Here is a 57671-nt window from a genome sequence, read left to right on the forward strand (position 1 = left end):
GTGCTACTGAGTAGCGGGGACAGGATTTGAACCTGCGACCTCTGGGTTATGAGCCCAGCGAGCTACCGAGCTGCTCCACCCCGCGTCGGTGAACACGACCTTACGGCACACGGTCGGCCGAAAGCCAATCGGTTGTTCCCGGACGGTCCGCCCGAGGCCGGGCGTGAACGGTTGCGGGCCGGGGCGGCCACGGGGCGCCGAACCGCGTCGGCCCCGTCACCCGCGGCGGCGTCGGGCCCTCGTGCGTCACCCCCGGTGGTCGGGTGAAAGATCGCCCCCCGCGCGGCGGAGGGCCGTGAACAACCCTTCCGGGCTCGGAGTATGACGCTGCGTCCGGTGCCGTGAGCGGCGGGTTTGCGGGTGGGTGCGGTGTCGTGATTGGCTGCCGCCACCCACCCGCAGGCCCGCCCGGGGTGACTTGGCCCCGGGCTCCGCCGTGAACGCCGCCGACCTCGGCCTTCACGGTGGCCGAGGACCTGCCGGTTGCCGTCCGCGCGGTGCCGAGAGGCTCCGCCGACGGGCGTGCACCCCGCGCGCGGTGGAGGGACGGGCGGCGCTCGTCCACCTGCGCGCGGGTTCGACCGGCGGGCCGAGTGGGGCGGGCGGGTCCGCGCCGACCGCCCCGCTCGGTGCGAACTTCGAGGCGGACGCCGGGGGTGTTCCCCCGATTGTCCGGTCCGGCCGGGGTGATCACACGATGATCACCTCCCCGCCGATGCTCCGACGCCCGCCGTACCGCGGGGTCCGGTCCAATCTCCCTCCGTGCACCGCCGCTGTGCCCGCCCGCCCCGGGCCGCTCGTCCGCCGGCGCCCGGCAGCGGCGTGCCGTCGGCCCGGTCGTACCGTTCCCCGATGCGGTACGCCCGGGCCGCTCCCGTTCCGGCGCCTCTTCGCGGCTCCCGTCCGAGGCCGTCGATCCCGCTCGGACCTCAAGCCGTCCGGGGAGTTCGTGGACGATGGGGAGGTGTTGTGAATCCGTGGTGATCGGCCGTTGATCGGCCGTAGAGCCGGGCCGTGGACGATCGGCGGCAGGGGAAAGCCGGTCCGACGGTCACCACCGTCCGGCGCCGCCCTCGGGCCCGCCCGACGGGGGGCCACGGGCCCCTGGTCCCCGGTACTTGGCCAACCCACGGAAGGCGGACGGAGCATGGACGGCGGTCACACCCTGCAGTCGACGGCGGGCTTCGGCGAGCTGCTCAGGATCCGGCGCGAGCGCATCGGCCTCACCCAGCAGGTGCTCGCCGACCACGCGACACTGAGCGTCCGGGCGATCCGCGACATGGAGAGCGGACGGGTCCTGCGCCCCCGGCAGGAGACGGTCCGGCTGCTCGCCGACGCGCTGCGGCTGGAGGGCCGCAGCCGCTCGGTGTTCGAGGCGGCCGCGCGCCGCCAGGCACTCGCCGAGGAGCCTCGCGACGAGCCGACCGCGCCGCCGGTCGCCCGGGGCGCGATCGTCGGCCGCGAGCCCGAGATCGACGTCCTGACCGAGGCCCTCGCCGTGCACGGGGACCGGCTGGTGACGGTGGCCGGCCTCGGCGGGGTCGGCAAGACCAGGCTGGTGCTGGAGGTGGCCCGCCGACTGCACCTGACCGCCCGCTGGTCGGTGCGCTGGATCGACTGGGCCCGCCAGCCCGGGATGGGCCCCGAGCGCCGGGCCGACCTGGTCGGGGCGATCGGGTCCCGTCCCACCCTGCTGGTCCTGGACGGCGCCGACGCCGGGGTGGAGACCGCCCTGCTGGACGAGCTGTTCCAGCGCTGCCCCGGCCTCAGCGTGCTGATCACCGCCCGGGTCCCGCAGCCGTTGCCCGGCGGGCAGGTGGTCCCGCTCGCCCCGCTGCCCACCCCCGGTCCCGAGCTCGACCACGACCCGGCCGCGCTGGCCGAGGTGGGCGCCGTCCGGCTGCTGCTGTCGCACCTGCGGCGGCTGCGCCCCGGGTACCGGCTGGAGCCGGAGGAGGCGCCGGCGGTCGCCGCGCTCTGCCGGCAGCTGGACGGCCTGCCCGGCGCGCTGGAGCTGGCCGCCGGCTGGTCGACGGTGCTCTCGCCGCGCCAGCTGGTGGCACGGATGGCGGACGGGCCGTTCCACCTGGGGCCGCCGCCGGCCGGCTTCGGCGGGCGCGGAGGCGTCGGCGAGGCGCTGGACGCGGCGATGGACCGGCTGACGCTGGGGGAGCGCGACCTGCTGGAGCGGCTGGCGGCCGAGCCGGGGGACTGGTCCGGGGAGGACGCCGTCGAGCTGAGCGGACGGCCGCCGCAGGAGTCGCTGGCCGCCGTGCACCACCTGCTGGCCAGCGGGCTGATCCGCAGCGTGCCGGCCCGGGACGGCGTCCGGTTCACCGTGCTGAACCTCTGCCGCCGGTTGTTCGGCGGCGCCGGGGCGTACCCGTTGCTGGCCGCGGCGGGCTGAACCGCGGCGGGCTGAACCGCCGAGGACTGGAACGCCGAGGACTGAACCGCCGGGGACTGAAACGCCGAGGGCCGGGCCGCCGAGGGCCGGGCCACCGGAAGCCGGGCCGCCGCCGGGTCCCGATACTGCCCGTCACTTGCCGGGCGAGCTGCCGGTCCGGCCGCCGGAACCTCCCTAGCGTTCTGCCCAGGCCGGGCGAACCGGCCACCGGCGCCGCCGGCCGGGACTCCCCACCACCCACCGACTACAGAGGGTTTGCGCCGTGAACCAGTTGGAGCCGCAGCGCGGAAAGGCCGAACCGGCCGGTCTGGACGTCGTCGTGTCGACGATGTCCTCGGACTCGCACACCTGGAACCTGGTCTTCCTCCAGCTGCTGCTGGAGGAGCTCGGCCACCGGGTCACCAACCTGGGTGCCTGCGTGCCGGACGAGCTGCTGGTCTCCGAGTGCCGCCGGATCCGGCCCGACCTGATCGTGCTGAGCAGTGTCAACGGGCACGGCTACCACGACGGCCTGCGGGTGGTCGCGGCGCTGCGGGCCTGCCCCGAGCTGGCCGCCACCCCGACGGTGATCGGCGGCAAGCTCGGCATCGCCGGCTCCGGCGATCCGGACCGGCAGCGGTCGCTGCTCGCGGCCGGGTACGACGGGGTGTTCGAGGAGGGCCGCTCGGTCGCCGACTTCCGTTCCTTCGTCGGCTCGCTGCCCGCCGACGGCGACCGGGTGCGGGTCCCGGCCGGTCCGGCCGCCGCCAGATCCCTGCCCGCCGCCACCGCCTCTGGGGCACGGCGGTGAACGCCCTCGCCGCCTCCCCGCGCGGGGACGCCCCCGCCGCCCCCGGCTTCGGTGCCTTCGTCGCCCGCGCCCGGGCCGCCGGGACCCTGGTGGTCCAGCCCCGGATGGGCATGGCCGACCCGCTGCGGATGCGCGACGGCCTGCTCGCCACCCGGAGCGCCGCCGCCACCACGGTCGGCACCATCACCCTGGACAGCTACACCCGCACCGGGGACCTCGCCGCCGCCCGGGGCGCCCTCGCCGAGGGCGTCGGCCTCAACGGGTACCCGATCGCCAGCCACCCGGTCGACGTCACCCGGGCGGTGCTGCGCGGGATCGCCGACGCGCGCTTCCCGGTGCAGGTCCGGCACGGTTCGGCGATGCCCGAGCACATCGTCCGGGCCCTGATCGCGGTCGGTCTGGACGCCACCGAGGGCGGGCCCGTCTCCTACTGCCTGCCGTACAGCCGCACCCCGCTCAGCGAGGCGGTCGCCTGCTGGCGGCGCAGCTGCGAACTCCTGGCCTCTCTGCGGGAGTTCGGCGCCGAGCCGCATCTGGAGACCTTCGGCGGCTGCCTGATGGGGCAGCTCTGCCCACCCAGCCTGCTGATCGCGATCAGTGTGCTGGAGGCGATGTTCTTCCGTCAGCACGGCCTGCGCAGCGTCTCGCTCAGCTACGCCCAGCAGCCCGAGCCGAGGCACGACGAGGAGGCCGTCACCGTCCTGGGCCGGCTCGCCGACGAGCTGCTGCCCGACGTCGAGCGGCACATCGTGCTCTACGCCTACATGGGCGTCTTCCCCCGCACCCCCGGCGGGGCCCGGTTGCTGCTGGAGGACGCGGCCCGGCTGGCGGTGCGGACCGGCGCCGCCCGGTTGATCGTGAAGACGACGGCCGAGGCGCACCGGATCCCGACCGTCGGCGAGAACGTGACGGCGCTGGAGACGGCCGCCGCCGCGGCCGCCGCCGAGCGCCTGCGCCCGCCGCTCACCTCCGTCCCGGACACCGGTGTCGAGGCGGAGGCGCGGGCGCTGATCGGGGCGGTGCTGGAGCTGGACACCGACATCGGCCGGGCCCTGGTCCGCGCCTTCGCGGCCGGCTACCTGGACGTCCCCTACTGCCTGCACCCCGACAACGCCGGGCGGGCCCGCAGCTCGCTCGGGCCGGACGGGCGGCTCCAGTGGTCGAACGTCGGCTCGATGCCGATCGCCGGTCTGTCCGGCGGCCCGCGCCCGCCGATCCTCGGCTCCGCCGACCTGCTCGGCGCGCTCTCCTACGTCCAGTGGAGCTACGACAGCCGCGCCGCCGAAGCCCGTGAGCTCGACCGAACATCCGCCGAGCTCGACCGAACATCCGCCGCACCACGAGAGTTGGGACACACCACGCCATGACCACCGACGGGCCCACCCCCGCGACCGGCGCCGCGACACTTCCCGAGCCGGGCCGCCACCTGACCTCCGCGACCACCCGGGCCGCCCTGCGGATCCAGCACCAGCTGCTTTTCGCGGCCCGCGAGTTCCTGCGCGGCCGGGGCTTCACCGAACTCCTCCCGCCGATCATCGGCCCGGTCACCGATCCCGGCTCGCGCGGCTCGAAGCAGGTCGACATCGACTTCTACGGCCACCGCTACAAGCTGATGACCAGCGCGATCCTCTACAAGCAGGCGTCGCTGCTGGCCTTTGACAAGATCTTCTGCATCGCCCCGAACGTCCGGCTGGAGCCGCTGGAGACCGCCGGGACCAACCGCCACCTGGCCGAGTTCCACCAGCTGGACGTGGAGGTGGCGGGCGCCACCCGGGACGACGTGGTCCAGCTGGTGGAGGAGCTGGTGGCGCACATCGTCGCCAGCGCGGTCCGCGAGCTGCCCAAGGAGTTCGCCGAACTCGGCCGCGACACCGACGCGTTCGCCGAGCTGCTGAAGGGCTCCTTCGGCCGGATGCGGCACGCCGAGGCGGTGGCGGAGCTCCAGGGCCTCGGTCACCCGCAGAGCCCGGACGCCGAACTCGACTGGGACGGCGAGGCGCTGCTCTCCGCCCGCCGCGACCGGCCGTTCTTCGTCACCGACTACCCGAAGGGCTCGCGCGGCTTCTACGACCGCGAGAACCCGGAGGACCCGGGCCTGCTGCGGAACTTCGACCTGATCGCGGCCGAGGGCTTCGGCGAGCTGTGCAGCGGCAGCCAGCGCACCAACGACTACGCCGAGATCATCACCCGGATGCGCGAGACCGGCGAGAACCCGCAGAAGTACCGCTGGTACCTGGACCTGGTCCGCGAGGGCGTGCCCGCCAGCGCCGGCTTCGGCATCGGCGTGGAGCGGCTGACCCGCTACGTCGCCGGGCTGGACGCGGTCTGGCAGGCCAGCGCCTTCCCGAAGCTGGCGGGGGTGGTGTCGCCGTGAGCGGACGCGACGGGCGGAGCGGGCGGACCGGCCGGAACGGGGCGGGCGCATGAGCGACCTCTCGGCACCCGGCTTCCCGGAGGAGGAGGTCCGGCACCGGGCCAGGGTGGGGACGGCCGCCGCCTTCCCGCCGCCCGGCAGTTACGGGCAGGTGCTGCTCGGCGCCGAGCGGCCACCGGCCGGGCAGGCCGGCCCGGACGCGGGGGACGCGCTCGACGCCCTGCGGATCGTGCCGCCGGTGTTCGTGCCGCAGCGGCTGGCCCGGCTGATCGACCTGGGCCGCGAGCCGGACTACCGCGACGTCGAACTCACCACCGTGATAGGCGGGTTCACCTCCGCGCTGCCGGTGTACGTGTCCGCGACCGGCTCCACCCGGGCGGCCGGCGGCGACCTCGGCCTGGCCCTGGGTCGGCAGGCGGGCGCGCTCGGCCTGCCGATGGTGATCGGCGAGAACGTCGTCCCGGTGAACGGCTACGGGCGGCTCGGCGAGGCCGCCGACCGGGCCCTGCTCGGCCGGCTGCGCGCCTACGTGGAGGAACTCCCGGACGGGCTGGGCGGGGTGGCCGTCCAGCAGTCCACCGAGGACGCCGACGCCGAGGTCTGGAACCTCGTGTACAGCGACCCGGCGGCGCTGCCGCTGCTCGAATCCGGGCGACTGGCCTTCGAGTTGAAGGTCGGCCAGGGCGCCAAGCCGGGCCTCGGCGGGATGACGGTGCTGGAGGCCGCCGACGCCGCGCGGCTCGGTGACCGGTACGGCATCGACCCGGTCTTCGGCGACGACACCCGGGTGCTGCGCGCGAGCACGCCCGGCACGTTCACGGCCGAGATCCTGCGCCAGCAGGTCCGGCTGATGCGCAACAACTTCCCCCGGGCCCGGATCTGGGTGAAGCTGCACCCCGGCCGGGACGTCGCCGAGGCCGCCCTGGTGGCCGCCGAGGCGGGGGCGGACGCCGTCACCGTGGACGGCGCCGAGGGCGGCACCGGCTGGGCGCCGGGCGTGTTCCCGGCCCAGGTCGGGCTGCCGCTGGCGGAGTGCCTGCGTCGGCTGGCCGCCGCCGGGCCGCCGCCCTGCCTGCTGGTCTCGGGGCGGATGTGGGAGGGCGGCCGGGCGGTCAAGAGCCTGGCGCTGGGTGCCCGGGCGGTCGGCCTGGGCCGGGCGGCACTGCTCGCCGCCGCCGAGGACCCGGAGGAAGGGCTGATCCGCTTCGCGGACTGCCTCGCCCTGGAGCTGCGGCTGCTGATCAGCGCGCTCGGGAAGTACACGCCGGCCGCGCTGGAGCGCGCGGACGTCTGGTCCCCGGAATTTCCCCAGTAATTCCCGATCTTTTGTCACCCCCACCTCGCCCCTGTCCGGAGAACAATCGCAGACAGCATTCCCGCGAGCCCGTCGCGGCGCCTCCACGCGCCCCGGCGGGCCGTCTGCTGTGTGCGGCAACTCTGTTTCCGGGAGCGGCAGTTGAAACTGCCGATGGTCTTCCGGGAATTCTGCCGATCGGCCCCGGAAGGCGGTCCTATCGTCGAGACCACTGCCCGCAGCATCGTTGAGTCATCGGGGTTGGATGATGGAATCTAGCGGTTTCCCCTTCATATCCGTCGCGCGCCGGTTCCCGGACCGCCCGGCCGTCCGGCTCGGCGGGCGGACCGTCCGCTACCGGGAGCTGGACGAGCTGAGCGGCGCCCTCGCCGCCCGGATCGCCCCCGGCCGCACGGTCGCCGTCACCGGTCGCGACCGGCTGGACCACCTGGTCGGCCTGCTCGCCGCCCTCCGGGCCGGCGCCACCTACCTGCCGCTGGACCGGGAGGCCCCGGAGGAGCGCAACCGCTGGATCCGCGAGGACGCCGGCGCCACCCTCGCCCTCACCGACGGCGAGCTGAGCGGGGAATCGACCGGCGAACCGACCGGCGACCTGACCGGCGAACCGACCGGCGGGCCCGCGGGTGGGCCGACCGCAGACCTGCCCGACGGGCCGCCCGCCACCGCCGGCTACCTCATCTACACCTCCGGCACCACCGGCCGCCCCAAGGGCGTGCACGTCCCGCTCGCCGCCCTCACCGGCCACCTGGCCGCCGCCGTCGAGCGCTTCGGCCTCACCGCCGAGGACGTGGTGCTGCACCTCGCCCGCCCCACCGTCGACGTCGCGGTCGAGCAGGTCCTCACCACCCTCTCCGCCGGCGCCTGCCTGCTCGTCCCGGAGCGGCAACTGCTCGCCCCCGACGCTCTGCTGGACCTGCTGGACGCCGAGGGCGTCACCGTCGCCAACCTGCCCGCCGGCTACTTCCAGGAAGTCGTCCCGGCCGTGCGCGACCGGGGCCGGGACCGGACGCCCCGCACCCTGCGGCTGATGATCTCCGGCAGCGACCGGCTGCACCCGGACGCCGCCGCCACCTGGTGGGACGCCACCGGAGTGCCGCTGCTCAACGCCTACGGCCCGACCGAGACCGTGGTCACCGCCACCACCCACCGGCTGGCCGGTCCCACCGCGCAGGACGCCGGGTCGGTCCCGATCGGCACCGCGCTCGGCGACCGCCGCGCCTATCTGCTGGACGACCGGCTGCGGCCCGTCACCGCCCCCGGCGAGGCCGGCGAGCTCTACCTCGGCGGTCCGCTGCTCGCCTCCGGCTACCGCGGCCGCCCCGGTCAGACTGCCGGCCGCTTCGTCGCCGACCCCTTCGCGCCCGAGCCGGGCGCCCGGATGTACCGCACCGGCGACGTCGTCCGCCGCGCGGCCCCGGACGCCCCGCTGGAGTTCGTCGGCCGTGCCGACCACCAGGTGAAGATCCGCGGCTTCCGGGTCGAGCCCGGTGAGATCGAACAACTCCTGGCCGCCCACCCGGACGTGGCCGGCGCCGTGGTCGTCGCCCACGAGGGCCGGCTCGCCGCCTACGTGACCGGCACGGCGCCGGACCGGGAGGCGCTGCGCGCCCACCTGGCCGAGCGGCTGCCCGAACACATGGTCCCGGCCACCGTCACCGCGCTGGACGCCTTCCCGCTGACCGCCGGCGGCAAGGTCGACCGTGCCGCCCTGCCCGAGCCGCAGGCCGAGCAGCCCGCCGTCGCCCCCGCCGGGCGCCCGCTGCGCACCCCCGCCGAACAGCTGATCGCCGCCGTCTGGGCCGATGTGCTCGGGGTGCCCGAGGTCGGCGCCGAGGACAACTTCTTCCACCTGGGCGGCGATTCGCTCACCGCCGTGCGGGTCGTCGGCCGGGTCTTCGACGCCTTCGGCATGATCTCCCCGTACGCCATCTTCGACGCCCCGACCCTGGCCGGGTTCGCCGCCGCCGTCACCGCCTCCGCCGGCGGCGAGCGCCCGCCGATCACCCGGGAGGGCGCCACCTCGGCGCCGCTGTCCAAGTACCAGCGCGGACTGTGGTTCCTGGAGCAGTGGAACCCGGGCGCGCCGACCTACATCGTGCCCTGGGTGTTCCGCTTCGCCGGCCCGGTCGACCCCGACCGGCTGCGCGGGGCGTTGACGGGCGTGGCGGCCCGGCACGAGGCGCTGCGCACCACCTTCGAACTCACCGAGGACGGCCCCCGGCAGGTGATCCACCCCGCCGTCGAGGTGCCGTTCGCAGTCACCGACACCGAGGCCGGGCGGGTGGACGCGCTGGTCGCCGAGGCCGCGCTCGAACCCTTCGACCTGGAGACCGGCCCGCTGCTGCGCGCCCACCTCTACCGCACCGGCGACACCGCCACCCTGCTGCTGCTCTGCCACCACATCGTGTGGGACGAGGGCTCGCTGCCCGTCCTGGAGGGCGAACTCGCCGCCCTGTACGAGGAGTCGGTTACCGGCCGCCCGGCCGACCTGCCCGAACCGGCGGTCCAGTACGCCGACCACAGCGCCTGGCAGTACCGGGACGCCGAGACCGCCGAACGCCAACTCGCCCACTGGCGCGAGCACCTGGCCGACGCCCCGACCGAGCCGGTGCTGCCGACCGACCACCCCCGCCCCGAGGTCCAGGAGTTCCGCGGCGACTTCCACCGCTTCGCCATGCCGCGCCCGGTCGCCGAGGCCGTCCGCGCGCTGGCCCGCAGCGAGGACGCCACCCCGTTCATGGTGCTGCTGGCGGCCCTCGCGCTGACCCTGCACCGTCGGACCGGGCAGCGCGACCTCGTCCTCGGCTCCCCGGTCAGCGTCCGCGGTGGACGGCCCGAACTGGACGCCCTGGTCGGCTACTTCGTCAATCTGCTGCCGCTGCGGGTGCGGATCGACGAGGGTGCGGACTTCCGCGACCTGGTCCGGCACGTCCGCGAGGTGGCGATCGCCGGCTACCGCCACCAGGAGGCGCCCTTCGACGACATCGCCGCGACCGTCCTGGAGGACCGCCCGGACGACCGGGCCGAGAACCGCAACCCGCTCTGCCAGGTGCTGCTGGAGCTGCACCCGCTGGACTCCCGCCCGCTGGCCGTCGGCGGCATCGAGGTGACCCGGGAGCTGTACTCCAACCCGGTCTCCCGGTTCGACCTGTCGATCTCCGTCGACGACCGGGGCACCGACTTCACCGGCCGGTTCGAGTACGACTCCGACCTGTTCGAGGCCGCCACCATGGCGGAGCTGTGCGACGCCTGGCTCGGCACCCTCGCCACCGTCGTGGAGACGCCCGTGCACGCCCTGGTCGAGGCCCGGGCGGCCACCGCCCCGCAGGCCGTCGCCCTGGTCTCCGGCGAGGAGCGGCTCTCCTACGGCGAGCTGAACACCCGGGCCAACCGGCTGGCGCACCACCTGGCCGAGACCGGAACCGGGCGCGGCGACACCGTCGCCGTCCTGGTCGAACGCGGCCCGGACCTGGTGGTGGCGCTGCTGGCCGCGCTCAAGACCGGCGCCGCCTACACCCTTCTCGACCCGGACTTCCCGGCCGAGCGGCTGGCCGGGGCGGTCGCCGACAGCGCCGCCGCGCTGCTGGTCACCCACCGCCGCGCGAGCCCGCCGTTCCCGGTCGGGCGTCACCTCGACCTGGACGCGCAGGCCGCCGCGATCGCCGCCCGCCCCGGCCACGACCCGGGCGTGCCGGTCGGCGGCGAGGACCTCGCCTGCGTGATGTTCACCTCCGGCTCCACCGGCCGCCCCAAGGGCGTCGCCGTGCCGCACCGCGCGCTCACCACCACCTATCTCGGCCAGGACTACGCCCGCTTCGGCCCCGACGAGGTGTGGCTGCAGTGCTCCCCGGTGTCCTGGGACGCCTTCGCCCTGGAGCTGTACGGCGCGCTGGCCTTCGGCGGGGTGTGCGTGCTCCAGCCCGGTCAGCGGCCCGACCCGCAGGCGATCGCCGAGCTCACCCGACGCCACGGCGTCACCCAGCTCCAGCTGTCCGCCAGCCTGTTCAACTTCCTGCTGGAGGAGTTCCCGGCCACCTACGACGACCTCAAGGTGGCGTTCACGGCCGGTGAGCGGGCCTCGGTCACCCATGTCGGCAAGGCGCTCGACCAGTACCCGGGGCTGGTGGTCGCCAACGGTTACGGCCCGGTCGAGAGCCTCGGTCTGACCACCTGCCACCGCGCCACCGTCGAGGACGCCGCCGGCGCCGCGATCCCGATCGGCCGCCCGCTGCACGGCAAGGCGGTCCACATCCTCGACGAGGGGCTCGAACCCGTCCCCGACGGCACCACCGGCGAGCTGTACGCGGCCGGCGGCGGCCTCGCCCACGGCTACCTCGGCCGCCCGGCGCTGACCGCCGAACGCTTCGTCGCCGCCCCGTTCGGTGCCCCCGGCGAGCGCCTCTACCGCACCGGGGACCTCGGTCACCGGCGGCCGGACGGGCTGCTGGAGATCACCGGCCGGATCGACGACCAGGTGAAGATCCGCGGCTTCCGGGTCGAGCCCGGCGAGATCGAGGACGCGCTGACCCGCCACCCCGCCGTCCGCGAGGCCGCCGTCACCGTGCACGAGCCCGCCCCGGGCGACCACCGGCTCGCCGCCTACGTCACCCTCGACGCCGAGGCCGGTCCGGCCGGTCCGGAGACGCTGCTCGACCACCTGGCCGCCCTGCTGCCCGAGCACATGGTGCCCGCGACCGTCGACGTGCTGGACGCGCTGCCGCTCAACCCCAACGGCAAGGTCGACCGCAAGGCGCTGCCCGCGCCCGCCGAGCGGCGCGCCGAGGCCCCGGCCGACCCGTTCACCCCGGACCCGCTCACCCCCGGCCAGCGGCTGGTGGCCGACGCGGTGCGGGCCGTGCTGGAACTGCCGGGCGACCTCGGCCCGGACGACAACTTCTTCCGGATCGGCGGCAATTCGCTGGCCGCCGTGCGGGTCGCCATGCGGCTCTCGCAGCAGACCGGCACCAAGGTCCCGCCGCACGTGGTGTTCCGCGGCCGGACCGTGGGCGCCATCGCCGAACGGCTGGCCTCGTGATGACGGGCCGCGCCGACACCGCTCGCACCGAAGGGAACGAGGCCGTGCGCCCGTCCGACACCCCCGCCGCACCCGACACCCCCGCCGCACCCGGTGCCGGCACCGCCCCGGGCACCCCCGCCGCACCCGGTGCCGGCACCGCCCCGGGCACCGGCACCGCCCCGGATACCGGCACCGCCCCGGGCACCGGCACCGCCCCGGGCGCCGAAGCCGTCCGCACCGCGCCCGTCTCCGGCCTCCAGCGCGGACTCTGGTTCCTCGACCGCCTCGACCCGGGCGCCGTCACCTACACCACGCCCTGGACGTACGAGGTCACCGGCCCGCTCGATCTCGACCTGCTGGCCCGGGCCCTGGACGCCGTCACCGCCCGGCACGAGGCGCTGCGCACCACCTTCGCCCTGCACCCCGACGGCCCCCGCCAGCACCTCCACCCCGGGCTCGCCGTACCGCTCGCCCGCACCGACCTGCGCGCCCTGCCGGAGGGTGAACGCGACTCCCGCGCCGAGGAGTTGATCGCCGAGCGGGCCGCCGAACCGTTCGACCTCGCGGCCGGTCCGCTGCTGCGCGCCGAGGCGTTCCGGCTGGCCGACGAGCGCACCGTCCTGCTGTTCGTCGTCCACCACATCATCTGGGACGGCTGGTCGGCCGACCTCTTCGAACGTGAACTCACCGACCACTACCGGGCCTTCACCGAGGGCCGGACCCCGGAGGTGCCCGCCCTCGGCGCCCAGTACGCCGACTGGGCCGAGGAGGAGCAGCACACCTCCTACGAGGAGCACCTGGCCTACTGGAAGGACCGCCTGGACGGCGCCCCGACCCTGCTCGACCTGCCCGGCGACCGCCCCCGGCCGGCCGAGCGCGGGGAGCGCGGCGGCACCGAGCACTTCGGCCTCGCCCCCGGCAGCGCCGCCCGGGTCCGGGACCTCGCCGAACAGGAGGGCGTCACCCCCTTCACCGTCCAGCTCGCCGCCTTCGCCCTGCTGCTGAACCGCTGGACCGGCGCCGACGACCTGCTCGTCGGGACCCCGGTCACCACCCGCAACCGTCCCGAACTCGCCGACCTGCTCGGCTACTTCGTCAATCTGCTGCCGCTGCGGATCCGGCTCGCCCCGGACGCGAGCTTCCGCGGCCTGCTGGCCGACATCCAGGACGGCGCCTTCGACGCCTTCGGCTACCTCGACCTGCCCTTCGACCAGCTGGTGGACCACCTCGGCACCGCCCGCACCCCGCAGCACCCGCCGCTGGTCCAGGTGGTGTTCGGCGCCCACAGCGAGGACCACACCCCGCTCGCCCTCGGCCCGGCCACCGCCCGGCGCACCGTCCGCGCCAACGGCACCAGCAAGTTCGACCTCACCTGGTCGGTCTTCGAACCCGTCGGCGAAGGCGGCGGCGAGATGCGCGGCGAGGCCGAGTACAACGGCGACCTCTTCGACCCCGGCACGATCCACCGGCTGGCCGCCGACTACGCGGCGCTGCTTGACGCCGCCCTCGCCGACCCGGACGCCACCGTGCTGAGGCTCACCGCCGCCCCCTCCGCCGGGGCCCGGCCCCGCCCGGCCCGGATCGACGACGGCTACTGCCTGCACCACCTCTTCGAACGGGCCGCCGACGCCCACGGCGACCGCCCGGCCGTCGACGACGGGCGGGAACGCCTCGACTACGCCGAACTCGACCGCCGCGCCAACCGGCTGGCCCACACCCTGATCGATCGCGGCGTCCGCCCCGGCGACCGGGTCGGCCTGCTGCTGGAACGCACCGCCACCGTGCCGGTCGCGATCCTCGCCGTCCTCAAGACGGGTGCCGCCTACGTGCCGGTCGACCTCGTCGCCCCCGCCGACCGGGCCGCCCTCGTCTTCGGCGACACCGCCGTGAGCGCCGTCCTCACCGACCGCCCCGACCGCGCCCCCGACGGCCCCTGGCAGACCCTCGACCTCACCCCCGGCGGCGCCGACGCCACCGAGCTCGCCGCCCGTCCCGACACCCGCCCGCCCGCCGTCGGCCGCCCCGGCGACCTCGCCTACCTGATCTTCACCTCCGGCTCCACCGGCCGGCCCAAGGGCGTCGCCGTCGCCCACGAGCACGTCAGCCGACTGCTGGACTCCGGCCGCGACCACTTCGGCTTCGGCCCGGACACCACCTGGACGCTCTTCCACAGCTACGCCTTCGACTGGACCGTCTGGGAGCTCTGGGGCGCGCTGCTGCACGGCGCCCGGCTGCTCGTCGTGCCCTACCTGACCAGCCGCTCGCCCGAGGAGTTCGCCGAACTCCTCGACACCGAGCGGGTCACCCACCTGTGCCTCACCCCGTCCGCGCTGCGCCAGCTCGAACCGGCCCTGCGCCGCCGCCCCCGCGCCCTCCCCGACCTGCGCTGGATCATGCTCGGCGGCGAGGCGCTCGACCCGGGCGTGGTCCAGCGCTGGCACGAACTCGACCCGCTGCCGCCCGCCCGGCTGTGCAACCTGTACGGCATCACCGAGACCACCGTGCACGTCACCGTTCACGACGTGGCCGAGGGCGGCGCCGGCTTCGAGCGCAGCCTGATCGGCGATCCGATGCCGCACCTGACCGCCGCCGTCCTGGACGACTGGCTGCGGCCCTGCCCGCCCGGCGTGCCCGGAGAGCTGTACATCGGCGGCGGCAGCCTCGCCCACGGCTACTGGGGGCGCCCCGGCCTCACCGCCGGCCGCTTCGTCGCCGACCCGGCCGGACCACCCGGCGCCCGGCTCTACCGCACCGGCGACGTCGCCCGGCGGCTGCCGGACGGCGGCCTCGAATACGTCGGCCGCGCCGACTTCCAGGTCAAGTTGCGCGGCTTCCGGATCGAGCTCGGCGAGATCGAGAACGCCCTCGCCGCCCACCCCGACGTCGACGCCTGCGTGGTCACCGTGCACGAGGACCGGCTCGCCGCCTACGTCACCGGCAGCGCCCCGGCGGACGTCCAGGAGTTCCTCGGCCGCTCCCTGCCCGCCTACATGGTCCCCGCGAGCGTCACGGTCCTGGACGCGCTGCCGCTCACCGTCAACGGCAAGGTCGACCGGGCCGCGCTGCCCGCCCCCGGCCGCGCCGCGCCGACCCGGCCCGGCCGTCACGTCGAGGCCCGCAGCCCGGAGGAGGAACTCTTCGCCGCCGTCTGGACCGAGGTGCTCGGCGTCCCCGGGATCGGCGTCCACGACGACTTCTTCCACCTCGGCGGCGACTCCATCCGGGCCGTCCAGCTCGCCGGCGCCCTGCACGACCGGGGCTGGCAGGTCTCGCTGCGGGACGTCTTCAACGCCCCCACCGTCGCAGCCCTGCTCCCGCTCGCGCGGCCCGTCGAGGCCGACCCCGGCGCCGACCGGCCGTTCGCGCTGATCGACGAGGAGGACCGCGCGGACCTGCCGCCCGGGATCGTCGACGCCTACCCCATGGTGTCCATGCAGCTCTCGATGGTCTTCCACATGGAGGTGGCCGGCGGCACCGACAGCTACCACAACGTCAACTCCTACCGGATCGGCGGCGACCTCGACGAGACCGCGTTCCGCCGCTCGGTCAACGAGGCGATGGCCCGCCACGCCGTGCTGCGCACCGGCCTCGACCTCTCCGGCTACGGCGAACCGCTGCAACTGGTGCACGGCACCCTGCCCGCCCCGGTCGAGTTCGCCGACCTGCGCGGCCGGTCCGGTGCCGAGCAGGACCCGGAGGTCCGCGCCGTCTTCGAGGACCACCGCGACCGGCCGTTCGACCTCGCCGAACCCCCGCTGTTCCGGATCACCGTGCAGCGGCTCGCCGACCGGGCGTTCCAGCTCACCATCTCCGAGCACCACGCGATCCTGGACGGCTGGAGCTTCACCTCCCTGCTCACCGAGATCCTCGAACGGCACACCGCGCTCACCGCCGACCCGGTCTCCGCCCCCGCCCCGCCGCCGCGCACCGCCTTCCGCGACTTCGTCGCCGTCGAACGCGAGGCCACCACCGACCCGGACTCGCTCTCCTACTGGCACCGGCGGCTCGACGGTGCCACCGGCCAGCTCTGGCCCGGCAGCGAGGACGTCCACGAGCTGCCGCGCACCGTGGAACGGGTGCTCCCGGACGCGCCCGGGCAGCTGCGCGCCGTCGCCGACGCGCTCTCCGTCCCGGTCAAGTCCGTCGCGCTCGCCGCCCATCTGTACGCCCTCGCCCGGATCACCGGGCGGCAGCGGGTCACCACCGGGCTGGCGATGAACGGCCGGCTCGAACGGCTCGGCGGCACCGAGGTCTACGGGCTCTTCCTCAACACCGTGCCGCTGGTCGCCGAACCGGGTGAGGACCTCGTGGAGCTGGTGCGGCACGTGCACCGGGAGGAACTCGACATGATGCCGCACCGCCGGGTGCCGTTCGCCCGGCTGGCCCGGATGATGGCCGACACCGCGCTCGACAGCCAGTTCGGCTACCTGCGCTTCCACGCCCTGGGCCGGCTCAGCGCGGCCCGGATCGAGGACGGCCGGATCGGCAGCGAACCCACCTACCGGCACGAGCCCAACAGCTTCGCCTTCGGCGCCTCGTTGATCCAGGACCCGGCCTCGCAACGGGTGCTGCTCGCCGTGGACCACCAGCGGGCGCTGGTGGACGACGCCACGGCGGAGGAGTTCGTCGACACCTTTGCCGGGGCCCTGGCCCGCCTGGCCGGGGAGGTCTGACCGGCCCCTGACGAGGGGTGGCGCCGGTGCCCGACCGCGGGCAGCTGTCCGGTGCCCGGCCCCACCCCTCCGTGCTCCGACGCCGTCCCGTGCCCTGACGTACCCCCATGACTTCGCACCACCGCTGACTGGCTGGACCCTGATCGACTGCCTGGACCGTATTCGGCTTGCTGGACAGATCCTGATCTACCGGACCTGGTCTGATTTGCGACATGCAATCCAACATGCAGGACCTCGTCCAACCTGCTGGACACTGCTCGGCGTGCTGGATCCCGCCCGCCGCGCTCGACCCGCACCGCCGTCCCCGTCCGACCTCATCGAGACCGAGGAGTACCCCGCCATGACCACCTTCGCCGAGCCGACCGCCACCACCCCTGTCGTCGCCGCTCCCGCCGCCCCCGCCGACCTGCTGGCCCGGCTGCGCGCCGCCGTCGCCGCCCACCCGGACCGGCCCGCCGTGCACGCCGCCGACGGCAGCCTCGACTTCGCCGCCCTGGACCGCCGCACCGCCACCCTCGCGGCCGCCCTCCGGGCCGCCGGCGTGCGCCGCGGCGACAAGGTCGGTGTCCACCTCGCCCGCACCCTGGACCTGCCGGTCGCGCTGCTCGCCGTCTGGCGGGCCGGCGCCGCGTACGTCCCGCTCGACCCGGCATACCCGGCCGAGCGGATCTCCTTCATGGCCGCCGACGCCCGGCTCGCCGCCGTGGTCAGCGCCGAGGCGGCCCCGCCCGTCCCGGCCGGCGTCCCGGTGCTCCGTCCCGACACCGCGTCCGACACCGCGTCCGAGGCCGTGTCCGAGGCCGTGTCCGACGCCGCGCCCGACGCCGCGCCCGAAAGCACGGACGCCGTGTCTGCGAGCACGGACGCCGACGCCTTCCTCCCGGACCCCCAGGACTCCGCCTACGTCATCTACACCTCGGGTTCCACCGGCCGCCCCAAGGGCGTCGAGGTGCCGCACGGCGCCGTCGCCGACCTCGCGGCGGGTCTGGAGCAGGCCGGCGCCTACCGGGCCGAGCCGTCCGTCGTCGCCTGGAACGCCAGCGTCTCCTTCGACGCCTCCGTCCAGCAGTGGATCCGGATCTGCCGGGGCGACACCCTGGTGGTCGTCGACGACGCCCGGCGCGCCGACCCGGCCCGGCTGGCCGCGCTGCTCGCCGAGCACGCTGTCACCGACCTCGACCTGACCCCCTCGCACTGGCAGCTGCTGCGCGAGCAGCTGGCCGGTGCCACCGTGCCGCGCCTGTTCATGGGCGGCGAGCCCGTGCCGGGGCGTACCTGGCGCGAGCTGGCGGACGGCGGCGTCGACGCCTTCAACCTGTACGGGCCGACCGAGTGCACGGTCGACGCGATCACCGCCCGGATCACCGGCCCCGGCCCGCACCTGGGCGAGCCGCTGCCCGGCGTCCGGGTCCACCTGCTGGACGAGCGGCTGCGGCCGGTCACCGGCGCCGGGGCGGTCGGCGAGCTGTACCTCGCCGGACCGGGCCTCGCCCACGGGTACGCCGGGCAGCCGGGGCTGACCGCCGGCCGCTTCGTCGCCGACCCGTTCACCGACGCGCCCGGCGCCCGGATGTACCGCACCGGCGACCAGGCCCGCCGCTCCGCCGAGGGCCTGTTGGAGTACGTCGGCCGGGTCGACCGCCAGGTCAAGCTGCGCGGCTTCCGGATCGAGCTCGGCGAGGTCGAGCACGCGCTGGCGGCGCTGGACGGTGTCACGGCCGCCGCGGTGACCGTGCACGAGCCCGCCCCCGGCGACACCCGCCTGGCCGGCTACGTCACCGGGACGGTCGTCGCCGCCGAGCTGCTGGCCGAACTCCGCCGCACCCTGCCCGCGCACCTGGTGCCGGCCGGCGTGACCGTGCTGGAGGCGATGCCGCTCACTCCGAACGGCAAGGTCGACCACCGGGCGCTGCCGGTCCCGGCCGCCGAGCCCGCCGCGGAGCCGGGGGCGGCCGGCGGGGGAGTGGCGGAGCAGGTCGCCGAGGTGTGGCGGACCGTGCTCGGCGTCCCCGAGGTGCTGCCCGCCGACGACTTCCTCTCCCTCGGCGGCCACTCGCTCGCCGCGCTGCGCGTGGTCCACCTGCTGCGCCGGAAGCTGAACGTCGAGCTCCAGCTGCGGCACCTGCTGGACGCCGCGGACCTGGCCGCCTTCACCGAGGCCGTGCGGCGCGCCACCGAGGCCGGACCGGCCGCCGCCCGCCCGGCCCTCACCGCCCGCCGGACGGCCGTCCGATGAGCGCCGCCACTCCGACGGCTGCGACCTCCCCGCTCGCCGCGACCTCACCGACCGCCGTGACCTCCTCGACCTCCCCACCGCCCCCCGGCAGCGGCACCGCCGCCCGCCCGCCAGTCACCGCCCGGCCACCAGTCACCGCCCGGCCACCGATCACCGCCCGCCCGCGTCCGGCCGCCACCGCGCCGCCCGTCCGCAGCGCTCCCCCCACTTCGACTCCCACTTCGACTCCCACTTCGCCCCCCGCCTCGACCCTGGTGTCGACTCCCACCACCGCTCCCGCGCCCGGCCGCGCCGCCCCGCCCGGCCGTCCGCGCGCCGAGGGTGACTGGTTCCTCCTCCCCGCGCCCCAACCCGCCGCACCCGTCCGGCTGTTCTGCTTCCCGCACGCCGGCGGCGACGCCACCGCCTTCACCCCGCTGGCCCGGGCGGTCGCGCCCGCCGCCGAGGTCTGGGCGCTGCGCCCACCGGCCCGCGGCGGCCGCAGCCGGGAGCCGATGCCCGCCGACTTCGACGCCCTCACCGCCGCCGTCGTCGAGGCCGTCACCCCGCACCTGGGCCCCGGCCGCCGGGCCGCCTTCTACGGGCAGAGCTTCGGCGCCCTGCTCGCCCACGAGGTGGCCCGGGCGCTGCCCGCCGACCGTCGCCCCGAGCTGGTGGTGGTGGCGGGCGCGCCCTCCCCGTCCGAGTGGGCCGAACGCGAGTCCAAGGATCTTGACGCGGCCGAACTCCTGCGGCTGACCGGTCTGGAGGAGTTGGTCCGGGCCGATCCCGAGCTGGTGGAACTCGCCCTCGGCGGCATCCGCACCGACCTCGCGGTCAGCGCCACCTACCGCCACCGGCCGCACCCGCCGCTGACCTCGGCGCTGTACGCGCTGGCCGGCGCCGACGACCCGATGCTCGCCACCACCGACCTGACCGGCTGGGCGGCCCACACCCGGGGCGCCTTCGGACAGCGGATCCTGCCCGGCGGGCACCTGCTCGCCACCGTCGACCGGCCCGGCCCGGTCGACCTCCTGACCTCCCTGCTGTCCGGCCGCGCGGCGGCCGCCCCCACCGCCAGCACCACCACCACCAGCGCCACCGCCAGCACCGCCACCGCCACCGAGGAGCAGCCGTCATGGTGACCACCACTTCCGTCGACCTCACCGACCCCGCCCTGTGGGCGAGCCCCGAGACCCCGGCCCTGGTCGCCGAACTGCGCCGCGAGGCACCCGTGCACCGCACCGACAGCCTGGACGACGGCCCGATCTGGTCGGTGATGACCTACAAGGAGTCGGCCGACGTCCTGCGCAACGCCGCCGTGTTCAGCTCTGAATCCGGCTCGCTGCTGGGCGCCGGCGTCGGCAACGTGCCGGTCGGTTCGGGCCGGATGATGGCCCTCACCGACCCGCCCAAGCACCGCGAACTGCGGGCGCCCGCGAACCCGTTCTTCTCCAAGGGCGGCGTGCGCGGGGCCTCCCGCTCGATCGCCGAACGGGCCGGTGAGCTGTTCGACCGGGCGGTGGAGCAGGGCGAGGCCGACCTCGTCGACGTGGTGTCCGCGCTGCCGCTGGCCGTCATGTGCGACCTGCTGGACGTGCCGGAGCAGGACCGCGACATGATGGTCCGGGTCTGCGACGTCGCCTTCCTGGGCGCCACCCCGGAGGAACGCCGGGCCGGGCACCAGCAGTTGATCCCCTACCTGATGCACCAGGTGATGCTGCGGCGCACCGATCCCAAGGACGACCTCATCTCGATGATGGCCACCTACAAGGTCAACGGGCGGCTGATGCCGGTCGAGGACGTGGTGCTCAACCTGGACAACATCGTCGTCGGCGGCGTCCAGACCGTCCGCCACACCGCCGCGATGGGGCTGCACACCCTGGTGAACCGGCCGGACCTCTGGCAGGCGCTGCAGCGCGGCGAGGTGGACCTGGACTCCGCCGTGGACGAGCTGCTGCGCTGGACCTCGGTCGGACTGCACACGCTGCGCACCGCCACCCGGGACATCGAACTGGCCGGGCGGCAGATCCGGCGCGGAGACCGGGTCGCGGTCTGGGTGTGGTCGGCGAACCGGGACCCGGAGGCGTTCGAGGCGCCGGAGGAGATCCGGCTCGACCGCTCGCCCAACAAGCACCTGGCGCTGGGCCTGGGCGCCCACTACTGCATCGGCGCCCCGCTGGCGAAGGCCGAGCTGAGTGCGCTGTTCTCGGCGGCGCTGGAGAAGGCGGCGACCATCGAACCGGCCGGTCCGGTCGAGTACAACCGCTCGATCATCAACTTCGGCCTGGACCGTTTCCCGGTCCGGCTGACCCCGCGCTGAGGCCCCGCCGGCGCCGCCCCGGCGCCCCGACCAGCCCCTCCGACCAGCCCCTCCGACCACCCCACGACCAGCCCTTTTCCCACTCCGCACAGCCGCAGTCCCACCCCCGCCCCACCCCCCGTTCCCACCCCGTGTGCGCCCGAGGCCCGCGCAGGAGGACGGCAGTCCCGGAACTGCCGCTCACCTGCCGGGCCTTGTGCCGCTTCCGGCCCGGGCCCGCACCTACCTTCGAATCACACCGCACCGCCGCCACCACCTCACCGAGGAGAGCACCGTGAGCAACCCGTTCGAGGACGACAACGCCGGCTACCTGGTCCTGGTCAACGACGAGAACCAGCACTCGCTGTGGCCGGTCTGGATCGACGTGCCGGCCGGCTGGACCACCGTCCACGGTGAGGCGCCCCGGCAGGAGTGCCTGGACTGGATCGAGACCAACTGGACCGACATCCGCCCGGCCTCGCTGGTCGCCGGCCTCGGGAACCGGTGAGCGTCGCCATGCTGAACTGGGAGCTGAACCCCGGCCGTCCGGCCCTCCTCCACGTCCCGGCCGCCGCCGACCTCGCTGAGGGCTGCGCCTGGCTGCGCGAGCACGAGGACGAGCTGACCGCCGCCCTGCACGAGCACGGCACGGTCTTCCTGCGCGGCCTGCCGGTCGCGGCCACCGAGGACGTCGCCGCCGTCCGGGACGTGCTGATCCCCGAGCCCACCCCGTACCGGGAGAAGGCCACCCCGCGCAGCGACTTCGGCAACGGCGTGTTCTCGTCGACGGACCTGGCGGCCGCGCTGCCGATCCGGATGCACAACGAGAACAGCTACACCCTGACCTTCCCCGGCCGGCTGCTGTTCGCCTGCCTGATCGCCCCGGAGGAGGGCGGCGCCACCCCGACCGCGGACGTCCGCAAGGTCCTCGCCGGGCTGCCGCCGCACCTGGCCGAGCGCGGCCGGAGCTCCGGCTGGACCCTCGGCCGCAGCTACTCGGAGTACGTCTCGCTGCCGTGGCGGACCGCCTTCGGCACCGAGGAGCCCGCCGAGGTCGAGCAGTACTGCCGCGAGAACGGCATCACCTGGGAGTGGCTGGAGGACGGCACCCTGCGCACCGACCAGCTGCGGCCGGCCACCATCCGCCACCCGCACACCGGTGAGGAGGTCTGGTTCAACCACCTGGCCTTCTGGAACGAGTGGTCGCTGGACCCGGACATCCGGGAGGCCATGGTCGAGGAGTTCGGCCCGGACGGCCTGCCGTTCAACACCGGCTTCGGCGACCGCGAGCCGGTCACCCGCGAGGACGTCGAGGCGCTGAACGCCGCCTACGAGGCCGCGACCGTGCGGGAGACCTGGCAGGTCGGCGACGTGATGCTGGTCGACAACGTGCTCTGCGCGCACGGCCGCGACCCGTACCGCGGCGACCGGAAAATCGCCGTCGCGATGGGCCGCCCGGTCGACGTCCTCGACTGCGAGCCGTCCGTCCTCCCGACCACCGCCGTCCCCGCGTGACGGCGTCCCCCACCACACGCCCGTGACGTGAGCAGAGGAAGCACCGTGATCCCGGTTTCGTACGCACAACAGCGTCTCTGGCTGATCGACCAGATCGAAGGGCCGACCGCGCTCTACAACCTGCCGTTCGCGGTCCGACTGCGCGGCGCGCTCGACCTCGACGCGCTGCGCGCCGCGACGGCGGACGTGGTGGCCCGGCACGAGGCCCTGCGCACGGTGTTCCCGGTGGACGGCGAGGGCGTGCCGGTGCAGCACATCCTGGAGTCGGCGGAGGCGGGCACCGTCTTCACGACGCTGGAGTGCGCGCCGGCCGACTACGCCGCCCTGCGGGACCGGGCCGCGGCCCACACCTTCGACCTGAGTACCGAAACGCCCGTCCGGGTCACGGTCTTCTCGCTCACCCCGACCGACGACGCCGCCGCCGACGTCGTCCCCGAGCACGTGCTGCTGGTCGTGCTCCACCACATCGCCGGCGACGGCTGGTCGCTCGGCCCGCTGCTGCGCGACCTCGCCGACGCCTACACCGCCCGCCTCGCCGGCGCGGAGCCGGACTGGGAGCCGCTGCCGGTCCAGTACGCCGACTACGCCCTGTGGCAGCGCGAGCTGCTCGGCGAGGAGTCCGACCAGTACAGCCTGATGAGTCGTCAGCTCGACCACTGGAGAGGAGTCCTGGCCGGTCTGCCGGAGGAGCTGGAGCTGCCGACCGACCGGCCCCGGCCGCCGGTGCCGACCGGTGCCGCCGACGCGGTCCCGTTCACCCTCGGCCCGGAGCTGCACACCGCCCTGGCCGAGCTGGCCCGTCGCCACCGGGCCACCCTGTTCGCCGTCCTCCAGGCCGGTCTGGCCGCGCTGTTCACCCGGCTCGGCGCCGGTACCGACATCCCGCTCGGCACCGGTGTGGCCGGCCGCTCCGACGAGGCCCTGAACGACCTGGTCGGCTTCTTCGTCAACACCCTGGTGCTGCGCACCGACACGTCCGGCGACCCGTCCTTCGCCGAACTCGTCGGCCGGGTCCGGGAGACCCAGCTGGACGCCTTCGGCCAGCAGGACGTGCCGTTCGAGCGCCTGGTCGAGGAGGTCAACCCGGCCCGCGCGCTCGGCCGCCACCCGCTCTTCCAGACCCTGCTGGTGCTCCAGAACCACGAGGAGGGCGAACTCGGCCTGCCCGGGCTGGAGTCGGCGCCCGAACCGCTGGGCCTGCGGGTAGCCAAGTTCGACCTCAACATCGGCGTCACCGAGCGGCACGCCGAGGACGGCACCCCGGCCGGGCTGGAGGGCTCGGTCGAGTACGCGGCCGACCTCTACGACCGCGCCACCGTCGACGCGCTGTTCGCGCGCTTCGGCCGGCTGCTGGCCGCCGCCGTCGCCGACCCCGGGGCGCCGATCGGCACCCTGGACATCCTCGCCGCCGAGGAGCGCGCCCGGCTCGCCGGGGACTGGAACGCCACCGCGACGCCGGTCCGCACCGGCTCGCTGCCCGGTCTGTTCGCGGAGCAGGCCGCCCGCACCCCGGACGCGGTCGCCCTCGCCCACGACGGCGGCGAGGTCGGCTACGCCGAACTCGACGCCCGCGCCAACCGGCTCGCCCACCACCTGATCGCCGCCGGCGTCGGCCCGGAGTCCCCGGTCGCGCTGCTGATGGAACGCTCGGTGGACCTGGTGGTCGCCACCCTCGCCGTGCTCAAGGCCGGCGGCTGCTACGTGCCGATGCACGCGAGCCTGCCGCCCGAGCGGATGACCGCCCTGCTCGCCGACACCGCCGCGCCCGTCCTGATCACCGACCGGGCCGAGCCCGGCTTCGCCCACGACGCCGCCGTGGTCCGCCCCGGCGACGAGGCGGGCGCGCCCGACCACGACCCCGGCCTGAACGTCCACCCGGACCGGCTCGCCTACGTGATGTTCACCTCCGGCTCCACCGGTGCCCCCAAGGGCGTCGCGATCCGCCACCGCGACGTGGTCGACCTCGCCGACGACCGCCGCTGGCGCGACGGCCGGCACGAGCGGATCCTGCTGCACTCCCCGCACGCCTTCGACGCCGCCACCTACGAGCTGTGGACGCCGCTGCTGCACGGCGGCACCGTCGTCGTCGCCCCGCCCGGCACGATGGACGCGGCCGCCCTGCACGCCGTCGCCACCCGGCACGGCGTCACCGCGGTCTTCCTCACCAAGGCCCTGTTCGACCTGGTCGCCGAGCAGGCCCCGGAGACCTTCCGCGCCCTGCGCACGGTCTGCACCGGCGGCGAGGCGGCGTCCGGCACCCTGATGCGCCGGGTCCTGGACCACTGCCCCGACCTGCTGCTCGCCCACGTCTACGGGCCCACCGAGGCGACCACCTTCGCCACCCACCACCACCTCCTCCCGGCCGACCTGGACGGCGCCCGGGCCCCGATCGGCGGCCCGCTGGACAACATGCGCACCCACGTCCTGGACGCCCGCCTCCGGCCGGTGCCGCCCGGCGTGCCCGGCGAGCTGTACATCGCCGGAGCCGGCCTGGCCCGCGGCTACTGGCGCCGCGCCGCCCTGACCGCCGAACGCTTCGTCGCCGACCCGGACGCCCCGGACGGGAAGGGCGGCGGCCGGATGTACCGCACCGGCGACCTGGTGCGCCGCCGCGCGGACGGCGCGATCGAGTTCCTCGGCCGGATCGACGGCCAGGTCAAGCTGCGCGGCTTCCGGATCGAGCTCGGCGAGATCGAAGCGGCGCTCTCCCGCCACCCCGCCGTCCGCCAGGTCATCGTGGTCGCCCGCGAGGACCGCCCCGGCGACACCCGCCTCGTCGGCTACTGCGCCGTGACGGCCGGGGCCCTCGACGGGCGGCCCGGTCTCGCCGCCGAGCTCAAGGAGTTCGCCGCCGCCGCCCTGCCCGGCTACATGGTGCCCGCCGCCGTCCTGGTGCTGGACGCGCTGCCGCTGAACGCCAACGGCAAGGTCGACCGGCGCGCCCTGCCCGCCCCCGAGTTCGGCGCCGACGCGGCCGGCCGCGCCCCGCGCGACGAACGCGAACGGGCCCTGTGCGCCCTGTTCGGCGAGATCCTCGGCATCGAGGACATCACCGTCGACGACGACTTCTTCGCCCTCGGCGGCCACTCGCTGCTCGCCACCCGTCTGGTCGGCCGGGTCCGCGCCGACCTCGGCGCCGAACTGGCCATCGGCGACCTCTTCCAGGCCCCGACCGTCGCCGCCCTGGCCGCCCGGCTCGCCGACGGCCCGGCCCGCCCGGCCCTGCTGCCCGAGCGGCGCCCCGAGCACCTGCCGGTCTCCTTCGCCCAGCGCCGCCTGTGGTTCCTCGGCAAGGCCGAGGGCCCCGCCGCGACCTACAACGTCACCCTCGCCCTGCGGCTGTCCGGCCCGCTCGACACCGCCGCCCTGGAACGCGCCCTCGGCGACGTGGTCGCCCGGCACGAGTCGCTGCGCACCGTCTTCACCGAGATCGACGGCGTCCCCTACCAGCGGGTCCTGGACGGCCCGCCCGGGCCGCTGCTCACCGTCACCGACCGCCCGGCGCAGGACCTCGTCGGCCACACCTTCGACCTGGCCCGGGACGTCCCGCTGCACGCGTACCTGTGCCCCGAGGGACCCGCCGAGCACGTGCTCACCCTGGTGCTGCACCACATCGCCGGCGACGGCTGGTCGCTGCGCCCGCTGTTCCGCGACCTCGCCGACGCCTACACCGCCCACCGCGACGGCACCGCCCCCGAGCCGGGCCCGCTGCCCGTGCAGTACGCCGACTACACCCTCTGGCAGTACCGGCTGCTCGGCGCCGACACCGACCCGCGCTCCCTGCTGTCCCGTCAGCTCGACCACTGGCGCGAGGCCCTGTCCGGCCTTCCCGACGAGCTTCCGCTGCCGCTGGACCGCCCCCGCCCGCCGGTGCCCACCCACCGCGGCGACGTCGTCGAACTCGACCTCGACGCCGCGCTGCACGCCCGGCTCGCCGAACTGGCCGGCCGGCACGGGGTCACCCTGTTCATGGTGCTCCAGGCCGCCTGGGCCACCCTGCTGCACCGCTTCGGCGCCGGGGACGACGTCCCGATGGGCACCCCGCTGGCGGGCCGGCTCGACACCGCCCTGGACGACCTGGTCGGCTTCTTCGCCAACACCCTGGTGCTGCGCACCGACCTGAGCGGCTCGCCCAGCTTCACCGAGCTGCTGGCCCGGGTCCGGGAGGCCGACCTCGCCGCCTACGCCCACCAGGACGTGCCGTTCGAGCGGCTGGTCGAGGAGCTCAACCCGGCCCGCACCCTCGCCCGGCACCCGCTGTTCCAGGTGATGATCGCCTTCGACAACACCACCGGCGGTGGACCGGAGTTCCCCGGCACCCGTGCCTCCTACGAGCCGCTGGGCCTGCCCACCACCCCCTTCGACCTGACCCTCAACCTGTCCGAGCAGCACCGGCCGGACGGCTCCCCGGCGGGCCTCACCGGCGGCCTGGAGTTCGCCGTCGACCTGTTCGACCGGGGGACCGCCGAGCGGCTCGCCGCGGCCCTGGCCGGCCTGCTCGACCAGGTCGCCGAGCGGCCCGGCCTCCCGGTCGCCGAGCTGGACGTGCTCGGCGCCGAGGGCCGCGCCGACCTCGCCCGCTGGCACGACACCGCCCGCCCCGGCGGCGAGGAGCTGCTCCCGGCCGCGTTCGCCGCCCAGGCGGCCGCCACCCCGGACGCCACCGCCCTGGTCTTCGGCGAGCAGCGGCTGAGCTTCGCCGAACTTGACGCCCGCGCCAACCGGCTCGCCCACGGCCTGGCCGGCGCCGGGATCGGCCCCGAATCGCTGGTCGCGCTCGCCGTGCCCCGCTCCGCCGAGTCGATCGTCGCCCTGCTCGCCGTACTCAAGGCCGGCGCCGCCTACCTGCCGCTGGACTCCGACTACCCGCGCGACCGGCTGGCGGGCATGCTCGCCGACGCCCGCCCGGCGGCCGTGCTCAGCACCGATGCCTGGCCGCTGCCCGAGGTGCTGGAGGGCCTGACCGTCCTGCCCGCCGAGGCCACGTCCTGGGCGGAACTGCCCGCCGCGGAACCGCGGGTCGAGGTCGGCCCCGAGCACGCCGCCTACGTCATCTACACCTCCGGCTCCACCGGCCGCCCCAAGGGCGTCGTGGTCCGCCACGGCGGCCTCGCCCACCTGCTCGCCTTCCACCGCGCCGGGACCCTCGCCCCCGCGCAACAGGCCCACCCCGGGCGGCGGTTCGCCTTCGCCGCCACCGCCTCGCTGTCCTTCGACACCTCCCTCGAAGCGGTGCTCTGGATGGTCGCCGGCCAGGAGCTCCACCTGCTCGACGACGACCTGCGCCGCGACGCGGCCGGAATCGTCGGCTACCTGGCCCGGACCGGCGCCGACACCCTCGACGTCACCCCCGCGCTGGCCGAGCGGCTGGTCGAGGAGGGACTGCTCACCGTCGCCCCGCCCGCCGTGCTGATGATCGGCGGCGAAGCCTGCGGCCAGCAGCTCTGGACCACCCTGAGCGCCGCGCCCGACACCGTCGTGTTCAACCTCTACGGGCCGACCGAGTGCACCGTCGACGCCCTGCACCACCGCCTCGACGGCGCCGTCGCCCGGCCGGTGATCGGCCGCCCGCTGCCCAACCTGCGCGCCCACCTGCTGGACGCCCGGCTGCGCCCGGTCCCGGTCGGCGTGCCCGGCGAGCTGTACCTGAGCGGCCCCGGCCTGGCCCGTGGCTACCTCGGCCGCCCGGCCCTGAGCGCCGAGCGCTTCGTCGCCGACCCGTTCGGCGACGGCGACCGGATGTACCGTACCGGCGACCTCGCCCGCCGCCGCACCGACGGCACGGTGGAGTTCCTCGGCCGCACCGACCACCAGGTCAAGGTGCGCGGCTTCCGGATCGAACTCGGCGAGATCGAGGCCGTCCTCACCGCCCACCCCGGGGTGGTGCAGGCCGTCGTGCTGCCGCACCAGGACGGCACCGCCGGCACCCGGCTGGTCGCCCACCTGGCCGTCGCGACCGGCGCCGACCCGGCCGCGCTCGACCTCGCCTCGGTGCGCGCCCACGTCGCCGCCGCCCTGCCCGACTACATGGTCCCGGCGGCGTTCACCGCCCTGGCCGCGCTGCCGCTCAACGTCAACGGCAAACTCGACCGGGCCGCCCTGCCCGCCCCCGACTTCACCGCCGCCGCCGGAGCCGGCCGGGCCGCCCGCACCCCGCGCGAGCAGATCCTCTGCGGACTCTTCGGCGAGGTCCTGGGCGTGCCGGAGGTCTCGATCGACGACGACTTCTTCGCCCTCGGCGGTCACTCGCTGCTCGCCACCAAGCTGCTCAGCCGGGTCCGCGCCACCCTCGGCGCCGAACTCGGGATCCGGGACGTCTTCGAGGCCCCGACCGTGGCCGGGCTGGTCGAGCGCCTCGACGGCGCGGACGCCCGCCCGGCGCTGACCGCCGGCCCGCGCCCCGAGCGACTGCCGCTCTCCTCGGCGCAGCGCCGGCTCTGGCTGATCGACCGGATGGAGGGCCCCTCCGCCCTCTACAACATGCCGTTCGCGCTGCGCCTCACCGGCCTGCTGGACCGGGCCGCGCTCACCGCGGCCCTGACCGACCTGGTCACCCGGCACGAGAGTCTGCGCACCGTGGTCGCCGAGCACGAGGGCGAGCCGTACCAGCGGGTGCTGGCCCCGGCCGAGGCCGCCGTGCCGGTCGAACTCCTCGACTGCGCGCCGGAGTCCGTCGAGGCCGAGGTCGACCGGGCGGCCCGCCGGCCGTTCGACCTGGCGGCCGAGCCGCCGGTGCGGGTCACCCTGCTCCGGGTGTCGGAGTACGAGCACGTCCTGGTCGTCGCGCTGCACCACATCGCCGGCGACGGCTGGTCGATGGGGCCGCTGCTGCGCGACCTCACCGAGTCCTACACCCTGCGCCTCGGCGGCGAGCCGCCGCTGCTCGAACCGCTCGCCGTCCAGTACGCCGACTACGCGCTCTGGCAGCACCGGCTGCTCGGCGACGAGGCCGACCCGACGAGCCTGGTCTCCCGCCAGCTCGCCTACTGGCGCGAGACCCTGGCCGACCTGCCGGAGGAGATCGCGCTGCCGGTCGACCGTCCGCGCGGTGCCCGGGCCGGCCACCGCGGCGCCCGGGTCGCGCTGCCGATCGACGCCGCCCTCCACGCCGGGCTGGTCGCGCTGTCCCGCGAGCACCGGGTCACCCTGTTCATGACCTGCCAGGCGGCGCTGGCCGCGCTGCTCACCCGCCTCGGCGCCGGTACGGACGTGCCGATCGGCTCGGTCGTCGCCGGCCGCTCCGACGAGGCGCTGGACGAGCTGGTCGGGTTCTTCGTCAACACCCTGGTGCTGCGCACCGACACTTCCCCTCGCTCCGCTGGGGATGCCCCTCCGGGGGGCCCGGCCTTCGCCGAACTCCTGGCCCGGGTCCGGGAGACCGGCCTCGGTGCCTACGCCCACCAGGACGTGCCGTTCGAGCGGCTGGTCGAGGAGCTCAACCCGGCCCGCTCGCTGTCCCGGCACCCGCTGTTCCAGGTCGCGATGGTGCTCCAGTCCACCGACGAGGGGGAGTTGGAGCTGCCCGGCCTGGAGGTCGAGGCGCTGCCCTCGGACACCGGCGTCGCCAAGTTCGACCTCAACGTCACCCTGGAGGAGTTCTTCGGTCCGGACGGCGCGCCCGCGGGTCTGGACTGCGCGATCGACTACGCCACCGACCTGTTCGACCGGGAGACGGTGGAGGCCGTGGCGGCCCGCTTCGGCCGGCTGCTGGCCGAGGTGGTGGCGCACCCCGAGCGGCCGATCGGCCGGGTGGACCTGCTGGACGCCGCCGAGCGCGCCGTCCTGCTCGCCCCCGCCGCCGCCCTGCCCGCCGAACTCCCGCTCGTTCCGGCCGCGTTCGCCGCCCAGGTGGCCGCCACCCCGGACGCCACCGCCCTGGTGTTCGGAGAACTACGGTTCAGCTACGCCGAGTTGGACGCCCGGGCGAACCGGCTCGCGCACGGCCTGCTGGCCGCCGGTATCGGTCCGGAGTCCGTGGTCGCGCTCGCCCTGCCCCGCTCGGCGGAGACCGTCGTCGCCCAACTCGCGGTGCTCAAGGCCGGAGCGGCCTTCCTGCCGCTGGACGCCGACTACCCGCTGGAGCGCACCGCCCACATGCTGGCCGACGCCCGCCCGGCGGCCGTGCTCAGCACCGACGCCTGGCCGCTGCCCGAGGTGCTGGAGGGCCTGACCGTCCTGCCCGCCGACGCCGCGGCCTGGTCGGAGCGGCCCGCCGAGGCCCCGCCGCTGCGGATCGGGGCGGCCCACGCCGCCTACGTCATCTACACCTCCGGTTCCACCGGCCGCCCCAAGGGCGTCCTGGTGAGCCACGGCTCGATCGCCGCCCTGCTGGCCCAGCACCGGGCCGAGACCTTCGCCGGGCCGCAGCTCCGGCACGGTCGACTGAGCGTCGCCCTGACCGCCTCGCTCTGCTTCGACGCCTCCTGGGACAGCCTGCTCTGGATGGTCGCCGGCCATGAACTGCACCTGATCGGCGACGAGCTGCGCCGCGACGCCGCCGCGCTGGTCCGCCATGTGCGCGGAACCGGGCCCGGAACCGGAATCGACGTCGTCAACGTCACCCCCAGCTACGCCGAACAGCTCCTCGCCGAGGGCCTGTTGGACGAGGCGGGACCGGCCGGGGACGGACCGGCCGGTAGCGGAACAGCCGGTAGCGGAACGGAGGGCCGGGCGCCCAAGGTGCTGCTGCTCGGCGGCGAGGCCGTCGGCCGGTCCCTCTGGACCAGGCTCCGGGAGACCCCGGGCCTCGACGCCCACAACCTCTACGGCCCCACCGAGGCGACCGTCGACACCCTGATCCAGGCGTTCGCCGACTCCGAGCACCCCTCGCTCGGCCACCCCGTGCTCGGCACCCGCGCCCACGTCCTGGACGAGTACCTCGCGCCGGTCCCGGTGGGCGTGCCCGGCGAGCTGTACCTCGCCGGCCACAGCCTGGCCCGCGGCTACCTGGGCCGTCCGGCGCTGACCGCCGAGCGTTTCGTCGCCGACCCGTTCACCGCCGGGGACCGGATGTACCGGACCGGGGACCTGGTGCGGCGCACCAGGGACGGCGGGATCGAGTACCTGGGCCGTACCGACGACCAGGTGAAGATCCGCGGCTTCCGGATCGAACTCGGCGAGATCGAGCAGGCGCTGACCCGCCACGAGGCGGTCCGGCAGGCCGTGGTCACCGTGCACGAGGGCGCCGACGGCGACCGCCGCCTGGTCGCCCACTGCGCCACCGGCAGCTCCGTGAGCGATGCCGAGCTCGCCCAGGAACTGCGCCGGTTCGCCGCCCGGTGGCTGCCCGCCCACATGGTCCCGGCCGCCGTCGTCCCGCTCGACGCGCTGCCGCTGACCGGCAGCGGCAAGGTCGACCGGCGGGCCCTGCCCGCCCCCGACTTCGCCCTCTTCACCGGCGGCCGGGCGGCCCGCACCGCCCGCGAGGAGATCCTCTGCGGCCTCTTCGGCGAAGTCCTCGGCGTCGAACGGGTCTCCATCGACGACGACTTCTTCGCCCTCGGCGGCCACTCGCTGCTCGCCATGAAGCTGGCCGGCCGGGTCCGCGCCACCCTCGGCACCGAACTCGGCATCCGGGACGTCTTCGAGGCCCCGACCGTGGCCGGCCTCGCCCAGCGGCTGGACGGCGGCGCCGAGGCCCGGCCCGCGCCGACGGCCGGCCCGCGCCCCGAGCGGCTGCCGCTCTCCTCCGCGCAGCGCCGGCTCTGGCTGATCGACCGGATGGAGGGCCCGTCCGGGCTCTACAACCTGCCGCTGTCCCTGCGGATCGGCGGCCCGCTCGACCCGGCCGCCCTGGCCGCCGCCCTCACCGACGTGGTGGCCCGGCACGAGAGCCTGCGCACCGTGATCGCCGAACAGGACGGCGAGCCGTACCAGCGGATCGTCCCGGCCGCCGAGGCCCTGGTCCCGTTCGAGCACCGCACCATCCCGGCGGCCGACCCGGCGGCGGAGGTCGCCGCCTTCGCGGACCGGCCCTTCGACCTCGCCGCCGACCTGCCGCTGCGGGCCCTGCTGCTGCCCGCCGCCGACGGTACCCGGAAGGCGGGGGAGACCCAGGAGGCCCAGGAGGCGGAGGAGTCCCGGGACGCGGAGGAGCCCCGGGAGCACCTGCTCGTCCTCGTCCTGCACCACATCGCCGGTGACGGCCGCTCGATGGAGCCGCTGCTGCGCGACCTCTCCGCCGCCTACGCGGCCCGCCGCGACGGCACCGCCCCCGCGCTGTGCCCGCTGCCGGTCCAGTACGCCGACTACGCGCTCTGGCAGCGCGAGCTGCTCGGCGACGAGGCCGACCCGCAGAGCCCGGCCGCCCGCCAACTCGCCCACTGGCGCGCGGCGCTGGCCGGCCTGCCGGAGGAGATCGCGCTGCCGGCCGACCGCCCCCGGCGCGCCGACAGCTCCCACCGCGGCGACCGGGTGGTGCTCCCGCTCGGCGCCGAGCTCCACCGCGGGCTGACCGCCCTGGCGCGCGAGCACCGGGTGACGATGTTCATGACCCTCCAGGCCGGCCTGGCCGCGCTGCTCACCCGCCTCGGCGCCGGTACCGACGTGCCGATCGGCTCGGTGGTCGCGGGCCGCACGGACGAGGCGCTGGACGAGCTGGTCGGGTTCTTCGTCAACACCCTGGTGCTGCGCACCGACACTTCGGGGGACCCGGCCTTCGCCGAGCTGCTGGGGCGGGTCCGGGAGACCCAGCTGGACGCCCACGCCCATCAGGACGTGCCGTTCGAGCGGCTGGTCGAGGAGCTCAACCCGGCCCGCTCGTTGGCCCGGCACCCGCTGTTCCAGGTGATGCTGCTGCTGGAGGGCGCGAGCCAGGGCGCGACCGGCGGTGACGCCCCGCTCGACCTGGCCGGGCTGCCGGCCGCGATCGAACCGGTCGGCGGGTACGTCGCCAAGTTCGACCTGTCCGTCGGCATGGGGGAGTCCTTCGACGCCGAGGGCGCGCCCGCCGGTCTGGAGTGCGCGATCGACTACGCCACCGACCTGTTCGACCGGGAGACGGTGGAGGCGATCGCGGTCCGCTTCGGTCGGCTGCTGGCCGAAGTGGTGGCGCACCCGGAGCGGCCGATCGGCCGGGTGGAGCTGCTCGGTGGCGCCGAGCGCGCGGCCCTGCTCGCCCCCGCCGCCGCCCTGCCCGCCGACGTCCCGCTGCTGCCCGCCGCGTTCGCTGCCCAGGTGGCCGCCACCCCGAACGCCACCGCCCTGGTCTGCGGCGAGCTGCGGCTGAGCTTCGCCGACCTGGACGCCCGCGCCGCGCTGCTGGCCGAGCGGCTGCGGGCGTCCGGGGCCGGTCCCGGCACCGTGGTCGCCCTGGCCCTGCCGCGCTCGGCGGAGACCGTGGTCGCCCTGCTGGCCGTCCTGCGCTCCGGCGCGGCCTCGCTCCCGCTGGACGCCGAGTACCCGGCCGAGCGGACGGCGGCGATGCTCGCCGACGCCGCGCCCGGGCTCGTCCTCACCGACGAGGGCTGGCCGCTGCCGGAACTCCTCACCGGCCGGACCGTCCTGCCGGTGCGCGGCCCCCGCCCGGGGACCGCCCCGGACCCGGCCGCCGCCCCGGACCCGGCGGACGCCGCCTACGTCATCTACACCTCCGGCTCCACCGGCCGCCCCAAGGGGGTGCTGGTCGGCCACGGCTCGATCGCCGCCCTGCTCGCCTCGCACCGCGCGCCCACCGGTCCGATCGGCGCGGGCGAACGGGAGGGCGGGCGCCGCCGGGTCGCCCTGACCGCCTCGCTCTGCTTCGACGCCTCCTGGGACGGGCTGCTCTGGCTGGTCGCCGGCCACGAACTGCACCTGGTCGGCGACGAGGTCCGGCGCGACGCCGCCGCGCTGGTCCGGCACCTGCGGACCGAGCGGATCGACGTCCTGGAGGTCACCCCCTCCTACGCCGAACAACTCCTCGACGAGGGTCTGCTCGACCCGGCCGCCCCGCAGGGCCCGGCCCCGACCATGGTGCTGCTCGGCGGCGAGGCCGTCGGCCAGTCCCTCTGGACCAGACTGCGCGAGGCCCCGCACACCACCGCCCACAACCTCTACGGCCCCACCGAGGCCACCGTCGACGCCCTGGTCCGGCCGCTCGCCGAGGGCGGGCGCCCCGGCCTGGGCCACCCGGTGCTCGGCACCCGCGCCCTGGTCCTGGACGAACGGCTGACGCCGGTCCCGGTGGGCGTGCCCGGCGAGCTCTACCTGGCCGGCTCGGGCCTGGCCCTGGGTTACCTGGGCCGTCCGGCGCTGACCGCCGAGCGTTTCGTCGCCGACCCGTTCACCGCCGGGGACCGGATGTACCGCACGGGGGACCTGGTGCGGCGCACCAGGGACGGTGGGATCGAGTACCTGGGCCGTACCGACGACCAGGTGAAGATCCGCGGCTTCCGGATCGAACTCGGCGAGATCGAGCACGTGCTGACCCGCCACCCCCGGGTGCGGGCCGCCACCGTGACCGCCCGCGAGGACGGTGCCACCGGGCCGCGCCTGGTCGCCTACGTCGTCCCCGACGGAGCGGGGGACGCCGCCGCGCCGCTGGACCCGGCCGAACTGCGGGCCTTCGCCGCCGAGTCGCTGCCCGGCTACATGCTTCCGACGGCCTTCGTCCCGCTCACCGCCCTCCCGCTCACCGCCAGCGGCAAGGTGGACCGGCGGGCCCTGCCCGCCCCCGACCCGGCCGCGTCGCCCACCGGACGCGCGCCGCGCACCCCGCGCGAGGAACTGCTCTGCGGCCTCTTCGCCGAGGTGCTCGGAGTGGAACGGGTCTCGATCGACGACGGCTTCTTCGACCTCGGCGGCCACTCGCTGCTGGCGATGAAGCTGCTCGGCCGGATCCGCGCCGCCCTCGCGGCCGAGCTCGGCGAGCGCGCCGACCTCGGCATGCGGGCCCTGTTCGAGGCCCCCACCCCGGCCGGACTGGCCCGCCGGCTGGAGGCCGCGGCCGATCGCGCGCCGGCCGATCGCGTGCCCGACGCCCTGGACGTGCTGCTCCCGCTGCGGACCGGCGGCGGGAAGGCCCCGCTGTTCTGCGTCCACCCCGCCGCCGGCATCAGCTGGGTCTACTCCGGCCTGCTGCGCCACCTCGACCCGGGCCGGCCGGTGCTCGGCCTCCAGGCCCGGGGCCTGCGCGGCGGCTCCCCGGACTCCGTCGCCGGGATCGCCGCGGACTACGTGCGGGAGATCCGCGCCGTCCGCCCGCAGGGCCCCTACCACCTGCTGGGCTGGTCGTTCGGCGCGGTGGTCGCCCAGGAGATGGCGGTCCAGCTGCGGGCGGCCGGCCAGGAGGTGGGCCTGCTCGCCCTCCTCGACGGCCTCCCGGCCGGCCCGGCCACGGAGGAGCCGCCGGCCTCGGACGACCCGGTGGAGACCCTCGCCGAGCTGCTCGCCTCGCTCGGCTACGACCCGGCCGACGGGCGCGGGCAGGCCGATCTGACCGCCCTGCTGGGCGAGGCGGCGGCGCTGCTTCCGGACGTCTTCGAGCACCACCGCAAGCTGATGGCCGAGCACGTGCCCGGCCACTACCGGGGTCCGGCGGTGTTCGTCGGCGCCACCGCCGACAAGCCCGCCGACTGGCCCTACGAGGCCGCCTGGGCCCCCTACCTGACCGGCCCGGTCGCCGCCCACCGGATCGACTGCGCGCACGGCGCGCTGACCCAACCCGAGCCGCTCGCACGGATCGCCGCCGTGCTGGCCGAGACGCTGGAGAGTGACCCGCGATGACCACGAGTACCGTCCCGGTCGAACCGCCCGTGGTGGACGAGGGCCCGCGCCCCGGCCGATGGGGCCTCTGGGCCCAGCGCAACTTCCGCAAGCTCTGGATCGGTGAGACGGCCAGCGGCCTCGGCACCGCCGTCGGCAATGTCGCCCTCGCCCTGGTGGCGGTGGTGACCCTGGACGCCTCGCCGTTCATGGTCGGCGTGCTGACCGCCTCCGCGTGGGTCCCGTGGCTGTTCCTCGGCCTGCTGGCCGGCGCCTGGGTGGACCGCTGGCCCCGGCTGAAGGTGATGCTGATCTGCGACCTGCTGCTGCTGGTGCTGTTCGGCAGCGTGCCGGTGGCCGGCTGGTTCGACGCGCTGACGATGGCGCAGCTGATCGTGGTGGCCCTGCTGGCCGGCGCGGTGAAGGTGTTCTTCTCCACCGCGTACGGCGCCGTGCTGCCGGCCCTGGTCGCCAAGGACGACCTGCTGGAGGCCAACGTCAAGCTGCGCTCAGGGGACTCGGCGGCGGAGATCGCCGGCCCCGGCCTGGCCGGTCTGCTGTCCCAGGTCTTCGGCGCGGCCAGCGGTCTGCTGGCCGACGCGGTCACCTACCTGGTCTCGGCGATCTGCCTGGGCGGCATCAAGGTGAAGGAGACACCGCCGCCGGTGGCCGCCCGGCGCGGCATCCTGCGCGAGATCGGGGAGGGCGTGCGCTTCCTCGCCGGTGACCCGTTCCTGCGCAACCTGGCCCTGTTCGGCGCGGTCGGCAACCTCGGTCTGAACGGCATCCAGGCCGTGCAGACGATCTTCCTGGTCCGCAGCGTCGGGGTGTCGCCCGGCGGCATCGGCGCCGTCTTCGCGGTGGTGTCGGTCGGCGGTCTGGCCGGGGCCGCCCTGGCCGGGCGGATCGCCCGCCGCTTCGGCACCGCGCGCGGGCTGCTGCTGTGCGAGCTGGTCGCCGCGCCGTTCATCCTGCTGCTGCCGCTGGCCGGTTCCCGGCTGCCGCTCGCGGTGAGCGCCGTCGCCTGGTCGGTCGCGGTCTGCGGGGTGATCGCCGGGAACGTGCTCGCCGGGAGCTTCTACCAGTCCTACTGCCCGCCCGACATGATCGGCCGGATCCGGGCCAGCGCCTCGACCGTCAACTTCAGCGCGATCCCGGTGGGCGCCCTGCTCGGCGGCTGGCTGGGCGAGGTGCTCGGCGCCCGCACCACGATCTGGATCATGGCCGGGGTGCTGCTCTCGGCCGGCGCGGTGCTGCTGGCCGGCCCGCTGCGGGCGCGCCGGGACTTCCCCGAGCGCCCGGCCGCGGCCCCGGCCGCCGCCTGAGCCTGCCGCCCGATCTGCCCGGCACCTCTCGCCCCCGGCACCCCGTTCCTGCCGTTCGCCCCGCCCTCACCCCCGCCCTCACCCCCGGAGCCCCGCCATGACCCGCACCGCCCGCCCGCGCCGCTACCTGATGTGCCGTCCGACCCACTTCGACGTCAGTTACGCCATCAACCCCTGGATGGACCCGGCCAAGCCGGTCGACACCGCCCTGGCCGTCGCCCAGTGGGAGCGGCTGTACGAGCTCTACCTGGAGCTGGGCCACCGGGTCGACCTGATCGACCCGATCCCGGGCCTGCCGGACATGGTGTACGCGGCGAACGGCGCCACCGTGGTGGACGGGCGGGTGCTCGGCGCCCGCTTCCGCAACACCGAGCGCGCCGCCGAGGGCCCGGCGTACCTGGACTGGTTCCGGGCCCACGGGTTCGCCACCCACGACCCGGCGCACGTCAACGAGGGCGAGGGCGACCTGCTGCTGACGGAGCGTTACCTACTGGCCGGCCGGGGCTTCCGGAGCGTCTCCGCCGGGCACGCCGAGGCGCAGGAGTTCCTCGGCCGCCCGGTGGTCGGCCTGGACCTGGTCGACCCGCGCTTCTACCACCTGGACACCGCGCTCAGCGTGCTCGACGGCGACCGGATCATGTACTACCCGGAGGCGTTCTCGGCGGGCAGCCGGGCGGTGCTGGCCCGGCTGTTCCCGGACGCGGTGCTGGTGGCGGAGGAGGACGCGGTGGCGTTCGGCCTCAACGTGGCCAGCGACGGGCTGAACGTGGTGCTGCCGGAGCCGGCCACCGGGGTGGCGGCCCGGCTCCGGGAGCACGGCTTCCGCCCGATCGGGGTGGATCTCTCGGAGCTGCTCAAGGGCGGTGGCAGCGTCAAGTGCTGCACCCTGGAGATCCGCGAGGCGGTCTGACCGGCGGCCGGGAAATCCCTGGTCGCGAGCGGTCGGAACCCCGATCAACGACGGCGATCGACGCACGGTGCTCGTGCGTCGATCTGCCGTTGAACGGCCCTTGCCATGCTGATCCCGTCAGCCCGGGGAGGCCCCCGGGAGTGCCGGGGAGAACCCGGAGAACCCCTTCCCGCCAGGGAAGACCACCCAGGGAGCAGTCATGGCGAAGAACTCGACGATCGGCACCGCCCGGATCCGTCTGGCCGTCGCGGGCCTCGGCCTCGGCACCCTGCTGGCCCTCGGCCTGGCGGGCACCGCGATGGCGGACGGCGCGGAGGGCCCCGCCCAGGGCGGGACCACCGCGCCGACCGCCACCCCGACCCCGACCGCCACGCCGACCAACGGCAACGCCCACGGGGACTGGAACAGCACCGGTTCCTGATCCCGGCCCGGCCGTCGCCCGTAGCGGCCCGACCGTCGCCGGTGGCACGACCGCCGCCCGTGGCACCGGGATCCGCCGAAGAACCCCGCGCAGAACCGTTTCTGCCGCCCCGTCATCTCACCGGACGATCAGGGATCCACCAGCGCGAACGCCGGCTCCGCGAGCAGCCCCGCCACCTCGGCGGCCTCCGGCAGCCCCAGCCGCCGGAAGATCGCGTGGGCCTCCCGCAGCCGCGCCCCCGCCTCGGCCCCGCGCCCGAGGTCCGCCAGCGCGCAGCCGAGCACCACCAGCGCCTGCGCCTGGTCCCGCTCGGCCCCCAGTTCCTCGCAGAGCCGCAGCGCCTGCCCCGCCTGGTCGAGCGCCTCGTCCGCCCTCCCCAGCTCGCGCAGACTGTCCGCCAGCCGGTAGCGCGCGTGCGCGGCGCGGTCCCGCAGCCCGGCGGCCACCGAGACCGCCAGGCACTCGCCGAACCAGGTCACCGCCTCCTCGTGCCGCCCCAGCGCGTGGTGCGCCAGCCCCAGCACGTACAGCGTGTACGCCCGGCCCGGGTCGTCCTGCCGGGTCCGCAGCTCGGCCAGCGCCTCGTGGCAGATCGTCACCGCCTCGTCGGCCCGCCCGCTGCGCACCCGCGCCAGCGCCGCGTTGACCGTCGTCATCAGCGCGCCGGAGCGGTGCCCGAGCCGGTTGGCCAGCAGCAGCGCCTCGTCGTAGTGGTCCACCGCCTCGTCGTAGCGGCTCAGGAACTGGCAGATCAGCCCGAGGTCGTTCAGCGCCTGGCGCAGGATCACCGAGTCCCCGGCGGACCGCGCGGCCTCCACCGCCCGCCGGGACGCCGCCTCGGCCGCGTCCAGCCGGGTGGCGGCCAGGGCGACGTTGCCGCGCAGGAAGTGCGCCCGCCCCTCCGCCCGGACGTCGCCGTGCCGGGCGGCGGCCTCGGCCAGCGCGTCGGCGGTCGCGGCGAGCTGACGGCTCGGCGGGGTGAGGACGAACGGGGTGAGCGCGATCAGCAGATCGGTCGCCGCGCGCAGGGCCGTGCCGGACCCGGCGGCCGGGTCGGCCGCGACCTGGGCCGCCAGCGCGACCGCGCCCGCCCGTTCTGCCGCCGCCCACTCGCGGGCGGCCTCCCGGCCGGACAGCGGCACGCCGGGGGAGCGGGCCGGCCCGAGCGCGCCCGCGGCCGGATCGCCCGGCACGGCGTGCTGGAACGCGCTGCACGCGGTGGCCAGCAGGTGGTCCAACAGCCGGTCCCGGGCGGCGACGGCCTCCCCGCCGTCCTGCCCGGCCCCGTCGGCGGCGCCACCGGTACCGCCGACGACCTCGCCCGCCCCGTCCGGCCCCGGCCCCCGGGCCGGTCGTCGCCGGGCGAACGCGCGGAGCAGGTCGTGGTACCGGTACCGGCCGGGGAACGGCGATTCCAGCATCGCCACGTCCACCAGCGCCTCCAGCAGGTCCTCGGCGTCGTACTCGTCGAGGTCCAGCAGCGCGGCCGCGGCCGCCAGCCCGATGTCGGGACCGTCCACCGAGGCGACCAGCCGGAACGCCCGGGCCTGGTCGGCCGTCAGCTGCCGGTGACTCAGTTCGAAGGCCGCCGCGACCGCGAGGTCCCCGATCCGCAGCTCGTCGATCCGCCGCCGCTCCACCTGGAGGCGGCGGCTGAGCGTCTCCACCGTCCAGCCGGGCCGGGCGGCCAGCCGGGCGGCCACGATCCGCACCGCCAGCGGCAGGTGCCCGCAGGCCACCACCAGCTCGCGGGCGGCCTCCGGTTCGGCCGCCAGCCGCTCCGCGCCGATGGTGCGCCCGAGCAGGTCCAGCGCCTCCTCCGGCTGGAACACGTCCAGGTCGACCTGGACCGTCGCCGGCAGCCCGGCCGGGCGGGTGCGGCCGGTGGTCAGCACCGCGCAGCCCACCGCCCCGGGCAGCAGCGGCCGGATCTGCGCCGCGTCCTTGGCGTTGTCCAGGACGAGCAGCAGCCGCCGGCCGTCCACCACCGAGCGGAACAGCGCCGAGCGCGCGTCCAGCCCGTCCGGCACCGCGTCCGCCGGGACGCCGAGCGCGACCAGGAAGCCGCTCAGCACCGCTTCCGGATCGGCCGGCACCGGGTCCGAGCCGCGCAGGTCCACGTACAGCTGGCCGTCCGGGTAACCGTCCCGGACCCGGTGCGCGACGTGCAGCGCCAGGGCGGTCTTGCCGACCCCGCCCATGCCGACCACGGTCGCGACCACCAGGGCCCGCGGCTGCCCGGGGGCCCCGCCGTCCGGGTCGGGCGGGGCGGCGGCCAGGGCCGCGTGCAGCACCCGGACCGGCGCCGTCCGCCCGGTGAAGTCGGCGGCGTCCGGCGGCAGCTGCGCGGGCCGCGGCGGGGCACTCGCCGCCCGGGCGCCGCGCCCGGCCGGCTCCGCCCCGTCGCCGGGGTCCTCGGCGGTCCCGGCCCGGTCCGTCGCCGCGGCCCCGGCCTCCGCCCGTCCGGCGCGGGGGCTGCCCGGCCCGGCGCCGGACGCCCCGGCCGGGGCCGCGGACGGCCCGCCCGCGGCGGTGCCCGGCGGCTGCGGCGCGGCCAGCGTCGCGTCGCCCTCCAGGATCCGCCGGTGCAGCTGCTCCAGTTCGGCTCCCGGCCCGACCCCCAGCTCGGTCAGGAACAGCTGCCGGACGCCGCGGAACACCGCCAGCGCGTCCGCCTGCCGTCCGGCCTGGTAGAGCGCCCGCATCAGCAGCCCGTAGGCCCGCTCGTGCAGCGGGTGCTCGGTGGTGAGCGCGGTCAGCTCCGGTATGCACCGCGAGTACCGGCCGAGGGTGAGGTCCAGGCCGATCCGCTCCTCGAGCAGCGTCAGCCGCAGTTCCTCCAGGCGCTGCCGGTGCCGCTCCGCGAACGGCCCCGGGATCCCGGCCAGCGGCTCGCCCTGCCAGAGTTCGAGCGCCTGGTTGAGCAGGTCGCGGGCGCGCAACGGGTCGGCCCGGGCGATCCGTTCCGCCTCGGCGGCCAGCGTCTCCGCCTGCTCCGCGTCGACCGCCTGTCTGGGCAGGACGAGCCGGTACCCGTCGCCCATCGACATCAGCACGCTGCCCGCGGCCTTCTCGCCGGGGTTCTCCTCCCCGGCCGCCACGGCGTCCAGCACCTTCCGCCACCGCCACGCGTACGTCCGTACGGTGGTCATCGCCGCCCCCGGCGGCTCCTCGCCCCACAATGCCGCGATCAGATCCGTGGCGCTGGCCGAATGGCCGGGCCTCAGTAGCAGTACGGCCAGCATGGCCTGCTGCTGTGGGCTGCCCACCTTGAGCGCCGTCGCGCCGCGGTGAGCCCGCATCAGACCCAGTACGGAAAAACGGAGATCGCTCATACTGCCCCCTGCTGCCCCAAGGACAGTGCCCGCCCCGTTCGTGCACATGTCAGCTGATATGCGAAATGTCAACCATAAGGTCGGGCCCGGTGTCGAGACTCCGTTGAGCCTGTGGTGACCGGGCGTTGAACCCCACCGGCAAGAATCACCCTGCCGGGGCCCTCCGGAGACGGTCCGGTCCGTGCCCCTCCTTCACCTCCCGCGACCGGGTACCCCCTGTGCCCGGTCGTGATCGCCCCCGCCCTCGGCCGTCGGCGGCGTGGGGCGCCATGACCATACCTTCGGAGGCGGACGTCCGTGAACACCGCTCTGCTGTACCACCTGCTCGATGTCGACCCGGCCGACGGGCCGGCCGAACTGCTCCACCGCGCCCGCGGCAGCCGTCACCTGCCCCACCTCGTGCTCTCCGCCCTGGCCCGCGAGGACGTCCGGATGGGCGAACCCGCCCGCGCCGAGCTGCGCCGGGCCCGCGCCCGCGCCGACCGCTACGCCGGCCTCGCCCTCGACCTGGCCCGGTCCACCGGGGTCCGCGCCATCCACGGCCTCCCGCTGGCCGGCTACTACCCCGCCGACCTGCTCCGGCCGCAGGCGTCGCTCGACCTGGTCGCCCCCGGCGAGGCCGCGCTCTGGCAGGCCGTGGTCCGCCTGGTCACCGAGCACCCGGTGGAGACCATCGACATCACCCTGCTCGGGGACCGCCCGCACCACACCGCCGTCACCGTCCGCTGGCCGGCCGAGGACCCGCTGCTCGACCCCTGGTACCGGGTCGGCCTCACCACCGCCGCCCTCCCCGGCAACCGCGTCACCGTGCCGGTCCGCCCCTACCTGGTCGCGGACGAGCACGTCGAATGCCTGATCGCGCTCGCCGAGTCCCAGTTGGTGAACGGCCGGCACCCCGCGCCGGGAGAGCCTCCCGCCGCCCCCGACCCGCTCGTCCTGCTCGACCTCTCCTGTCTCGCCGGCCAGCCCTTCGAACCCGCCGAGACCGCCGCCGTCCTGGCCGCCTACCGCCTCGCCCCCGAGGCCGCCGCCCTGCTCGACCTCGCCGCCCCGCTGCTGCCGCTCGGCACCCTGGCCGCCGTCCGCACCGCCCTCACCCCCGAACTCGCTCCCGAACGCCGCCGCCGCGCCGAGGCCGCCGCCGCCCCCCGGCTGCCCGTCCGGCACGGCACCCTGCTGCGCCGCACCGTCATCCGACACACCTGGGACGAGGCCCGGCTGCTGGGCTCCGGCGACTCCCACCACGGCGGCGCCCTGCTGCTCACCCCCGTCGCCGACTACCTCCTCGGTGCCCCCGAGGCGACCCCCACCCTCGCCGACCGCAGCACCGCGCTGGACGCCCTGCACCGCTGGGACACCCGCTGCTGACGGTGGGTCGGTTCCCCGTCGACATCCGTGCCGCGGTTCGTCCCCGACCTGCGGGGACCTTCCGCCGTTCCGCTCGCGGGGCCGCGCCGCTCGGCCTACTGTCGTCCCACTGGAACGCGGGGGGCGACGTCCGAGGGGGACCATCGTGCACATCTACTGCGACCGCTGCGGGTTCGAGCGGGACTACACCGGGGCGCGGAACCAGGACGGCGTGCGCTGCGCCGTCTGCGGCCTCGGCCACATGCGCAACGGTCGGCCGGCCCGGGGCTTCACGGTCGGGGCCGACTTCCGGCCGGTCCCGCGGAACATGGTGGTGCCGGACTACCGGGTGGTCCGCTCCGGCAGGCCCTCCGTCCCGGGCGACTTCAACTACTTCGCGGGCATCAAGGGCCGGGCGTACCAGCAGTTCATCCAGGAACACACCAGCTACATCGGCGAGTTCACCAACCTCCTGGTGCCGGACTCGGACCGGTTCGCCTGGCTGACGCCGTACACCGGCAACAAGCACAACCGGACGCACTTCACCCAACTGGCGCTCGCCCGGGTCGCCCAGGCCCAGTTCGTCGACAACAGGGGCCGACTTCCCCGGCTGATCGAGCCGTTCGTCGGCTCCGGCCAGATCTTCCTCAACTCCGAGTGCTGGGGCAAGGCGTTCACCGGCGGCGTCCAGCTGTTCGCCTCGGCCGTCGCCGGGGACCTCAACCACTACGTCGTCGGCAGCTACTGGACGATGCGCAGGCTCGGCGCGCGCTTCGTCGACGAGTACCTGCGGTTGGCGACGGTGTGGGACGGCGAACTTCACTCCAGCTTCGCCCAGTTGCTGTACGACCTCCAGAACGGCCGGACCGTGCTGGCCCGTTCCGGGGACGATCCGGCGACCGCCATGGTGACCTGCCTCAAGTACATCTGGCTGGTCAACCGCTGCGTGCACGGCACGAAGCTGAGTCCCACCGGCGCGGTCGTCGCCACCTGCAAGGACCGCACGGCCGGCGAGTTGGCCGCGCTGCGCGACCAGGAGCGGGACCGGCTCGGCGCGGTCCGGGACAAGGTACTGGGCACCATGATCGACTTCGAGTGCCGCGACTTCCGCCGCACCTGCGAGCTGGCCGACCCGGGCGACATCGTCTTCATGGACTGTCCGTTCCCGAACTTCAGCAATGCCGTGGTGCCCGGCGACGCGGTGTCGCCGGAGACGGCCGACTCCACGACCGCGAACACCTACGGCACGGGGGACGACGGGGCGGAGTTCCAGAAGGCCATCGTCGACGTCTCCCGCGAGCTGGCCCGGGGCGGCGTCACCGTCCTCCTCTGCAACTTCGCCAATCCCGGCCTGGTGCACGCCTATCAGCGGCTGGTCGCGAACGGGGTGGCGGCCAGGGACCTCAAGTACCACACCTTCACCTACCGGTCTCCCGCGACCACCGGCGAGGCGTACCAGCTCACCGTCGTCCCCGGCGCCGGGAGCCGCGCCGTGGTGGCCTGTCCGCGCCAGATCCTCGCCGACTGGCACCAGCAGGGCGGCGACGACGTGCTCGCCGGAGCCTTCTTCGCCCCGCGGGAGGTGCTCGACGAGACCGAGATGGACTTCCAGCTCCAGTACGACGCGAAGGAGCTGCGCCACGAGGAGAAGGACGGGGACTTCGATCCGCAGTAGGGCCGGGCGGCTTTCATGGACAGGTGTCCAGGTATGCTGGACGCCTGTCCATGAGAAGGAGTCGACCCGTGCGTACGGCCGCGAACGTCCTGGTGGCCCTGGTGGCCGCGCTGCACCTCTACATCCTGGTCCTGGAAATGTTCCTGTGGCAGCGGCGGCCCGGCCGCGACCTGTCCGGCTTCGACACCGAACTCGCCCGGACCACGGCCCCGCTGGCCGCCAACCAGGGGCTCTACAACGGCTTCCTGGCGGCCGGTCTGGTCTGGGGCCTGATCGCCGGCGGCTCGACCACGACCGGCTTCCAGGCCCAGGTGTTCTTCCTGTCCTGCGTCGTCGTCGCCGGTGTGTACGGCGCCGCCACCGCCAACCGCCGGATCCTGTTCGCCCAGGCCCTGCCCGGCGCGCTGGCCCTCGGCGCCGTCCTGGCCGCCGGATGAGCCCGGACCGCGGAGCGGCCCGCACCCCCGAGGACCCCCGGGCCGATCGCACTCCCGGACGCGCCCCCGAGGACCCCCGGGCCGCCCGCACCAGGGCCCGGCTCCGGGAGGCCCTGCTGGCGGAGTGCGCCGAGCAGCCCCTCGCCGCGATCGGCGTCGCCGCGGTGGTCCGCCGCGCCGGCGTCGGCCGGGCCACCTTCTACGTCCACTACGCCGATCTGGAGGCCCTCGCCGTCGACGCCTGCGCCGACGTCGTGCGCGAGGCCGTCGACGCCCTCCACGCCTGGCGCGGCCTCCCCGATCCGGCCGCCCCGCCGCCCGCCCTGGGCGCCTTCCTGGCCGCCCTGCTCCCGCACGCCGACCTCTACCGCTCCCTGCTCACCCCGGGCGGCGGCGGCCCCCTCGGCCAGGTCCTCCACCGCGGACTGCGCGAGCGCAGCCGTACCGAACGCACCCTGGCCGGCGCCCCGCAGGCCGACCTGGTGGCCTCCATGGTGGCCGGCGCCTTCACCGCCCTCCTCGCCGACTGGCTCCACGGCTCCATCGACGCCACCCCCGCCGACCTCGCCGCCCGCACCTGGCGCCTCCTGATCTCGCTCCACCGCACCCCGGGCCTGTAGGGCGCGGGGCCGCTCACGCCCCCGGCGGTGCGCGGAGGGCCGAGGGCGTCCGCCCGTACCAGCGGTGGACCGCGCGGCGCAGGGCCCGGGCATCGGCGTAGCCGGTGCGGGAGGCGATCGCGCCGAGGCCGAGGTCGGTGTCGCGGAGGAGTCCGGTCACCCGGGCCCTGCGAGCGGCCTCGACCTCGCCGCTCCAGGTGGCGCCGTGCTCCTCCAGCCGGCGCTGGAGGGTCCGGGTGCTGATGCTCAGGCGCTGCGCCACCGCGGACAGGGTGGGACGGCCCGCGTCGTACGCCGACGCCAGCGCGGTGCGGAAAAGGTCGAGCCAGCTGTGGAGCGGGACGGAGTCGGCGAGCGTCTGTTCGGCATGCCTGCGCAGCACGGTCGACAGGCCCGGCGGGGCGTGGGGCGACGGCGCCTTCAGGTCCGCGGCGCGGAAGGTGATGGAACTGACCGGCTCCCCGAAATCGATGGCGCGGGTGCCGTAGAGCTCGATGAGGGCGTCGTGGTTCCGGGGCACCTCGGTGGCCAGGGCGACGTGCACGGGAACGAGGTGACGCTGCGCGGCATGGCTCAGGCGTGCCTGGAACAGGCCGAGCGCGCACGCGCGGACGGCGCAGGCGGCCTCGAAGGCCAGGTCGGCCCCGTTGGTGTGGGTGACGGAGACGTGCTGCCCGTGCTCGCGGACCTGGATGCTGTCCGTGGTCACGTCGAGGATGGCGCCCAGGTAGGTCGCGGCATCACGGATCCCCTCCAGCGGGCTGGGCGCGCAGGTGATCAGGTAGTCCCAGATCCCGAGGCCGCCGATGGGCGACTGCTGGGTCATCAGCAGCGCGACCTCGGGCCAGGAGGTGTGCTCGGTCATCAGTTCGGCGATACGGACGCTGGTGAGGGTGGGGGCCCGGCACAGGTCGTCGTTGAGGTGCTCCGGCGCGAGGCCCAGCAGGTGCGCGTATCCGTTCACGGGTACGCCGAGGACGCGGGCGGCGTTGACGTTGAGGCGGGTGAGGGCCGAGGAGGTCGTCCCCCGGTGCGCGTGCGGGATCACAGGGGCCGAGCGTAGAGCAGCCCGAACAGCAAGATCATCACGGGGTCCGCCCCCGGGTGCTCCCGCCATGGCGCGCAAGGTCCCCCTGCTGGCGCGCGATGTCCTCCTCGAAGGCGCCCTACGGCGGCTAGCGTCGTGATCGTTCTCGTCCGAGCCCGCCCGATCCGTCGGGTCCGGGCTCCGAACGGCCGCTGCTCCGCATCCGGCCGGGACGACGGGAGCACCGCCACGCGGAGGAGCCGGTGGGATCCCGCTCCGGCCCGCACCGACGACGGCCCGCACCGACGACGGCGCGGGGCGGTCGACAGCGGTGGACAGAGGTCGACAGCGGTCGACATCCGAGAAGACGATCCGAAGGAACGCACGATGCAGAAGTTCGCCACCCCCGCTCCGGTCACCGCCGTGCTGGACATCCCGGCCGGACGGGTCCGGCTCGTCGCCGCGGACCGGGCGGACACCACGGTCGAGGTCCTGCCCGCGGACGCCTCGAAGGGCCGTGACGTCAAGGCCGCGGAGCAGACCACCGTCGACTGCGAGGGCGGCCTCCTGCGGATCGACGCCCCCGCGCCGAAGAGCGGGATCCTCGGCGACACCGGCGCCGTCGAGGTGACCGTCCACCTGCCCTCCGGCTCCCGGGTCGAGGCCAGGGCCGCCAGCGCCGACCTGCGGGGCGTCGGACGCCTCGGTGACGTCAGCCTCGAATTCGCCCACGGCTCGGTCGAGCTCGACGGGACCGGGAGCGCCCACCTCACCCTCCAGGCCGGCGACATCCGGGTCGGCCGCCTGGACGGGGCCGCCCGGCTCACCACGCAGAAGGGCGACATCACCGTCGTCGAAGCCGTGCGGGGAGAGGTGGCCCTGCGGACCGAGGCCGGGAACCTGACCATCGGCGCGGCCCGCGGTGTCTCCGCCGCCCTGGACGCCGGCACCACCCACGGCCGGATCGACAACGCGCTGAAGAACAGCGAGGGCACTCCCGCGCTGAGCATCCACGCCACCACCGCCTACGGCGACATCACGGCCCGCAGCCTCTGACGGTGGTCGAGGGCGCCGGCGGACGCTTCGTTCCGACCGGTGTGACGGGGAGGGCAGGTCCGGGCGCCACAGGGGAGTGCCCGGACCTGCCCTCCCCGTCACGCATGACGGGGAACGGACCACCACGCCGACCGTTCCACGCCCCGGAGTCCCGTCAGGAGGCCGGGGCCGCCGCCGTCCAGCCCTGGAGGGTCGGCAGCACCGCCTCCGCGATCCGCCGCAGGGCCGCGTCGTCCTCGGTCGTGGCGTCCCGCTTCCAGAACGAGACGTCGAACGAACCGCCGCGCCCGTCGGCGCCCTTGGCCACGACGAGGTGGTGGCTGTAGCCACCGGGGCCAGGGCTGTCGGTCGGCCGGTTCCCGCCGACGGTGCGCGTCCGGTAGGCGGTGGTGGGGTGGCCGAGCACCGGCGCCTGGTCGCGCGGCAGGTCGGAGAAGAGCAGGAAGTCCGCGGGCGCCAGGTCCGGTTGATCGGTCACGCCCACCTGGACGCTTCCGATCTGTACCTGCGCGGTGGCGACGGGCGGCTCCTTCCCGTCGCCGTCCAGCCGCAGGACGAGGTGGGACCCGGCGAGGGACACCCGCCCGCCGGGGACCCCGGCGAGGTCCGGCAGATCGGGGCGGTTCAGCGCCGCGCACAGCGCGGGATAGCCGGGCGCGTCGTCGGCCTGCGGCGGCGCGCAGGCCCCGTCGTCGTCCGACTTCGCGTCCACGGCGCTCCGCTCGTCGACCGCCATCAGGGCGCCGGCCACCACCAGCACCATCACCAGCACCACGCCGACCCACCCCGCGCGGCCACTGCGCCGGGTGACCTGCGCGCGCGGTCGCGGTCGCGGGGGTATCCGGCCGGGTGCGTCGGGCGCCTCGGACACGTCGGGGGAGTCGGACACATCTTGATCGTTCACGCGCGGACCGTACCCGTTCGGCCCCGGACCTTGTCGGATCCACCGGACCAGGCCGGCGTCAGCGGCAGAGGGCCGCGTCGACCGCGTCGGTCAGGCGCGTGCCGGTGGCCGCGTCCGGGATGGTGGTGACGGTGATGTTCGCGGCCCGGCCGTCCTCCGTGACGCCGCCCCGGGTCCGGTAGCCGGGCGAGGTGCCGCCGTGGCCCCAGACGAGGCCGCCGCAGGTCAGCGGCCTGCTCTGGATCCCGAGGCCGTAGCGCACCCCGTCACCGAGGAGCTCGGCCGGGACGGTGGTGCGCATCTGGGCGAGCTGGGCGGCGGGCAGCAGCCGTCCCGCCAGCAGCGCGCCGTAGAAGGTGTTGAGATCGGTGTTGGTGGACACGACCGCCCCGGCGGCCCAGGCCATCGAGGCGTCCATCGCGGTGTAGTCGATCAGCGGCGCGCCCGGGGCGGTGCGCAGGTAACCGTGCGGGTGGGGCTCGTGCACGGCGGTGTCCCCGGCGGCCGGGACGTAGGTGTGGCGCAGGCCGATCCGGTCGACGACGCGCCTGGTGACCTCCTCGCCGAAGGGCCGGCCGGTGACCTTCTGGATCAGCAGCCCGGCCACCAGGTAGTTGGTGTTGCTGTACTCCCAGCCGGTCCCGGCGGCGAACCGCGCCTTCTGGGCCAGGGCCCCGTCGAGCAGTTCGCGCGGTTCGAACCAGCGGAACTGGATGGTGGTCCAGTCGGCCAGCGCGGGGGCGTCCATGTAGTCGGGCAGGCCGCTGGTGTGCTGGAGCAGCTGGCGGACGGTGATGTTCCGCCCGTCGAAGCCGTCGCCGCGCAGGAGGCCCGGCAGATAGGTCTCGACGGCCGTGTCGAGGCCGACCTTGCCCTCGGCGACCAGCTGCAGGACGACGACGGCGACGAACGCCTTGGTGTTGCTGCCGGCCCGGATCTGCCCGTCGACCGGGACCCGGGCCCCGGTGGCGAGGTCGCCGACACCGGCGGTGTAGGTGCGGTTGCGGCCGTCGCGGCCCTTGACGGTGGCGAGGGCGGCGGGCATCCCGTCGTCCTTCACCAGCGCGTCGAGGCGCTGCTGCACGACGTCCGGGCGCGGAGCGGCGGAGGCCGGGGAGACGGCGGGGACGAAGGCGGTCAGGGCCAGACCGGCGGTGGCGGCGGCCGTCGTGGCGTACCGCACGAGGCGGATGCGGTGCGCAGCGCGCTGCGGGGCGTGGTCGTTCATCGGGACTCCACTGCTGGGAAGCGAAGGGGGAGGGGGGAGCAGTACGGCCGGGCGCACCGGGTGGCCGGTGCGCCCGGCCGGCGGGCGACCGGGGGTCAGCGGCAGAGGGCCGCGTCCACCGCCTGGTCCACGTGCTTGGTGGTGTCGCCGTCCGGGATCGTGGTGACGGCGAAGTTCACGGCGCGGCCGTCCTCGGTGGCACCGCCGGCGGTCTCGTAGCCCGGGATCGTCCCGCCGTGCCCCCAGGCGACGCCGCCGCACGAGAGCGGGCGGCTCACCAGGCCGAGTCCGTAGCGGACGCCGGGGCCGACCGCCTCGGCGGGGACGGTGGTGCGCATCTGGGCGAGCTGGGCCGCGGGCAGCAGGCGGCCGCCGAGCAGCGCGCCGTAGAACCGGTTGACGTCCGTGTTGGTCGAGACGACCGCGCCGGCCGCCCAGCCCCAGGACGGGTCCAGCTCGGTGTAGTCGCTCAGCGTCCCGTTCGCGGCGCGCTGGTAGCCCTTGGGGTGGGCCTCGTGGATCGTCATGTCCCCCGGGGTGGGGAAGTAGGTGTGGCGCAGGCCGATCCGGTCGATGACGCGCTTGGTGATCTCCTCGCCGAGCGGGCGGCCGGTGACCTTCTGGATGATCAGGCCCGCCAGCAGGTAGCCGGTGTTGTTGTACTCCCAATCGGTACCGGGCGCGAAGTGGGCCTTCTGGGCCAGTGCGGCGTCGAGCAGCGTGCGCGGCTCGTAGTAGCGCTTGGGATCCTTGAGGATGCCCTCGCGGTCGACGTACTCGGGCAGGCCGCTGGTGTGCTGGAGCAGCTGGCGGACGGTGATGTTCCGCCCGTCGATGCCCTCGCCGCGCACCAGGCCGGGCAGGTAGGTGTCGACGTTCGCGTCCAGGCCGACCTTGCCCTCGGCGACCAGCTGCAGGACCACGACGGCGGTGAAGACCTTGCTGTTGCTGCCGATCCGGACCTGCCCGTCCACCGGCACCTTGGCCTTGGTGGCCGCGTTGCCGACGCCGGCCGTGTAGGTGCGGGAGCGGCCGTCGCGGTCCTTGACGGTGGCGAGGGCGGCGGGCACCCCGTCCTTCTTGACCAGTGCGTCGAGGCTCTGCTGCACGGAGTCCGGCCGCGGCGCGGCGGAGGCGGTGCCCGGTGCCAGGACGCCGGCCACGACGGCGGCGGCGATCATCGAGGTCACGGCCGCCACCGCGCTGCGCCGGCTGCCGCGGAAGCGCTTCGGAAGGGGGTGCTGCGGGGCGTGCTGGTTCACGGGAAAGCCTCTCTGGACGGGGCGCCGGAGCTCTTCTCGGCGCCCTCCAAGAGGATCATTCGACGGACCGTCAATCCGTCGGCGCGGGGGACGAGACCGCACCGGGAACGTGCTCCGGGCCGGGCCCGGGTACAGGACCGTGCTCCCGGGGCCGTCGGTCCGGTCGCGTCCGGCCGTGTGCCCGGCCGTGTCCCGCCGCGCGCCCGGTTGTGTCCCGCCGCGCGCCCGGTCGTGCGGGAAATGCGGTGGCGGCAGGGGGCGTCCGGGGACGAGCATGACCCGCATGAACGATCAACCCGAGCGATGGACCCAGGCGACCGTCTACCCCGACATGTGGCTGAACCCCGAGGACGACCCCCGCGACAACGAGGGGCCGGGCCCGGACGGGGAGTTGCCGACCCTGCGGGAGGCCATCACCAACTACCGGCTCACCCTCCGCCTCAAGTGCGAGGGCCTGGACGCGGAGCAGCTCGCCCGCCGTTCGGTGCCGCCGTCGACGATGTCGCTGCTCGGGCTGGTCCGCCACCTCGCCGAGGTGGAGCGCGACTGGCACAACTGGATCACCGACGGCGAGCCGCTGCCCAAGCTCTACGGCGCGAGGGACGCGGACTTCGACGGCGCCGTCGCCGACCGGGCCGTGGTGGAGGCCGCGTTCGCCGACCTGGAGCGCGAACAGGCGTCGTTGGACGCGGCGCTGGCGGTCCACTACCCGGACCTGGGCGTGCGCGCGGGCCGCGAGGGGCTCGCGATCCGCGAGGTACTGGTGCACATGGTCGACGAGTACGCCCGCCACTGCGGCCACGCGGATCTCCTGCGCGAGTGCGTGGACGGCCGGGTCGGCCAGTAGCGGTTCCTGGGCCGGCCGGACGGTGGCCGTCACCCGGACCCCGAGGTCCGGCGGGTCTTCGTCGTCTCCGGCGGCCGTGTGTCCCCGATGGGGAGATCGTGCCCCGGGCGGACTGGGTCGACGCCCGGAAGAGTGGGTGGGGACGGTCGGGCGCGGTGTCGCGCTCCGGTCGGGACGTCCCCGGATCAGCGACCGGCCGGACGACCAGTGGTCCGGCCGGATCGCTGCGCGCGGCGGTTTGCCGCGGTGGTGATCATCCGCCGAGGCGGGCGAGGAGCAGGCGTGCCCGCCGGGTCTTGGCCTCGGCGCGGTTCTTGGCGTGGACGGCGCGGGCGAGGCGGTTCTGCTCGGCCTCCCGCATCCGCTCGTCGATGATCGCGCGCGCGGTGTCGAGATGGTAGGTCATGACGGTTCTTCCCCCTGCCGACGGATGGCCCGCCGATGCTTCTGCATCAGCCCCGAGGCCGCCCTTGCACTTACGATTCTACACCATTTTTCGAGACCCGATCGTAATTTCGGAGCCGGTTTGGTCTGTTGTCCTGGTGTTTGAAGGTTGGTCGGTTGGTGAGCATTGGGGGTGCCGGGTGTGGCCAACCGTCGTCGGGGGCCGGTCCCGCCGGAGTGGGGGGGGGGGGGGGGGGGGGGGGGGCCCCCCCCCCCCCCCCCCCCGCCCCCGCCTTTGCCGCCCGGTGGACGTCAGGCGGATTCGACCGGCAGGCCGGCCTCGACCCAGTCCTGGATCCCCTCGCGGTACTTGCGGACGTCGGTGTAGCCGAGGGCGGTGAGCCGGTCGGCGACCTGGCCGCTGTTCGGGCAGGCGGGGTTGGAGCAGTAGGTGACGATCGCGGCGTCACGGTCGGGGAGTACGACCGAGGCCCGGGCGTCGATCTCGGCCGCGACCAGCACCACCGCGCCGGGAAGGTGCTGCTGGGCGTAGTAGTCGCCGCCGAGGGTGTCGACGACGGTCACGGCGTCGGCCTCGATCGCCGCCGCCAGTTCGTCGCGGGTGATGAGTGCGGTCATGGTGCCACCTCCAGGTGAATCGGACTACAGTCCTGTTATGACTCACGACAGTAGCGGACCGCAGTCCGGTTTTGCAACGCCCCTGGAACTGCTGCGCACGCCGCCGCCCAAGGAGCGCGCGGACGCGGCCCGGAACCGGATCGCGGTCCTGGATGCCGCCGGCCGACTGTTCGCCGAGCACGGCGTCGAGGCGGTGTCGATGGACCAGGTCGCCGCCGCGGCGGGCGTCGGCAAGGGCACGCTGTTCCGCCGCTTCGGCGACAAGTCGGGGCTGGCCGTCGCTCTGCTCGACACCCGCGAACGAGTCCTCCAGGAAGCCGTCCTGCACGGCCCGCCCCCGCTCGGCCCCGGCGCGCCGGCCGGCGAACGCCTGGCCGCGTTCCTCGACGCCTACTTCGACTACCTGCTGGAACACCTGGCCCTGGTCCGGATGTCCGAGACCGCCGCCCCCGGGGCCCGCTACCGCATCGGCGCCTACCGCTTCTGGCACCGCCACGTCGCGATCCTCCTCGCCACCACCCCCGACCCCGACCCCGCCGCCCACGCCCTCCTCGCCCCCCTCGCCGCCGACCACGTCGCCGCCCTCCTCCCCGAACTCGGCGAACAGCGGATGCGCGCCGCCCTGCGCCGCCTCGCCGAACAGGCGTTGTGACGGCTGCCGCCGGCGGCCTGCGCTGCGCCTCGGTGTCCAGGGTCCTGGGCCTGGGGAAGTGAGCACCCCAAGGCCCGATCGTGTGCGATCCGTGAGCTGTGCGAGTGCCGCCCGGGCGCTGGGTGCATGCGTGCACGGGTTGCGGGGGACCGTGCCGGAGGTCCCCACCCCCCAGCGAAGGCGGCACCCCCATGCAGCGCAAACGAATCGCCCTGTTCCTCGCGACCACCGTCGGCACGGCCCTGCTGGCCGCGGGCACCATGGCTCCGACGGCCTCGGCCCAAACCACCTCCACCCACGCCGGGACCGCGTCGACACGGGCGAAGGGCTGCGTCAACGCCGACCGCTGGCCCTTCGTCGTCAACAACCGGACGAGCGGATCCGCGGTGGTCTACGACCAGCCCAACTGCACCGGACGCGTCCTCGGCGTGGTGCCGGCCGGGCAGAGCAGGGTTTTCGAGTTCGGCCGGAGCGCCTACTTCTCGCAGTGACGACCCACCGCCCAGGGCCCCGGCCGGACGCGGTCGGGGTTGGGGTCGGGGCCGGGGTGGGGTATCTCTTCCTCCCCGTCGCGGCGGGCGTGCAAGGATCGGGTGATGCGGGAGAACAGCGTTGATGACCCGCGCGACCTGTGGCGCGCGGCCGAGCGGATCGTCAACGAGGTCGCGCAGGGACTCCGCACCCTGGACGAGGGAGCCGCCTGGTTCACACTCCTGTCCCCGGTCGAGCGGCGGGCCGTCCTCGACCAGGTCGGCGGCTACGCGATGCAGGCGCACATCACGGCGGAGGACGGCCGCGCCGGGGTGGCCCGCTCCGGTGTGAAGCCCACCGCCAACCCTTCCGTGATGATCTGTCTGGATCCTCCGCGCCACGGGTTCACGGCTCTGCCCGCCGAGGAGCACATCAAGGCGTTCCGTGTCCTGGTCTCGGTGTTCTCCGTCGCCGACACCCGTCGCAGGCGGACCCACTGCCAGGGCGGCTGCGGACACGCGTGGCACAATCTCCCGTCCTCGGACGGTCCTTAGGGGGACGGGCCGTCCGTCCGCTCGAAGGTGTTCGCCCGGTTGGCCGGCTGCTCGGTGTCCAAGAACAACTGGCTCCTTCCCCCGGCGCAGTCGAGCGCGGGGTCGGTGATGAACCCACCGGCCTCAGCGTCCTGCCAGGGTTCCAGGTGCTCGCCGCACTGCGGACCGAACCCGAGCCGGACCCGAACATGATCTGCTCCGAGACCCCCGAGAGCGCGATCGCACCGCCTTCGCCGTTCGACCACTGCCCACCGAGGTCGGCCTTCTCGACGACCACCCTGCGGCTCTGCAACTCGGGTCCGCAGCCGACGGCCAGGAGGAGCGGTGCGGCGGCCGCCACGGCAATGACCGCCGTCCGGGTGGCCAGGCGGGCCACTCGATCTGCTCGGTCCGAAGGAGCTGCTCGGTGACGCCGTGGACGCCCATCGACCTGAGGACACGTGCAGCTCACGAGCCTCTGGCCGCCCCCTGACCCCGCCGCCCGTCGGCGGAGCCGAGGCCCGACACCGTCACCAGCACCGGCCGCCGGGCCGGTGACCGTCCCGGCGGCACATCCAGCCACCGGGCCGGGAAAGGGATCACCCCCGCAGATGCGGGGAGCAGTCGTCGGTCTCGAACTCCAGATCCTCCCAGAGGGGATCAACCCCGCACGCGCGGGGAGCAGGGGTCGTGGCCGGTGGTCCGGCACGGCTCGCAGGGATCAACCCCGCACGCGCGGGGAGCAGACCATCCCCCAGACCGTCACTGCCACTCCGACGGGACCAACCCCGCACGCGCGGGGAGTAGAACCCTTCGGCGGTCTCGCTGGACGAATACGCGGGACCAACCCCGCACGCGCGGGGAGCAGGACGGCGAGGTCCGGGTCCTGCCGGACGCCGAGGGGACCAACCCCGCATGCGCGGGGAGCACTAGGCCGTGTTTCAGAAGTGATCTTCAGTCGCCGACGAAGATGAGGTAGCGGTGCGGCTTGAGTTCAAGCTGCTCGGCCAGGGCAAGGACTTCTGCTGCGGCCTCGGCCTCGGGCGCTGAGGCGCTGTCGATCAGCGCCTTCAGCTCCGGGATCAGGAGCCGCATCTGCGACCTGTTGAACCAGGTGTCGTCATAGGGATCGACGTAGCCAAGCATCGGCGAGGCCAAAGCTTCGGCTCGTCGGCATAGGTCACCGATCGCCGGGTGCATGCAAGCCGCCAGGGTCTCTCCGGTGTAGGTTCGCACGTTCACGCTGATCGGCATGCAGCCACAGTAGTGCTGGCCACGTTGGGCAGCGACATCGTTTCCGGAGTGCGGCGGCGGGTCACAGCCACTCGTTGATGACCGCGATGGTGACCGTGGCCTCGTAACGGACCGCCAGCTTGTCGTATCTCGTGGCCACAGCACGGTGGCGCTTGAGGCGGTTGATTCCGCACTCGACCGCGTGGCGCTCGCGATAGTCGGCCCTGTCGAACTTCGGTGGACGACCGCCACGGGCGCCCAGCTTCTTGCGGTTGCGGATCTGGTCGGCCTTCTCCGGAATCGTGCAGCGGATTCCGCGTTTCCGCAGGTAGTCGCGGTTGGCGCGGCCCCCGTATGCCTTGTCGGCCCGCACGCGGTTTGGTCGGCGGCGCGGCCTGCCGACACCCAGGCGCGGCACCCGAATGCGCTCCAGGACGGGCTGGAACTGCGGACTGTCGTGCCGCTGGCCGGCGGTGACCAGGAACGACAGCGGCTTCTGCCCGTGCTCGACCGCCAGGTGCACCTTCGTGGTCAGTCCACCACGTGAGCGTCCGAGACCGTGGTCGGCGGGTTCGACTGCGACTCCGCCGGGTTTGTCCCGCTGCAGATCCCCCTTTTGCGGGCGCCCGCGGCATGCTGATGCGCTCGTGCGACCGTGGAGTCCACGCTCACGTCCCAGGTGATCAGGCCTTTCGCGTCGGCCTCGGCCTGCAGCTGGGTGAGGATCCGACTCCAGGTGCCGTCGCGCTGCCAGCGTCGGAAGAGGCCGTAGACGGTCTCCCACTCGCCGTAGCGGGCTGGAACGTCGCGCCAGGGCGCACCGGTTCGCGTCCGCCAGCGTATGCCGTTGATCAGTTGCCGCTTGGACCAGATCGGAGGCCGCCCCCGCTTCTTGCCCACCGGCAACAACGGCTCCAGCCTGGCCCACTGCTCGCTCGTCAGATCTCCACGCCCCACGAGTGGATCGTGGCAGACCTTGATCCACTTCTGAAACAGACCCTAGTTCAGACCCCACTTGATCTGGGTCGGCGCGGGACCAACCCCGCACGCGCGGGAGCAGACCCCCTCGGCAAT

34 protein-coding genes, 1 tRNA gene and 1 CRISPR repeat array (1 of these 36 running past the window's edge) are annotated in these 57671 nt (G+C 75.0%); of the genes, 25 read left to right on the forward strand and 10 right to left on the reverse strand.

Translation table 11 applies throughout. The features are described from left to right. Positions 1-11: 11 nt before the first annotated feature. Positions 12-85: transfer RNA gene (locus ACIQ9P_RS37115), tRNA-Met, on the reverse strand. A 1062-nt stretch (positions 86-1147) separates the two neighbouring features. Here ACIQ9P_RS37115 and ACIQ9P_RS37120 point away from each other — a divergent pair. From ACIQ9P_RS37120 to ACIQ9P_RS37195, 16 genes are all read left to right on the forward strand, one after another. Then, entirely contained in the window at positions 1148-2407 is a 1260-nt protein-coding gene (locus ACIQ9P_RS37120; RefSeq protein ID WP_402366235.1) for a helix-turn-helix domain-containing protein, read from the forward strand. Between the two features lie 262 nt (positions 2408-2669). Beyond that, the gene (locus ACIQ9P_RS37125) at positions 2670-3197 is read left to right on the forward strand and encodes a cobalamin B12-binding domain-containing protein (protein WP_402366238.1); all 528 of its coding nucleotides are present in this window, start codon (positions 2670-2672) and stop codon (positions 3195-3197) included. Beyond that, positions 3194-4564, forward strand: a complete 1371-nt coding sequence (locus ACIQ9P_RS37130; protein ID WP_402366241.1) for a methylaspartate mutase — start codon at positions 3194-3196, stop codon at positions 4562-4564. The genes ACIQ9P_RS37125 and ACIQ9P_RS37130 overlap by 4 nt, the downstream gene beginning before the upstream one ends. Then, a complete protein-coding gene (locus tag ACIQ9P_RS37135) occupies positions 4561-5571 on the forward strand; it encodes an asparagine synthetase A (RefSeq protein ID WP_402366244.1) in 1011 nt (336 codons plus the stop codon). The genes ACIQ9P_RS37130 and ACIQ9P_RS37135 overlap by 4 nt, the downstream gene beginning before the upstream one ends. A 49-nt stretch (positions 5572-5620) precedes the next feature. After that, on the forward strand, positions 5621-6886 hold the full coding sequence (locus ACIQ9P_RS37140; RefSeq protein WP_402366247.1) for a glutamate synthase-related protein: 1266 nt from the start codon (positions 5621-5623) through the stop codon (positions 6884-6886). 244 nt (positions 6887-7130) lie between these two features. Next, entirely contained in the window at positions 7131-11921 is a 4791-nt protein-coding gene (locus ACIQ9P_RS37145; RefSeq protein ID WP_402366250.1) for an amino acid adenylation domain-containing protein, read from the forward strand. Positions 11922-11965: 44 nt separating this feature from the next. After that, a complete protein-coding gene (locus tag ACIQ9P_RS37150; protein WP_402366253.1) occupies positions 11966-16576 on the forward strand; it encodes an amino acid adenylation domain-containing protein in 4611 nt (1536 codons plus the stop codon). A 262-nt stretch (positions 16577-16838) separates the two neighbouring features. Beyond that, positions 16839-18812 carry a non-ribosomal peptide synthetase gene (locus ACIQ9P_RS37155; RefSeq protein ID WP_402366256.1) on the forward strand — a complete coding sequence of 658 codons (1974 nt, stop codon included), beginning with the start codon at positions 16839-16841 and terminating at the stop codon, positions 18810-18812. A 254-nt stretch (positions 18813-19066) separates the two neighbouring features. Next, positions 19067-19936: a thioesterase II family protein gene (locus tag ACIQ9P_RS37160; RefSeq protein ID WP_402366259.1), complete on the forward strand. Its 870-nt coding sequence runs from the start codon at positions 19067-19069 to the stop codon at positions 19934-19936. Next, the gene (locus ACIQ9P_RS37165) at positions 19930-21114 is read left to right on the forward strand and encodes a cytochrome P450 (RefSeq protein ID WP_402366262.1); all 1185 of its coding nucleotides are present in this window, start codon (positions 19930-19932) and stop codon (positions 21112-21114) included. The genes ACIQ9P_RS37160 and ACIQ9P_RS37165 overlap by 7 nt, the downstream gene beginning before the upstream one ends. 274 nt (positions 21115-21388) lie before the next feature. Beyond that, positions 21389-21601 (forward strand): MbtH family protein, encoded by a 213-nt coding sequence (locus tag ACIQ9P_RS37170; protein WP_093862994.1) that lies wholly within the window; start codon positions 21389-21391, stop codon positions 21599-21601. An 8-nt stretch (positions 21602-21609) separates the two neighbouring features. Then, positions 21610-22608: a TauD/TfdA family dioxygenase gene (locus ACIQ9P_RS37175; RefSeq protein ID WP_402366341.1), complete on the forward strand. Its 999-nt coding sequence runs from the start codon at positions 21610-21612 to the stop codon at positions 22606-22608. Positions 22609-22653: 45 nt separating this feature from the next. Beyond that, positions 22654-36312 carry an amino acid adenylation domain-containing protein gene (locus ACIQ9P_RS37180; protein WP_402366266.1) on the forward strand — a complete coding sequence of 4553 codons (13659 nt, stop codon included), beginning with the start codon at positions 22654-22656 and terminating at the stop codon, positions 36310-36312. Then, entirely contained in the window at positions 36309-37616 is a 1308-nt protein-coding gene (locus ACIQ9P_RS37185) for an MFS transporter (RefSeq protein ID WP_402366268.1), read from the forward strand. Before ACIQ9P_RS37180 ends, ACIQ9P_RS37185 begins: the two co-directional genes overlap by 4 nt. 97 nt (positions 37617-37713) lie before the next feature. Next, on the forward strand, positions 37714-38526 hold the full coding sequence (gene ddaH / locus ACIQ9P_RS37190) for a dimethylargininase (protein ID WP_402366271.1): 813 nt from the start codon (positions 37714-37716) through the stop codon (positions 38524-38526). 199 nt (positions 38527-38725) lie between these two features. After that, positions 38726-38947: a hypothetical protein gene (locus ACIQ9P_RS37195; RefSeq protein WP_402366274.1), complete on the forward strand. Its 222-nt coding sequence runs from the start codon at positions 38726-38728 to the stop codon at positions 38945-38947. Between the two features lie 128 nt (positions 38948-39075). Here the strand turns inward: ACIQ9P_RS37195 and ACIQ9P_RS37200 are convergent, their stop codons facing one another. Beyond that, a complete protein-coding gene (locus ACIQ9P_RS37200) occupies positions 39076-42249 on the reverse strand; it encodes an AfsR/SARP family transcriptional regulator (RefSeq protein ID WP_402366277.1) in 3174 nt (1057 codons plus the stop codon). A 330-nt stretch (positions 42250-42579) separates the two neighbouring features. Here ACIQ9P_RS37200 and ACIQ9P_RS37205 point away from each other — a divergent pair, with 330 nt between their 5' ends. From ACIQ9P_RS37205 to ACIQ9P_RS37220, 4 genes are all read left to right on the forward strand, one after another. After that, a complete protein-coding gene (locus ACIQ9P_RS37205) occupies positions 42580-43650 on the forward strand; it encodes a hypothetical protein (RefSeq protein ID WP_402366280.1) in 1071 nt (356 codons plus the stop codon). A gap of 145 nt (positions 43651-43795) precedes the next feature. Then, positions 43796-45304, forward strand: coding sequence for a hypothetical protein (locus ACIQ9P_RS37210; RefSeq protein ID WP_402366282.1), 1509 nt, complete (start codon positions 43796-43798; stop codon positions 45302-45304). A gap of 68 nt (positions 45305-45372) precedes the next feature. Further along, positions 45373-45741 (forward strand): DUF1304 domain-containing protein, encoded by a 369-nt coding sequence (locus ACIQ9P_RS37215; RefSeq protein ID WP_402366285.1) that lies wholly within the window; start codon positions 45373-45375, stop codon positions 45739-45741. Further along, positions 45738-46361, forward strand: a complete 624-nt coding sequence (locus tag ACIQ9P_RS37220; RefSeq protein WP_402366288.1) for a TetR family transcriptional regulator — start codon at positions 45738-45740, stop codon at positions 46359-46361. The genes ACIQ9P_RS37215 and ACIQ9P_RS37220 overlap by 4 nt, the downstream gene beginning before the upstream one ends. Positions 46362-46374: 13 nt before the next feature. Here ACIQ9P_RS37220 and ACIQ9P_RS37225 read toward each other — a convergent pair whose 3' ends face one another. Beyond that, positions 46375-47409, reverse strand: a complete 1035-nt coding sequence (locus ACIQ9P_RS37225; RefSeq protein WP_402366291.1) for an AraC family transcriptional regulator ligand-binding domain-containing protein — start codon at positions 47407-47409, stop codon at positions 46375-46377. A 366-nt stretch (positions 47410-47775) separates the two neighbouring features. Between ACIQ9P_RS37225 and ACIQ9P_RS37230 the strand changes: the two genes are divergently transcribed. Beyond that, complete coding sequence (locus ACIQ9P_RS37230) at positions 47776-48444, forward strand: DUF4097 family beta strand repeat-containing protein (protein ID WP_402366293.1); 669 nt, start codon at positions 47776-47778, stop codon at positions 48442-48444. 154 nt (positions 48445-48598) lie between these two features. Here ACIQ9P_RS37230 and ACIQ9P_RS37235 read toward each other — a convergent pair whose 3' ends face one another. The 3 genes from ACIQ9P_RS37235 to ACIQ9P_RS37245 form a co-directional block, all read right to left on the reverse strand. Further along, entirely contained in the window at positions 48599-49348 is a 750-nt protein-coding gene (locus ACIQ9P_RS37235) for a DUF6215 domain-containing protein (protein WP_402366296.1), read from the reverse strand. Between the two features lie 58 nt (positions 49349-49406). Then, positions 49407-50576 (reverse strand): serine hydrolase domain-containing protein, encoded by a 1170-nt coding sequence (locus tag ACIQ9P_RS37240; protein WP_402366299.1) that lies wholly within the window; start codon positions 50574-50576, stop codon positions 49407-49409. 95 nt (positions 50577-50671) lie between these two features. Further along, the gene (locus ACIQ9P_RS37245; RefSeq protein WP_402366344.1) at positions 50672-51757 is read right to left on the reverse strand and encodes a serine hydrolase domain-containing protein; all 1086 of its coding nucleotides are present in this window, start codon (positions 51755-51757) and stop codon (positions 50672-50674) included. 364 nt (positions 51758-52121) lie between these two features. On the opposite strand from ACIQ9P_RS37245, the gene ACIQ9P_RS37250 reads away from it, so the two are divergent. Continuing rightward, positions 52122-52685, forward strand: coding sequence for a DinB family protein (locus ACIQ9P_RS37250; RefSeq protein ID WP_402366302.1), 564 nt, complete (start codon positions 52122-52124; stop codon positions 52683-52685). 253 nt (positions 52686-52938) lie between these two features. Here ACIQ9P_RS37250 and ACIQ9P_RS37255 read toward each other — a convergent pair whose 3' ends face one another. Both ACIQ9P_RS37255 and ACIQ9P_RS37260 read right to left on the reverse strand, forming a co-directional pair. Then, complete coding sequence (locus ACIQ9P_RS37255) at positions 52939-53091, reverse strand: hypothetical protein (RefSeq protein ID WP_402366305.1); 153 nt, start codon at positions 53089-53091, stop codon at positions 52939-52941. Positions 53092-53381: 290 nt separating this feature from the next. After that, positions 53382-53708 (reverse strand): rhodanese-like domain-containing protein, encoded by a 327-nt coding sequence (locus ACIQ9P_RS37260; RefSeq protein ID WP_402366308.1) that lies wholly within the window; start codon positions 53706-53708, stop codon positions 53382-53384. Between the two features lie 37 nt (positions 53709-53745). On the opposite strand from ACIQ9P_RS37260, the gene ACIQ9P_RS37265 reads away from it, so the two are divergent. From ACIQ9P_RS37265 to ACIQ9P_RS37275, 3 genes are all read left to right on the forward strand, one after another. Further along, complete coding sequence (locus tag ACIQ9P_RS37265) at positions 53746-54360, forward strand: TetR/AcrR family transcriptional regulator (RefSeq protein WP_402366311.1); 615 nt, start codon at positions 53746-53748, stop codon at positions 54358-54360. A 191-nt stretch (positions 54361-54551) separates the two neighbouring features. Continuing rightward, entirely contained in the window at positions 54552-54851 is a 300-nt protein-coding gene (locus ACIQ9P_RS37270; RefSeq protein ID WP_402366314.1) for a hypothetical protein, read from the forward strand. 105 nt (positions 54852-54956) lie between these two features. Further along, positions 54957-55385: a DUF5958 family protein gene (locus ACIQ9P_RS37275; protein ID WP_402366317.1), complete on the forward strand. Its 429-nt coding sequence runs from the start codon at positions 54957-54959 to the stop codon at positions 55383-55385. 933 nt (positions 55386-56318) lie between these two features. Here the strand turns inward: ACIQ9P_RS37275 and ACIQ9P_RS37280 are convergent. Together ACIQ9P_RS37280 and ACIQ9P_RS37285 are read right to left on the reverse strand one after the other, a co-directional pair. Continuing rightward, positions 56319-56618, reverse strand: coding sequence for a hypothetical protein (locus ACIQ9P_RS37280; protein ID WP_402366320.1), 300 nt, complete (start codon positions 56616-56618; stop codon positions 56319-56321). 61 nt (positions 56619-56679) lie between these two features. Further along, a protein-coding gene (locus tag ACIQ9P_RS37285) for an IS5 family transposase (RefSeq protein ID WP_402366323.1) occupies positions 56680-57554 on the reverse strand; the annotation gives its coding sequence in 2 pieces (ribosomal slippage) (positions 56680-57207 and positions 57210-57554; 873 coding nt in all). Between the two features lie 75 nt (positions 57555-57629). Continuing rightward, a CRISPR array of direct repeats spans positions 57630-57671; the repeat unit is 29 nt; it runs 352 nt beyond the window's last position.

The sequence above is a fragment of the Kitasatospora sp. NPDC094019 genome (assembly GCF_044764505.1).
GTDB lineage: Bacteria > Actinomycetota > Actinomycetes > Streptomycetales > Streptomycetaceae > Kitasatospora.

Coding starts and splice junctions, on each gene's coding strand:
- ACIQ9P_RS37120 (WP_402366235.1), top strand. CDS start 1,148: ATGGACGGCGGTCACACCCTGCAGTCGACGGCGGGCTTCGGCGAGCTG.
- ACIQ9P_RS37135 (WP_402366244.1), top strand. CDS start 4,561: ATGACCACCGACGGGCCCACCCCCGCGACCGGCGCCGCGACACTTCCC.
- ACIQ9P_RS37140 (WP_402366247.1), top strand. CDS start 5,621: ATGAGCGACCTCTCGGCACCCGGCTTCCCGGAGGAGGAGGTCCGGCAC.
- ACIQ9P_RS37145 (WP_402366250.1), top strand. CDS start 7,131: ATGATGGAATCTAGCGGTTTCCCCTTCATATCCGTCGCGCGCCGGTTC.
- ACIQ9P_RS37165 (WP_402366262.1), top strand. CDS start 19,930: ATGGTGACCACCACTTCCGTCGACCTCACCGACCCCGCCCTGTGGGCG.
- ACIQ9P_RS37175 (WP_402366341.1), top strand. CDS start 21,610: ATGCTGAACTGGGAGCTGAACCCCGGCCGTCCGGCCCTCCTCCACGTC.
- ACIQ9P_RS37185 (WP_402366268.1), top strand. CDS start 36,309: ATGACCACGAGTACCGTCCCGGTCGAACCGCCCGTGGTGGACGAGGGC.
- ddaH (WP_402366271.1), top strand. CDS start 37,714: ATGACCCGCACCGCCCGCCCGCGCCGCTACCTGATGTGCCGTCCGACC.
- ACIQ9P_RS37195 (WP_402366274.1), top strand. CDS start 38,726: ATGGCGAAGAACTCGACGATCGGCACCGCCCGGATCCGTCTGGCCGTC.
- ACIQ9P_RS37200 (WP_402366277.1), bottom strand. CDS start 42,249: ATGCGGGCTCACCGCGGCGCGACGGCGCTCAAGGTGGGCAGCCCACAG.
- ACIQ9P_RS37220 (WP_402366288.1), top strand. CDS start 45,738: ATGAGCCCGGACCGCGGAGCGGCCCGCACCCCCGAGGACCCCCGGGCC.
- ACIQ9P_RS37230 (WP_402366293.1), top strand. CDS start 47,776: ATGCAGAAGTTCGCCACCCCCGCTCCGGTCACCGCCGTGCTGGACATC.
- ACIQ9P_RS37240 (WP_402366299.1), bottom strand. CDS start 50,576: ATGAACGACCACGCCCCGCAGCGCGCTGCGCACCGCATCCGCCTCGTG.
- ACIQ9P_RS37245 (WP_402366344.1), bottom strand. CDS start 51,757: ATGATCGCCGCCGCCGTCGTGGCCGGCGTCCTGGCACCGGGCACCGCC.
- ACIQ9P_RS37250 (WP_402366302.1), top strand. CDS start 52,122: ATGAACGATCAACCCGAGCGATGGACCCAGGCGACCGTCTACCCCGAC.
- ACIQ9P_RS37255 (WP_402366305.1), bottom strand. CDS start 53,091: ATGACCTACCATCTCGACACCGCGCGCGCGATCATCGACGAGCGGATG.
- ACIQ9P_RS37260 (WP_402366308.1), bottom strand. CDS start 53,708: ATGACCGCACTCATCACCCGCGACGAACTGGCGGCGGCGATCGAGGCC.
- ACIQ9P_RS37265 (WP_402366311.1), top strand. CDS start 53,746: ATGACTCACGACAGTAGCGGACCGCAGTCCGGTTTTGCAACGCCCCTG.
- ACIQ9P_RS37270 (WP_402366314.1), top strand. CDS start 54,552: ATGCAGCGCAAACGAATCGCCCTGTTCCTCGCGACCACCGTCGGCACG.
- ACIQ9P_RS37275 (WP_402366317.1), top strand. CDS start 54,957: ATGCGGGAGAACAGCGTTGATGACCCGCGCGACCTGTGGCGCGCGGCC.
- ACIQ9P_RS37280 (WP_402366320.1), bottom strand. CDS start 56,618: ATGCCGATCAGCGTGAACGTGCGAACCTACACCGGAGAGACCCTGGCG.